The sequence below is a fragment of the Sedimentitalea xiamensis genome (genome assembly GCF_030164465.1).
Lineage (GTDB): Bacteria > Pseudomonadota > Alphaproteobacteria > Rhodobacterales > Rhodobacteraceae > Sedimentitalea > Sedimentitalea xiamensis.
Genome location: NZ_JASNJE010000003.1, coordinates 110,398 through 166,033, shown reverse-complemented (window position 1 = coordinate 166,033; position 55,636 = coordinate 110,398). Strand labels below are relative to the sequence as shown.

At 64.0% G+C, this 55,636-nt stretch carries 57 protein-coding genes and 1 pseudogene (2 of these 58 running past the window's edge); 33 read left to right on the top strand and 25 right to left on the bottom strand.

Annotated features, from left to right (window positions below; genetic code table 11):
• Positions 1–155, bottom strand: partial view of a uracil-DNA glycosylase gene (locus tag QO034_RS03880; RefSeq protein WP_284484184.1) — the 5' end (the start) only. 619 nt of this gene lie to the left of the window's left edge; 155 of the gene's 774 nt are visible here — the first part of the coding sequence; the start codon lies at positions 153–155; its stop codon lies off the left edge, out of view.
• 162 nt (positions 156–317) lie between these two features.
• On the opposite strand from QO034_RS03880, the gene QO034_RS03875 reads away from it, so the two are divergent.
• Genes QO034_RS03875 through plsY form a run of 5 tightly spaced genes read left to right on the top strand, consistent with a single transcriptional unit; the run spans position 318 to position 4,066 of the window.
• The gene (locus QO034_RS03875) at positions 318–1,265 is read left to right on the top strand and encodes an aspartate carbamoyltransferase catalytic subunit (protein WP_284484183.1); all 948 of its coding nucleotides are present in this window, start codon (positions 318–320) and stop codon (positions 1,263–1,265) included.
• Positions 1,262–1,795 (top strand): hypothetical protein, encoded by a 534-nt coding sequence (locus QO034_RS03870; RefSeq protein ID WP_284484182.1) that lies wholly within the window; start codon positions 1,262–1,264, stop codon positions 1,793–1,795. The genes QO034_RS03875 and QO034_RS03870 overlap by 4 nt, the downstream gene beginning before the upstream one ends.
• Positions 1,792–2,181 carry a hypothetical protein gene (locus QO034_RS03865; protein WP_284484181.1) on the top strand — a complete coding sequence of 130 codons (390 nt, stop codon included), beginning with the start codon at positions 1,792–1,794 and terminating at the stop codon, positions 2,179–2,181. The genes QO034_RS03870 and QO034_RS03865 overlap by 4 nt, the downstream gene beginning before the upstream one ends.
• Positions 2,178–3,458, top strand: coding sequence for a dihydroorotase (pyrC, locus tag QO034_RS03860; RefSeq protein WP_284484180.1), 1,281 nt, complete (start codon positions 2,178–2,180; stop codon positions 3,456–3,458). The genes QO034_RS03865 and pyrC overlap by 4 nt, the downstream gene beginning before the upstream one ends.
• Complete coding sequence (gene plsY / locus QO034_RS03855; RefSeq protein WP_284484179.1) at positions 3,458–4,066, top strand: glycerol-3-phosphate 1-O-acyltransferase PlsY; 609 nt, start codon at positions 3,458–3,460, stop codon at positions 4,064–4,066. The genes pyrC and plsY overlap by 1 nt, the downstream gene beginning before the upstream one ends.
• 40 nt (positions 4,067–4,106) lie before the next feature.
• Here the strand turns inward: plsY and QO034_RS03850 are convergent, their stop codons facing one another.
• The 3 genes from QO034_RS03850 to QO034_RS03840 all read right to left on the bottom strand — a co-directional run bounded on the left by QO034_RS03850 (position 4,107) and on the right by QO034_RS03840 (position 6,867).
• Positions 4,107–5,477: a glutamate--cysteine ligase gene (locus QO034_RS03850; protein ID WP_284484178.1), complete on the bottom strand. Its 1,371-nt coding sequence runs from the start codon at positions 5,475–5,477 to the stop codon at positions 4,107–4,109.
• Positions 5,478–5,538: 61 nt separating this feature from the next.
• Positions 5,539–6,066 carry a hypothetical protein gene (locus QO034_RS03845; protein ID WP_284484177.1) on the bottom strand — a complete coding sequence of 176 codons (528 nt, stop codon included), beginning with the start codon at positions 6,064–6,066 and terminating at the stop codon, positions 5,539–5,541.
• 69 nt (positions 6,067–6,135) lie between these two features.
• Complete coding sequence (locus QO034_RS03840) at positions 6,136–6,867, bottom strand: 16S rRNA (uracil(1498)-N(3))-methyltransferase (protein ID WP_284484176.1); 732 nt, start codon at positions 6,865–6,867, stop codon at positions 6,136–6,138.
• 12 nt (positions 6,868–6,879) lie between these two features.
• Between QO034_RS03840 and ubiA the strand changes: the two genes are divergently transcribed.
• From ubiA to QO034_RS03825, 3 genes are read left to right on the top strand one after another with little or no spacing between them, the layout of a single operon-like run.
• A complete protein-coding gene (ubiA, locus tag QO034_RS03835; protein ID WP_284484175.1) occupies positions 6,880–7,842 on the top strand; it encodes a 4-hydroxybenzoate octaprenyltransferase in 963 nt (320 codons plus the stop codon).
• A 60-nt stretch (positions 7,843–7,902) separates the two neighbouring features.
• On the top strand, positions 7,903–9,840 hold the full coding sequence (locus QO034_RS03830) for an OmpA family protein (protein ID WP_284484174.1): 1,938 nt from the start codon (positions 7,903–7,905) through the stop codon (positions 9,838–9,840).
• A complete protein-coding gene (locus tag QO034_RS03825) occupies positions 9,827–10,159 on the top strand; it encodes a hypothetical protein (RefSeq protein ID WP_284484173.1) in 333 nt (110 codons plus the stop codon). The genes QO034_RS03830 and QO034_RS03825 overlap by 14 nt, the downstream gene beginning before the upstream one ends.
• 12 nt (positions 10,160–10,171) lie before the next feature.
• Here the strand turns inward: QO034_RS03825 and QO034_RS03820 are convergent, their stop codons facing one another.
• The 10 genes from QO034_RS03820 to QO034_RS03775 form a co-directional block, all read right to left on the bottom strand.
• On the bottom strand, positions 10,172–10,609 hold the full coding sequence (locus tag QO034_RS03820) for a molybdenum cofactor biosynthesis protein MoaE (RefSeq protein WP_284484172.1): 438 nt from the start codon (positions 10,607–10,609) through the stop codon (positions 10,172–10,174).
• Between the two features lie 3 nt (positions 10,610–10,612).
• On the bottom strand, positions 10,613–10,858 hold the full coding sequence (moaD, locus tag QO034_RS03815; protein WP_284484171.1) for a molybdopterin converting factor subunit 1: 246 nt from the start codon (positions 10,856–10,858) through the stop codon (positions 10,613–10,615).
• The gene (pgsA, locus tag QO034_RS03810) at positions 10,858–11,523 is read right to left on the bottom strand and encodes a CDP-diacylglycerol--glycerol-3-phosphate 3-phosphatidyltransferase (RefSeq protein ID WP_284484170.1); all 666 of its coding nucleotides are present in this window, start codon (positions 11,521–11,523) and stop codon (positions 10,858–10,860) included. Before pgsA ends, moaD begins: the two co-directional genes overlap by 1 nt.
• 131 nt (positions 11,524–11,654) lie before the next feature.
• Positions 11,655–13,532, bottom strand: coding sequence for an excinuclease ABC subunit UvrC (gene uvrC / locus QO034_RS03805; RefSeq protein ID WP_284484169.1), 1,878 nt, complete (start codon positions 13,530–13,532; stop codon positions 11,655–11,657).
• A 293-nt stretch (positions 13,533–13,825) separates the two neighbouring features.
• Positions 13,826–14,605, bottom strand: coding sequence for an SDR family oxidoreductase (locus tag QO034_RS03800; RefSeq protein WP_284484168.1), 780 nt, complete (start codon positions 14,603–14,605; stop codon positions 13,826–13,828).
• A 25-nt stretch (positions 14,606–14,630) separates the two neighbouring features.
• Positions 14,631–15,578: a calcium/sodium antiporter gene (locus QO034_RS03795; RefSeq protein WP_284484167.1), complete on the bottom strand. Its 948-nt coding sequence runs from the start codon at positions 15,576–15,578 to the stop codon at positions 14,631–14,633.
• The gene (locus tag QO034_RS03790) at positions 15,575–15,745 is read right to left on the bottom strand and encodes a hypothetical protein (RefSeq protein WP_284484166.1); all 171 of its coding nucleotides are present in this window, start codon (positions 15,743–15,745) and stop codon (positions 15,575–15,577) included. Before QO034_RS03790 ends, QO034_RS03795 begins: the two co-directional genes overlap by 4 nt.
• A 1-nt stretch (position 15,746) precedes the next feature.
• Complete coding sequence (locus QO034_RS03785; protein ID WP_284484165.1) at positions 15,747–16,544, bottom strand: S49 family peptidase; 798 nt, start codon at positions 16,542–16,544, stop codon at positions 15,747–15,749.
• A 109-nt stretch (positions 16,545–16,653) separates the two neighbouring features.
• A complete protein-coding gene (locus tag QO034_RS03780; protein ID WP_284484164.1) occupies positions 16,654–17,415 on the bottom strand; it encodes an ABC transporter permease in 762 nt (253 codons plus the stop codon).
• Complete coding sequence (locus tag QO034_RS03775; RefSeq protein ID WP_284484163.1) at positions 17,412–18,341, bottom strand: ABC transporter ATP-binding protein; 930 nt, start codon at positions 18,339–18,341, stop codon at positions 17,412–17,414. The genes QO034_RS03780 and QO034_RS03775 overlap by 4 nt, the downstream gene beginning before the upstream one ends.
• Positions 18,342–18,522: 181 nt before the next feature.
• Here QO034_RS03775 and QO034_RS03770 point away from each other — a divergent pair, with 181 nt between their 5' ends.
• Together QO034_RS03770 and QO034_RS03765 are read left to right on the top strand one after the other, a co-directional pair.
• On the top strand, positions 18,523–19,500 hold the full coding sequence (locus tag QO034_RS03770) for a DMT family transporter (protein ID WP_284484162.1): 978 nt from the start codon (positions 18,523–18,525) through the stop codon (positions 19,498–19,500).
• Between the two features lie 413 nt (positions 19,501–19,913).
• Entirely contained in the window at positions 19,914–20,777 is an 864-nt protein-coding gene (locus QO034_RS03765) for a VWA domain-containing protein (protein ID WP_284484161.1), read from the top strand.
• A 63-nt stretch (positions 20,778–20,840) separates the two neighbouring features.
• Here the strand turns inward: QO034_RS03765 and QO034_RS03760 are convergent, their stop codons facing one another.
• On the bottom strand, positions 20,841–21,185 hold the full coding sequence (locus QO034_RS03760) for a hypothetical protein (RefSeq protein ID WP_284484160.1): 345 nt from the start codon (positions 21,183–21,185) through the stop codon (positions 20,841–20,843).
• A 330-nt stretch (positions 21,186–21,515) separates the two neighbouring features.
• Here QO034_RS03760 and paaA point away from each other — a divergent pair, with 330 nt between their 5' ends.
• The 7 genes from paaA (at position 21,516) to QO034_RS03725 (ending at position 29,183) form a co-directional block, all read left to right on the top strand.
• The gene (gene paaA, locus QO034_RS03755) at positions 21,516–22,508 is read left to right on the top strand and encodes a 1,2-phenylacetyl-CoA epoxidase subunit PaaA (protein WP_284484159.1); all 993 of its coding nucleotides are present in this window, start codon (positions 21,516–21,518) and stop codon (positions 22,506–22,508) included.
• A complete protein-coding gene (gene paaB, locus QO034_RS03750) occupies positions 22,505–22,846 on the top strand; it encodes a 1,2-phenylacetyl-CoA epoxidase subunit PaaB (RefSeq protein WP_284484158.1) in 342 nt (113 codons plus the stop codon). The genes paaA and paaB overlap by 4 nt, the downstream gene beginning before the upstream one ends.
• The gene (paaC, locus tag QO034_RS03745) at positions 22,846–23,604 is read left to right on the top strand and encodes a 1,2-phenylacetyl-CoA epoxidase subunit PaaC (RefSeq protein ID WP_284484157.1); all 759 of its coding nucleotides are present in this window, start codon (positions 22,846–22,848) and stop codon (positions 23,602–23,604) included. Before paaB ends, paaC begins: the two co-directional genes overlap by 1 nt.
• Before the next feature lies 1 nt (position 23,605).
• Entirely contained in the window at positions 23,606–24,064 is a 459-nt protein-coding gene (gene paaD / locus QO034_RS03740) for a 1,2-phenylacetyl-CoA epoxidase subunit PaaD (RefSeq protein WP_284484156.1), read from the top strand.
• A gap of 11 nt (positions 24,065–24,075) precedes the next feature.
• A complete protein-coding gene (locus QO034_RS03735; protein WP_284484155.1) occupies positions 24,076–25,143 on the top strand; it encodes a 2Fe-2S iron-sulfur cluster-binding protein in 1,068 nt (355 codons plus the stop codon).
• A gap of 12 nt (positions 25,144–25,155) precedes the next feature.
• Positions 25,156–25,911 (top strand): Phenylacetic acid catabolic protein, encoded by a 756-nt coding sequence (locus QO034_RS03730; RefSeq protein ID WP_284484154.1) that lies wholly within the window; start codon positions 25,156–25,158, stop codon positions 25,909–25,911.
• 254 nt (positions 25,912–26,165) lie between these two features.
• Positions 26,166–29,183, top strand: a complete 3,018-nt coding sequence (locus QO034_RS03725) for a hypothetical protein (protein ID WP_284484153.1) — start codon at positions 26,166–26,168, stop codon at positions 29,181–29,183.
• A 155-nt stretch (positions 29,184–29,338) separates the two neighbouring features.
• Here QO034_RS03725 and QO034_RS23325 read toward each other — a convergent pair.
• The 4 genes and pseudogenes from QO034_RS23325 to trxC form a co-directional block, all read right to left on the bottom strand.
• Positions 29,339–29,605: pseudogene (locus QO034_RS23325) on the bottom strand (hypothetical protein); the annotation flags it as partial.
• Between the two features lie 457 nt (positions 29,606–30,062).
• Entirely contained in the window at positions 30,063–30,353 is a 291-nt protein-coding gene (locus QO034_RS03715; protein WP_284484152.1) for a hypothetical protein, read from the bottom strand.
• 330 nt (positions 30,354–30,683) lie between these two features.
• A complete protein-coding gene (locus tag QO034_RS03710; protein ID WP_284484151.1) occupies positions 30,684–30,884 on the bottom strand; it encodes a YgaP family membrane protein in 201 nt (66 codons plus the stop codon).
• Positions 30,885–31,003: 119 nt separating this feature from the next.
• Positions 31,004–31,432 (bottom strand): thioredoxin TrxC, encoded by a 429-nt coding sequence (trxC, locus tag QO034_RS03705; protein WP_284484150.1) that lies wholly within the window; start codon positions 31,430–31,432, stop codon positions 31,004–31,006.
• A 266-nt stretch (positions 31,433–31,698) separates the two neighbouring features.
• On the opposite strand from trxC, the gene QO034_RS03700 reads away from it, so the two are divergent.
• Both QO034_RS03700 and QO034_RS03695 read left to right on the top strand, forming a co-directional pair.
• Complete coding sequence (locus tag QO034_RS03700; RefSeq protein WP_027263247.1) at positions 31,699–31,905, top strand: cold-shock protein; 207 nt, start codon at positions 31,699–31,701, stop codon at positions 31,903–31,905.
• Positions 31,906–32,168: 263 nt separating this feature from the next.
• Complete coding sequence (locus QO034_RS03695; protein ID WP_284484284.1) at positions 32,169–32,723, top strand: L,D-transpeptidase; 555 nt, start codon at positions 32,169–32,171, stop codon at positions 32,721–32,723.
• A gap of 262 nt (positions 32,724–32,985) precedes the next feature.
• Here QO034_RS03695 and QO034_RS03690 read toward each other — a convergent pair whose 3' ends face one another.
• Positions 32,986–33,654 (bottom strand): arylesterase, encoded by a 669-nt coding sequence (locus QO034_RS03690; protein WP_284484149.1) that lies wholly within the window; start codon positions 33,652–33,654, stop codon positions 32,986–32,988.
• Positions 33,655–33,681: 27 nt separating this feature from the next.
• Here QO034_RS03690 and QO034_RS03685 point away from each other — a divergent pair, with 27 nt between their 5' ends.
• Both QO034_RS03685 and QO034_RS03680 read left to right on the top strand, forming a co-directional pair.
• Positions 33,682–34,377 carry an ABC transporter ATP-binding protein gene (locus QO034_RS03685; RefSeq protein WP_284484148.1) on the top strand — a complete coding sequence of 232 codons (696 nt, stop codon included), beginning with the start codon at positions 33,682–33,684 and terminating at the stop codon, positions 34,375–34,377.
• Complete coding sequence (locus tag QO034_RS03680) at positions 34,374–36,902, top strand: ABC transporter permease (RefSeq protein ID WP_284484147.1); 2,529 nt, start codon at positions 34,374–34,376, stop codon at positions 36,900–36,902. The genes QO034_RS03685 and QO034_RS03680 overlap by 4 nt, the downstream gene beginning before the upstream one ends.
• Here the strand turns inward: QO034_RS03680 and QO034_RS03675 are convergent, their stop codons facing one another.
• Positions 36,903–37,352 carry an RrF2 family transcriptional regulator gene (locus QO034_RS03675; protein ID WP_284484146.1) on the bottom strand — a complete coding sequence of 150 codons (450 nt, stop codon included), beginning with the start codon at positions 37,350–37,352 and terminating at the stop codon, positions 36,903–36,905. It lies immediately after the preceding gene.
• Positions 37,353–37,442: 90 nt separating this feature from the next.
• On the opposite strand from QO034_RS03675, the gene QO034_RS03670 reads away from it, so the two are divergent.
• Positions 37,443–38,039 (top strand): gamma-glutamylcyclotransferase family protein, encoded by a 597-nt coding sequence (locus QO034_RS03670; protein ID WP_284484145.1) that lies wholly within the window; start codon positions 37,443–37,445, stop codon positions 38,037–38,039.
• Between the two features lie 42 nt (positions 38,040–38,081).
• Here QO034_RS03670 and gltX read toward each other — a convergent pair whose 3' ends face one another.
• Positions 38,082–39,407 (bottom strand): glutamate--tRNA ligase, encoded by a 1,326-nt coding sequence (gene gltX / locus QO034_RS03665; RefSeq protein WP_284484144.1) that lies wholly within the window; start codon positions 39,405–39,407, stop codon positions 38,082–38,084.
• A 336-nt stretch (positions 39,408–39,743) separates the two neighbouring features.
• On the opposite strand from gltX, the gene QO034_RS03660 reads away from it, so the two are divergent.
• Together QO034_RS03660 and QO034_RS03655 are read left to right on the top strand one after the other, a co-directional pair.
• Complete coding sequence (locus QO034_RS03660; RefSeq protein WP_284484143.1) at positions 39,744–40,667, top strand: MBL fold metallo-hydrolase; 924 nt, start codon at positions 39,744–39,746, stop codon at positions 40,665–40,667.
• Positions 40,668–40,730: 63 nt separating this feature from the next.
• Complete coding sequence (locus QO034_RS03655) at positions 40,731–41,117, top strand: RidA family protein (protein WP_284484142.1); 387 nt, start codon at positions 40,731–40,733, stop codon at positions 41,115–41,117.
• 6 nt (positions 41,118–41,123) lie between these two features.
• Here QO034_RS03655 and QO034_RS03650 read toward each other — a convergent pair whose 3' ends face one another.
• Positions 41,124–42,452: an NAD(P)/FAD-dependent oxidoreductase gene (locus QO034_RS03650; protein WP_284484141.1), complete on the bottom strand. Its 1,329-nt coding sequence runs from the start codon at positions 42,450–42,452 to the stop codon at positions 41,124–41,126.
• An 87-nt stretch (positions 42,453–42,539) separates the two neighbouring features.
• Here QO034_RS03650 and QO034_RS03645 point away from each other — a divergent pair, with 87 nt between their 5' ends.
• Positions 42,540–42,941: a metallopeptidase family protein gene (locus QO034_RS03645; protein WP_284484140.1), complete on the top strand. Its 402-nt coding sequence runs from the start codon at positions 42,540–42,542 to the stop codon at positions 42,939–42,941.
• A 40-nt stretch (positions 42,942–42,981) separates the two neighbouring features.
• Here the strand turns inward: QO034_RS03645 and QO034_RS03640 are convergent, their stop codons facing one another.
• Positions 42,982–44,640 carry an NAD+ synthase gene (locus tag QO034_RS03640; RefSeq protein WP_284484139.1) on the bottom strand — a complete coding sequence of 553 codons (1,659 nt, stop codon included), beginning with the start codon at positions 44,638–44,640 and terminating at the stop codon, positions 42,982–42,984.
• 155 nt (positions 44,641–44,795) lie between these two features.
• Between QO034_RS03640 and QO034_RS03635 the strand changes: the two genes are divergently transcribed.
• The 3 genes from QO034_RS03635 (at position 44,796) to QO034_RS03625 (ending at position 49,251) form a co-directional block, all read left to right on the top strand.
• Positions 44,796–46,223: an MORN repeat-containing protein gene (locus tag QO034_RS03635; protein WP_284484138.1), complete on the top strand. Its 1,428-nt coding sequence runs from the start codon at positions 44,796–44,798 to the stop codon at positions 46,221–46,223.
• Between the two features lie 409 nt (positions 46,224–46,632).
• Positions 46,633–48,207, top strand: a complete 1,575-nt coding sequence (locus QO034_RS03630) for a 2-isopropylmalate synthase (RefSeq protein WP_284484137.1) — start codon at positions 46,633–46,635, stop codon at positions 48,205–48,207.
• A 204-nt stretch (positions 48,208–48,411) separates the two neighbouring features.
• Complete coding sequence (locus tag QO034_RS03625; protein WP_284484136.1) at positions 48,412–49,251, top strand: amino acid ABC transporter substrate-binding protein; 840 nt, start codon at positions 48,412–48,414, stop codon at positions 49,249–49,251.
• 42 nt (positions 49,252–49,293) lie between these two features.
• Here the strand turns inward: QO034_RS03625 and QO034_RS03620 are convergent, their stop codons facing one another.
• Positions 49,294–49,869 carry a hypothetical protein gene (locus QO034_RS03620; protein WP_284484135.1) on the bottom strand — a complete coding sequence of 192 codons (576 nt, stop codon included), beginning with the start codon at positions 49,867–49,869 and terminating at the stop codon, positions 49,294–49,296.
• Positions 49,870–50,126: 257 nt separating this feature from the next.
• Here QO034_RS03620 and QO034_RS03615 point away from each other — a divergent pair, with 257 nt between their 5' ends.
• The 5 genes in view from QO034_RS03615 to rodA are tightly spaced (at most 59 nt apart) and all read left to right on the top strand, a layout consistent with a single transcriptional unit that may run on beyond the window.
• Positions 50,127–51,173: a rod shape-determining protein gene (locus QO034_RS03615; RefSeq protein ID WP_284484134.1), complete on the top strand. Its 1,047-nt coding sequence runs from the start codon at positions 50,127–50,129 to the stop codon at positions 51,171–51,173.
• Between the two features lie 59 nt (positions 51,174–51,232).
• On the top strand, positions 51,233–52,135 hold the full coding sequence (gene mreC, locus QO034_RS03610; RefSeq protein WP_284484133.1) for a rod shape-determining protein MreC: 903 nt from the start codon (positions 51,233–51,235) through the stop codon (positions 52,133–52,135).
• A complete protein-coding gene (locus tag QO034_RS03605) occupies positions 52,128–52,667 on the top strand; it encodes a rod shape-determining protein MreD (RefSeq protein WP_284484132.1) in 540 nt (179 codons plus the stop codon). Before mreC ends, QO034_RS03605 begins: the two co-directional genes overlap by 8 nt.
• On the top strand, positions 52,664–54,607 hold the full coding sequence (gene mrdA, locus QO034_RS03600) for a penicillin-binding protein 2 (RefSeq protein ID WP_284484131.1): 1,944 nt from the start codon (positions 52,664–52,666) through the stop codon (positions 54,605–54,607). The genes QO034_RS03605 and mrdA overlap by 4 nt, the downstream gene beginning before the upstream one ends.
• A protein-coding gene (rodA, locus tag QO034_RS03595) for a rod shape-determining protein RodA (protein ID WP_284484130.1) crosses the window boundary here: on the top strand, positions 54,604–55,636 show its 5' portion. The gene runs 119 nt beyond the window's last position; 1,033 of the gene's 1,152 nt are visible here — the first part of the coding sequence; the start codon lies at positions 54,604–54,606; its stop codon lies beyond the right edge, outside the window. Before mrdA ends, rodA begins: the two co-directional genes overlap by 4 nt.

Sequence of the window (55,636 nt, the reverse complement as noted above, 5' to 3'; positions counted from 1 at the left end):
GCCGCTGCTGTCCGGCGCGGTCTTGCCAGCCAGGGCGCCGTTCCCGGCAAGCCGAAACGATCGACCGGCGAATCCCCGATCGCCTCGGTCGCGCCGAGTTCGAACTGCCATTCCAGCAGGGCTTTCGCCGTCCGATGATCCAGTGCCGATTCCATGATCCGCACGCTAGACGTTTCGCGGGCCGGGGAAAACCGCCAGAAACGCCGCGGTGGTGCGATTGCCGGGATTTCCAGCCTTCGATCTTCCGGGGGCGGACGGCCATGCTTGCCCGCCCAGCACAGCCTTTCTATAAGGAGCCGACCAAGACCGGAGCGCCCATGTCCTTTGACCATCGCCATCTTCTGGGGATCGAACCGCTCGGTCCGCACGACATCACGACGATCCTGGATCTTGCCGAAGACTACGTGGCGCTTAACCGCCAGACCGCCAAGCATTCGGATGTTCTGGCCGGGCTTACGCAGATCAACATGTTCTTCGAGAATTCGACCCGCACCCAGGCGTCTTTCGAGATCGCGGGGAAACGTCTTGGCGCGGACGTGATGAACATGGCGATGCAGGCGAGTTCGATCAAGAAAGGCGAAACCCTGATCGACACGGCGCTGACGCTGAACGCCATGCACCCCGACCTGCTGGTGGTGCGGCATCCGCAATCGGGCGCGGTGGATCTCTTGGCGCAAAAGGTGAACTGCGCCGTTCTGAACGCCGGCGACGGGCGCCACGAACATCCGACACAGGCGCTGCTGGACGCGCTGACGATCCGCCGCGCCAAGGGCCGGCTGCATCGGCTCAGTATCGCCATCTGCGGCGACATCGCCCATTCCCGCGTCGCGCGGTCCAACATCCTGCTGCTCGGAAAGATGGAAAACCGCATCCGCCTGATCGGCCCGCCGACGCTGATGCCCTCCCGGATCGACCAGTTCGGGGTCGAGGTCTTTGACGACATGAACGCGGGTCTTGCCGACGTGGACGTCGTGATGATGCTGCGCCTTCAACGGGAACGGATGGACGGCGGTTTCATCCCGTCCGAACGGGAATATTACCACCGCTACGGGCTGGACGCCGAAAAGCTGGCGCTGGCGAAACCCGACGCCATCGTCATGCATCCCGGCCCGATGAACCGCGGAGTCGAGATCGACGGAACATTGGCCGACGACATCAACCGCAGCGTCATCCAGGACCAGGTCGAGATGGGCGTCGCCGTGCGCATGGCGGCGATGGAACTGCTGGCGCGCAACCTGCGGGCAAGCCGACCGGACGCCGCATGACCGGACCTGTCACGGTGCCCGCCAACGAGACGGGAAAACTGCGCCTGTTCGCGTTGGACATGCCCGCCGAACAGGCGCGGGCGTTGCGCGACTCAGGTGGGATCGACGGGCTTCTCGGTGTGTTGCAGGTCGATCCGGCCTATGTCGAAATCTTCCTGGTCAAGGATCTCGACGGGCTTGGAATCACCGGATACCTCACCGAAGGCTGTGGCATCCCGCAGGAGCAGGTCGCCCAGGACCGGACCCACCTGCAGGCCCTGACCGGCTATGTAGTTCTGGTGTTCAGCCGCGCCTTTGGCGGGCGGGAGGTCACGTTGCATCCCGCGGCCGAACTGGAACTGATCGCCACCTACAGCGAACGCCCGGTGGACTGGTCGGCAACTCCGATCCCGACGGACAGCGCCCGGAAACGCGCCGGTTCGCCGCAGTCACCGCGTGATCGCCGCAGCCATGCGCGGCGCATCGGCGGTGGCATCTTCGCCATTTTCATGGTGCTGATCGCGGCCGGCCTGTATCTGGTGCTCCGATGATGCAGGACACGACCCGCTTCACTGCCGACCGGCAGGCCTATGTGCAAAGCCACGTCACCCTCGCCGCCGTTGCCATGGCGCTCGCCATGCTGATCCTCTGGCTGATCGGCAGCCCGCATGTCTGGACCGGCGCGGTCGCCGGCCTTGCCGCCGTCGCCTTCCGCGGCTGGTTCCTCGCCTCCGAGGCGCTGGCCGAGACCTGGGAACTCGACGGCGACACGCTCACCGGCCCCGGCGGCCGCCGCGTCCCGTTCGACCAGATCGAAACCCTGCGCAGCATGGGCCGCTTCGTGCAGATCATCACCAAGGGCGGCGACAAGCACCTGATCAAGTACCAGGCCGATCCGGCCGCCACAATCGCGACCATCGAAAGGCACCGCCGATGACCGCCACGCTCTTCACCAACGCCCGCCTGATCGACCCCGAGGCGCGCAGCGACCATCCCGGCAGCCTGCTGGTGGAAAACGGGCGCATCACCGCGGCGGGCGCCGAGGTCGCGGTGCCCGAGGGCGCCAACCTCATCGATTGCCGCGGCAAGTGCCTCGCACCGGGCATCGTGGATATCGGCGTCAAGGTCTGCGAGCCGGGCGAGCGGCACAAGGAAAGCTACCGCTCCGCCGGGCTGGCGGCGGCGGCGGGCGGCGTCACCACCATGGTGACCCGCCCCGACACCACCCCGGCCATCGACAGCCCGGAAACGCTCGAATTCGTCACCCGCCGCGCCAATGCCGCCGCCCCCGTCAACGTCCTGCCCATGGCCGCGCTGACCAAGGGCCGGCAGGGGCGCGAAATGACCGAGATCGGTTTCCTGATGGACGCGGGCGCGGTCGCCTTCACCGATTGCGACCATGTGGTAACCGACACCAAGGTCTTCTCCCGCGCCCTCACCTATGCCCGTTCCCTAAACGCGCTGGTGATCGCCCATCCGCAGGATCCGGGCCTGTCGGACGGGGCCTGCGTGACCTCGGGCAAGTTCGCGAGCCTGCGCGGGCTGCCCGCCGTGTCGCCGATGGCCGAGCGCATGGGGCTCGACCGCGACATCGCGCTGCTGGAAATGACCGGCGCGCGCTATCACGCAGACCAGATCACCACCGCCCGCGCCCTGCCCGCGCTTCAGCGCGCCAAGCGCAACGGGCTGGACATCACCGCCGGGGTCAGCATCCACCACCTGACGTTGAACGAACTCGACGTCGCCGATTACCGCACTTTCTTCAAGGTCAAGCCGCCGCTGCGCGCCGAGGACGACCGGCTGGCGGTCATCGAGGCGCTGCGCGACGGGCTGATCGACATCATCTGTTCGATGCACACGCCGCAGGACGAGGAAAGCAAACGCCTGCCGTTTGAAGAGGCCGCCAGTGGTGCCGTGGCGCTGGAAACCCTGCTGCCGGCGGCGCTGCGCCTTGTTCACAACGGTGATCTCGACCTGCCGACCCTCTTCGCCGCCCTGTCGCTGAACCCGGCCAGACGGCTCGGCCTGCCCTGCGGCCGTCTCGCCCCCGGCGCGCCCGCCGACCTGATCCTGTTCGACCCGGACAAACCTTTCGTGCTCGACCGCGCCACCCTGCGCAGCAAATCGCGCAACACCCCGTTTGACGGGCAGCGGATGCAGGGTAGGGTCCTCGCGACCTATGTCGCCGGAACCGCCGTCTACCGGAGCGCCTGATGCCCGCACTCGAATCCACCACCGCCCAGCTGATCCTCTGGACCCTCGTCGGCTACGGGCTCGGTTCGATCCCCTTCGGCATGATCCTTGCCCGTCTCATGGGGCTCGGCAACCTGCGCGAGATCGGTTCGGGCAATATCGGCGCCACCAACGTGCTGCGCACCGGCAACAAGCTGGCCGCCGCAATGACCCTGCTGCTCGACGGGGCAAAGGGCGCGGCCGCCGTTCTGCTGGCCCGCGCTTTCGCGCCCGAGGATTCGGTGCAACTGGCCGCGCTGGCCGCGATGATCGGCCATTGCTTTCCGGTCTGGCTGGGCTTTCGCGGCGGCAAGGGGGTGGCGACGTTCCTCGGCGTGTGGCTGGCGCTGGCCTGGCCGGTCGGACTTGCCTGCTGCGCCACCTGGCTTGCATCCGCCGCGGTGTTTCGCATCTCGTCCATGGGCGCGCTTGTGGCCGCGGCCGCGTCCACGATCTGGGCCGTCTTTCTTGGCTTCGGCCAGGACCTGGCCCTGGGCATGATCCTGACCGTTCTGGTGTTCTGGCGGCATCGCGAAAACATCACCCGCATCCGGGCCGGCACCGAAAGCCGCATCGGTCAGGGGAAGTGAAGCACCCGGCCCCGGCGAGATCGCGCGCCGGGCCGAATCATCAATAGCTGTAGTCGGCGTAGATCCGGTTAATATCGCCGTTCCAGTCGCCGTTGTAGCGTCCGAGCAGTTCATCCGCAGGGACCTGCCCCGATTCGACGCTTTCCTTCAGGGCGTTGAGGAAATGAGTCTCGTCGGGCACCATGCCGCCCGCGCCGGGTCGGGCGCGGGCCTTCAGACCCGCTTCGGCTATCGCCACCGTTTCCCGCGCCAGGTCGAGCATCCGGATGTCACCCACACGGGCCTGCAAGGCATCCTTGCTGGCGGCCACACGCAAGGACTCGCGGGTTTCGGAATCCCAGTTCTTCGCCAGGTCCCACGCCGCGTCCAGCGCGGTTTGATCATACATCAGGCCGACCCAGAAGGCGGGCAAGGCGCAAAGCCGCCGCCAGGGACCACCATCCGCCCCGCGCATCTCGATGAATTTCTTGATCCGCGCCTCGGGGAACAGGGTCGTCAAATGATCGGCCCAGTCGCTCAGCGTCGGCTTCTCGCCGGGCAGCGCCGGCAGTTCGCCTTTCAGGAAATCGCGGAACGACTGGCCCAGCGCGTCGATATACTGCCCGTCGCGGTAGACGAAATACATCGGCACATCGAGCGCGTATTGCACCCAGCGTTCGAAACCGAACCCGTCCTCGAACACAAAAGGCACCATGCCCGTCCGGTCCGCATCCAGATCGCGCCAGACGCGGGACCGCCAGCTCTTGTAGCCGTTCGGCTTTCCGTCAAGGAAGGGTGAATTGGCGAACAGCGCCGTCGCCACCGGTTGCAGCGCCACCGCGACGCGCAGTTTCTGCACCATGTCCGCTTCGGAGGCGAAATCGAGGTTGACCTGGACCGTGCAGGTGCGCCGCATCATGGTCGTGCCCATGGTGCCCACCTTCTGCATGTAGGAGTCCATCAGCTTGTAACGCCCCTTGGGCATCAGCGGCATGTCCTCGTGTTTCCACACCGGCGCCGCACCGAGACCGATGAACCCGACGCCCACCTTGTCGGCCACGTCCTCGACTTCGCGCAGGTGTTCGTTCACTTCGTCGCAGGTTTCATGGATCGTTTCCAGAGGCGCACCGGACAGTTCCAGCTGGCCGCCGGGTTCCAGCGATACGTTGGCGCCGCCCTTTTCCAGCCCGATGAGGTTTCCTCCCTCTTCGACCGGAGACCAGCCCCAGACATCGCGCAATCCTTCCAGCACGGCGCGCACCGATCTCGGACCGTCGTAGGGAATGGGTTTCAGCGTGTCCTTGCAATAGCCGAACTTCTCGTGCTCGGTGCCGATGCGCCAGTCAGCTTTCGGCTTGCAGCCGTCCGCGAGATATTCGGCCATCTGCTCGTGTCGCTCGATCGGTCCACCACCGGATTGGGGAATAGACATTGCGGGCTCCGATCCTGTTTGTCGCTGTGGCGGCCAGAAGTGCGGTGAATTGACCGGGGTGTCAATGCAGCCTTTGGTGCGCGGGGCGCATCGGCCGGCGTTCCCAGATCACGACGGGGTGGTCCGCCCGGCCCTGAAGTTCCGCGAGCATCCGCTCGGTGCGGATGCCCGGCAGGGTCGCGAAAACGTCGAACAGCGCATCCGCCCCTTCGGCGTTGACCGGGATGAACAGCGGCAATTGCCCCGGCTGGTCCAGAACCCAATGGGCGGGCGTGCCGGTCGGGTCCAGCGCCAGCCGTTCGAGGTCTTCCACGGCGATGGCGCCACCGTTCAGCGGCCCGAAATAGTGGATCTGGCGTTCGTCGACCTGCACGACGCCCGGTCCGCCGCCACCGGCGCGGAACCGGCCGCGCTGCGCCCCGATGACACAGAGGGCGGTCCCCAGGACGCACAGCGCCAGGCCAACCCAGCCCAGCAATCCGCCCGGCCCGATCATCCACCACAGGCCGAGTGCGGCAATCGCAAGACCTGCTAGCGCTTCGCGCCAGCGCCGGAACCCCGCCCGGACCTCGGGTCTGATGAAACTCATGCCACCCTCCCGCGGCCGGAGACGAAGGTTGCGACGATCCGGCAGGCCCGGCGGCGAAGGGGTGCAACGTCACCGGGCACGCCAATCTCCCAGGGCTTGCTGCCACAGCGTCAGGGCCGCAACCGCCGCCGTGTCCGCGCGCAGAATTCGGGGACCGAGACTGACGGTGTGTGCGAAGGGCAGGGATTCGAGCCGCGCCCGTTCGGACGGCGAAAAACCGCCCTCGGGACCGATCAGTATGGCCCAGGGCTGACCCGCCGGCATCGCCTCCAGTTCCAGGTTCTGTCCGGCGCGGCTTTCGTCGCAGAACATCAGGTGCCGCCCGGCCGGCCAACCGTCCAGGAGCCGATCCAGCCGGATCAGCTCGGCCACGACCGGAACAAAGGTTCCGCCGCATTGTTCGGCGGCTTCGATGGCATGGGCCTGCAGGCGGTCCTGCCGGATACGGTCGGCGTTGGTGTAGTCGGTCTGCACCGGAACAATCCGCGCCGCGCCCATTTCCGCGGCCTTTTCCACGATGAAATCGGTGCGCGCCTTCTTGATCGGGGCGAACAGGAGCCAGAGATCGGGCGGCAGGCGCAGGGGCGCGCTGCGTTCGATGCAGTCCAGCGCGCCGCCCCGCTTGCCCGCCTCGGCGACCTCGGCCAGCCATTCCCCGTCGCGCCCGTTGAACAGCGACACCATGCCCCCGGCGGCCAGCCGCATCACCCCGAAAAGGTAATGCGCCTGGTCGCGGCTCAAAGGAACCGATTGCCCCTGCCCCAGAGGGTGATCTACATACAGCCTGATCTTTGCACTCATGAAAGCCTACATATGCAAGGCAATGCGCCAACACCAGATGGTCAGGTCGCCGATGCTCCTTCCGGCAACTGGGTCGATCACTATGCGCCCGCGGGTGCGCGGCCCTATCTGCGCCTGTCCCGCGCCGACAGGCCGATCGGAACCTGGCTTCTGCTGCTCCCCTGCTGGTGGGGTCTGGCGCTGGCAGTGCTGGCCGATCAGTCGCCGCGCTGGGAGGACGCCTGGATCGCGCTTGGCTGCGCGGTCGGGGCTTTCCTGATGCGCGGCGCGGGCTGCACCTGGAACGACATCACCGACCGGGATTTCGACGGCCAGGTGGCGCGCACCCGGTCGCGCCCGATCCCGTCCGGACAGGTCGGGGTGCGCAGCGCTTTCGTGTGGATGTGCGTCCAGTCCCTGCTCGCCTTCGCCATTCTGCTGACGTTCAACCGGGCCGCCATCTTACTCGGCATCCTGTCGCTGCTGTTCGTCGCGATCTATCCGTTTGCGAAAAGGTTCACCTGGTGGCCGCAGGTTTTCCTGGGCCTCGCGTTCAACTGGGGGGCCATGCTCGCCTGGACCGCGCACGCCGGCGCGCTGCACTGGCCCGCGGTCGTGCTTTATCTGGCCGGAATCTCCTGGACGCTGTTCTATGACACGATCTATGCGCATCAGGATACCGAGGACGATGCCCTGATCGGGGTCAAATCGACCGCGCGCCTGTTCGGCGCGGACACGGTGCGCTGGCTGAAATATTTCCTGGCAGGCACCGTTTCCCTGATGGCGGTGGCGGTCATCCTGGCTTTGATGCCGAAAGCGTCCTTCATGGCGCTCGTCCTGGCCCTTGCGGGACCCTGGGCCATGGGCTGGCACATGGCCTGGCAGCTGCGCGGTTTCGACCACACCAACGGCGCCAAGATGCTGCAACTGTTCCGCGCCAACCGCGATACCGGCCTTATTCCGCTCATCTTTTTCAGCCTCGCCGCCTTCGTTTGATTGAACCCCTCCGCCGCGGCGGGTATGAAACCGGCAATCCAGAGGATGCCCCGACCCGAGATGAGACTTTCTTCGCTTTTCATCATCGTGATGAGCTTTGCGCTTGGCGCGGGGCTTTGCGTGCTGGCGGCCGGTTTCGCCGTCACGGCGGTGGAGAGGACTTCCGAGACCGATGTCCGCCACGTTCTGGACGAAGCCGGATACGAATGGGCCGAAGTGCAGGCGAACGGCTTGCAGGTGATCCTGTCCGGCACCGCGCCGACAGAGGCACGGCGGTTCAACGCGATCAGCCAGGTGGCCGGAGTGGTGGACGCCGCGCGGATCATCGACACCATGGATATTACTCCCACGGCCGATCTGGATGCGCCCAGCTTCTCGGTCGAGATATTGCGCAACGACAGCGGGATATCGATCATAGGCTTGATTCCGGCCGCCACCGACCGCGACGCGCTGGTGGACCGGCTCACTGAAATCGCCGGCGCCGACCCGGTCAGCGATCTTCTCAACGTAGCCGACTATCCGGTGCCCGACGGTTGGGAAGATGCGCTGGGGTTTTCTGTTGTCGCCCTGTCGCGCCTGCCTCGGTCCAAGCTGTCAGTGGACCCCGGCCGGGTTCGTGTCACCGCGATTTCGGACAGCGCCGAAGCCAAGACCTCGCTGGAAAAGAGCCTCACCCGCGCCGCACCGCCGGGCCTGCGCCTGGCGCTCGACATTGCGGCGCCGCGCCCGGTAATCGCGCCATTCACGCTGCGCTTCCTCATCGACGAGAACGGCGCGCGCTTTGACGCCTGTTCCGCCGAGACCGAAAAATCCCGAAGCCGGATCCTGAATGCCGCCTTCCGGGCGGGTCTGTCCGGCAACGACGCCTGCACCATCGGCATGGGAGTGCCTTCGCCGCATTGGGCCGAGGCGGCGGAAGTGGCCATCGCCGGACTGGCGGAACTGGGCGGCGGATCGGTGACTTTCGCCGACGCGGACGTGACGCTGGCTGCGGCGGAGGGCACGAATCCGGCGGTGTTCGATCGGATCGTCGGTGAACTGGAGACCGAATTGCCGGACGTCTTCGCCCTGCACGCCGTGCTGCCCGAACCCGAAGAAAAGGCCGCGAGCGGGCCGCCGGAATTCGTCGCGACGCTCAGCCCGGAGGGCCTGGTGCAACTGCGCGGGCGTGTCGGTGACGAAACCCTTCGCTTGGCGGCGGACAGCTATGCCAAGGCCCGGTTCGGTTCTGCCAATGTCTATACGGCGACGCGGGTCGTCGAGGACCTGCCCAACGACTGGCCGGTGCGCGTGCTGGCCGGTCTCGAAGCGCTGTCGATGCTCAGCAACGGCGCCCTGATCGTCGCCCCCGACAACGTGACCCTGAACGGTGTCAGCCAGAACGAGGCCGCCAATGCCGAGATCGCAGGGCTTCTGGCCGAACGCCTTGGCGAGACCGAAACCTACGAACTGGACATCACCTATCGGCCGCCCCCGCCCCCTGCCGACCTGCCACCAGACCCCGAAGTCTGCGAAGCGGAACTGGTGCAAATCCAAGCCGTCAACAAGATCCAGTTCGAACCCGGGTCGGCCACGATCGCCGCGGAGTCGCTGGACACGATGAATGAGATCGCCGATATCCTGCGGGAATGCGGCGAAATTCGACTGGAGATCCAAGGCCATACCGACAGCCAGGGACGCGAAAGCATGAACGAGCAACTCAGCCAGGCCCGTGCGCAGTCGGTCCTGAACGAATTGCGCTCCCGCCGCGTGCTGACATCGACCTACGTGGCCGTGGGATATGGGGAAAGCACGCCGATCGCCAGCAACGACACCGAAGAAGGCCGCGAAGAGAACCGGCGCATCGAATTCCGGCTGATCCGCCCGGAACCAATGCAGCCCGAATCGCAATCGACGCTGGATGCGGTCGCCGCCGATCCTTCGGACATCGAACAGGACGCGGAAGAAACGGACGCGGAAAACCCCGCCGAGAAGGGACCAGAGAATGAACAGAACTGAGTTCATCATCGCAACGGCCATCATCCTGTTCGTCGCCTTCGCGACCGGATGGTTCGCGAACTGGCTGGTGCACAGGTTCACCCGCGTCAACCAAAGCGATGTCGGAGAACTGGACCGGATGAGCCAGGAGCTCCACGAGGCCGAGGAAACCCGCGATCAGGCGATCACATACCTGCAGCAGCGCGAGGCGGAACTGACCAACCAGCTCACTCAGACCGAGGCGGAACTGCGCGCGGCGATGGACGGATTGCGGGACGCCCGTCACGATGCCGACGAATTGCGCGGCTATGTCGAGCGTATGAAGGCAGGCCGAGGCTGAGGCCGCCTGCCGTCACCAGCGATCGAGCGCGGCCTCGTCATCCGCCTTGGCGGCGACCCATTCCGCGCCGGAACGGGTGATTTCCTTTTTCCAGAACGGCGCGCGCGACTTGAGATAATCCATGAGATATTCCGCCGCCTCGAAGGCAGCCTTGCGGTGCCGCGCGGCGGTTGCGACCATCATGATCCGTTCGCCGGTTTTCAAGCCGCCGTAACGGTGGATGACCATGACGTCGCCCAGCGACCAGCGCCGTTCTGCCTCTTCCGCGATCCCGGCGAGCGCGGCCTCGGTCATGCCGGGGTAGTGCTCGATCTCCATCGTTTCCAGGTCGCCCACCTCGTTGTCGCGGACAACGCCGACAAAGGTCACAATGGCCCCGGTGTCGCCCGCGCCAAAGTCCCGGAGTTCCGCCGCCGGATCGAACGGTTCTTGCTGCACGGCGATCCGCATCGGTCAGCCGCCCGTCATCGGCGGAAAGAAGGCGACCTCGCGCGCCCCGGCCAGCCTGGCGTCGAAATCCGCCAGTTCCTGGTCGATGGCCACGCGCAATGCGCCAAGATCGGCGAAAGCGGCGGCGTATCGTTCTTCCCGCGCCCGCAGTTCGTCCACCAGGTCATTGACCGTCACGGCCGAGGTTTCGACCGTCTCGCGCGGCAGGCCGATCCTTTCGCGGACCCATGCGAAATACAGGACATCCATCAGTGCACCTCCTTCAGAAACGGCAGCGCCTTTCGGAAATAGTCCCAGCCGGTGACAAGCGTCAACGCCGCCGCCAGCCACAGGAGCCACAGGCCGATGCGCCCGGTCCAGTCCATTCCGGCCATTTTCCAGCGCAGGCCGTGAGGGTCCGGACCTGCGCCCGACAGGACCGAGTTGATCAGCTGCGGGTCCATCCCCCAAGCCGACATGCCGAGATAATGTTCGAAAATCCCTTGCGCGAAAAGCACCGCGATTGCGACCATCTGCAAGGTGGTCTTCCACTTGGCCAATTGCGTCACCTTCAGCGTGCCCGCGGTGTCGCCGAGATATTCCCGCAGTCCCGACACGAAGACTTCGCGGAACAGGATCATGGTCGCCGGCAGAACCAGCCAGGGCGACATCGAGGAATAGCCGACGATGACCATGAGGGCGATGATGACCATCGCCTTGTCGGCAATCGGATCGAGCATGGCACCGAGCTTGGTTTCCTGCTTCAGTGTCCGCGCCAGATAGCCGTCTATCCAGTCCGTCACGGAGGCGGTGACAAAGAGAAGAAGCGCGAACCAGTCCGCATAGGGACGGTGGAAATAGAGAAACATAACCGCAAGCCCCGGCGCTGCGAGCAGGCGCAGAATGGTCAGGATATTGGGCAGGGTCCATTTCATGCGTGGACCCTACATCGCGGGTTTGAAACATAAAAGCGGATGTTGCAGGGGGACGGCCCGTGGACGGAAGTTTCGCTTGTGGGAAACGCCTCCGGCAGGAGTATTATCGCCGGGATGAAGCGCGCGGCACCTCAGCCCTTGTCATGGAAGAAATCGTAAATCGTTTCCGCCAGGCTGCCGGAAATCCCGTCGACCGCCTTCAGATCGGCCAGGTTCGCCCGGCTGACCGCCTTGGCGCTGCCGAAATGCGCCAGAAGCGCGCGCTTGCGGGTCGCGCCGACACCCGGCACATCGTCCAGCGGCGTCGCCCCGATCGCCTTGGCGCGTTTGGCGCGATGCGTTCCGATCGCGAAGCGGTGCGCCTCGTCGCGCAGCCGCTGCACGAAGTAAAGCACCGGATCGTTGTGCCGCAAGGCGAATGGACGGGCGCCGGGGCGGTAAAACTCCTCCTTGCCGGCATCTCGGTCGACGCCCTTGGCGACGCCGACCATCGGAATATCCTGCACTCCGTGGCGCTGCATGATTTCCGCCACCGCGCTGACCTGCCCGGCGCCGCCATCGATGAGCAGCAGATCCGGCCACTGACCCTTGTTGCGGTCTGGATCGTCCTTGATCAGGCGGGAAAACCGGCGGTTCAGAACCTCCTTCATCATGCCGAAGTCGTCGCCGGGCGTCAGGTCGTCGCCGCGGATGTTGAACTTGCGGTAGCTATTTTTCATCAGGCCGTCCGGACCCGATACGATCATCGCGCCAACCGCATTGCTGCCCTGGATGTGGCTGTTGTCATAGACCTCGATCCGGCGCGGCGGCGCGTCCAGATCCAGGGCCTCCGCCAATCCGCGCAGCAGCTTGGCCTGGGTGGCGGTTTCCGACATCTTGCGGGCCAGGGATTCGCGGGCATTGCGCAGCGCCCCGGAAACCAGTTCGGCCTTCTCGCCCCGCTGCGGCACGAGAATGTCGACCTTGCGGCCCGCCTTGCCCGACAGCGCCTCCGCCATCAGGTCTTCGTTCTCGATGGCATCGGACAGGATCAGCTGCCGTGGCGGTTCCTTGTTGTCATAGAATTGGCCGAGGAATGCCTCCATCACCTCGGCGGCCGAGACATCGGCCCCGACACGCGGATAGAAATCGCGGTTGCCCCAGTTCTGGTTGGCGCGGATGAAGAACACCTGCACACAGGCCTGGCCATTTTCCAGATGCAGGGCGATCACGTCCGCCTCGGTCACGCCACGGGGATTTATGCCCTGGGTCGCCTGCACCTGGGTCAGCGCCCGGATTCGGTCGCGCAAGCCGGCGGCCCGTTCGAATTCCATCGCTTCGGAGGCCTCGGCCATCTGCGCGGCGAGATCCTCCTGAACCCGCGTCGACCGCCCGGACAGGAACCGTTCGGCATCGCGCACGCTTTCCGCATAGTCCGCTGCGCCGATCAAACCCGTGCAGGGGGCCGAACACCGTTTGATCTGGTAAAGCAGGCAGGGCCGGGTGCGGCTTTCGAACATCGCATCCGAACAATTGCGCAGCAGGAACGCCTTCTGCAACTGGTTCAACGTCCGGTTGACCGCGCCGGCGCTGGCGAAGGGACCGAAATATGCCCCTTTTTCCTTTTTCGCACCCCGGTGTTTCTTGATCCGGGCAAAGGCATGATCCTTGGCCACGAGTATGTTGGGAAAACTTTTGTCGTCGCGCAGCAGAACGTTGTATTTCGGCTTCAACTGCTTGATCAGGTTCTGTTCGAGCAGGAGCGCCTCGGTTTCGGTCCGCGTCGTCAGGAACATCATCGACGCGGTTTCCCGGATCATCCGGTCGATGCGCCCGCTGTGCCCGCCCGGCCGGGTGTAATTCGACACCCGCGCCCTCAGGTTTCGCGCCTTGCCGACGTAGAGAACACGGCTTTCGGCGTCGAGCATGCGATAGACGCCCGGCGAGCTGTCGAGCGTCTTCAGATAACCCTGAATGCGGGCATATCCGTCTCCCCCGATCTCGTGAGTTGTATTAACCTTTTCAGTCATTTCACACAGATATGATTCTCTGGCGCTGGCTGCAATCTTGCAGGGGCGGGATCAACCCCAAACAAATCCACGGATTGTGTGGATAAGTCTGCAGATATCTTTCGGCTATCCGGAATTTTCTCTTAGATTCGGCTGATTTCCCTCGAATGCACAATAAATGAGCACAAAGCCAAGTCACTGATAAGCAAAGAAAGATTCTTCGAGGTGACGCAAGTTTATGAAAAATAAGACATTTTCGTAACGCTTTGGTAACGGGCCCGCGACCGGTGCAAAACTTGACGCGGCGTCCTGTTTCATTCGACTCCGAGGATATCCGGCGTTTGCCATCCGAGGTGCTGGCCCCCGTCGATGCAGATCAATTGGCCGGTCACAGCGGTGGCGTCCAGGAAGTATCCCAGAGCCGCGGTGATGTCGCCAAGGTTGGCCCCCCGGCCGAGCACGGTACCCGCTCTCTGCGCCGCGAAATGCCCTTCGGATTGGCGCGCGCCCCGCATCGTCGGACCTGGACCGATGGCGTTCACGCGAATGGCGGGAGCCAGTGCCCGCGCCGAGGTCTGGGTCAGGGTCCAGAGTCCCATCTTGGCCAGGGTGTAGGTCATGAATTCCGGCGTCAGCTTGCGCACCCTCTGATCCACCATGTTGACGATCAGACCGGTCGAGACGGGTTCTCCGGCCTCATCCCGCGCCGCCGCCAGCCCCTGGGCCGCCATGGCCTGCGTCAGAATGAAGGGCGCGCGCAGATTGCTGTCCATGTGCCGGTCCCAACTGGCGCGGGTCGCTGTAAGGATCGTGTCGTGTTCAAAGATCGAGGCATTGTTGACGAGGCAGGTGATCGGACCCTGCAACGCATCGACGGCGGCGCCGAACAACGCCTGCGTCTCGGTCTCGTCGAGCAGGTCGGCCTTCAGGGCCACGGCGCGACGCCCCATGGCCCGGATTTCGGCCACGACCCGTTCCGCGTCCTCTTGCGAACTCGCGTAATGCACGGCGACATCCTGCCCGCGCGAAGCGAGATAGAGCGCCATCGCGCGCCCCAGCCGTTTCCCGGCTCCGGTGACAAGACTGCGTGCCATTTCGGTTTCTCCCTGCGGATTGCGATTACATCAACAGCGCGGCGACATAGACCCCGTACAAGGCGGTCAAGGTCAGGCCCCAGCCCCGCGTGATATCGACCCTGAAAAACACGAACGGGATCAGCAGCAGCGACGACGCCAGCATGACCCAAAGGTCGAACTCCAGAAACGCCGGATCGACCGGAATCTTCCCGAAGAATGTGGCGATCCCGACAATCGCCAGCAGATTGAACATGTTGGACCCGATGACGTTCCCAAGGGCGACGTCGGCCTGTCGCCGCAAAGCCGCCATGACGGTCGTGGCGAGTTCCGGCAGGGAGGTGCCGACCGCCACCAGCGTCAGTCCGATCACCGTATCGCTGACTCCGTAGGCCTGTGCGATGAGGGAAGCGTTTTCCACCAGCAGATGTGCCCCCATGGGCAGCCCCACGAGACCCAGCACCAGATAGAGAGCGACCCGCCAATAGGGCATGTCGGGATCGGCTTCCTCGATCGATTCCAGATCGTCGGGTTCGCCGGCTTTCTGGTGCGCCCGCGCCTCGCGGAACGCGTCCGCCAGCACGATGCCGAGCATCGCCAGAAGGATCAGACCGGTGGCCACCATGAACTCGCCCCGGAACGCCAGCGCGATGAAGGCGACCGAAGCGGCGATCATGAACAGGAAGGTCTTGCGACTGTTGCATTCGCTGGTGTGCAGGGTCGCCAGCAGTGCCGGAATGCCGAGGACCAAGAGAATGTTGGCCGTATTCGACCCGACGACGTTGCCCAGGGCGATGCCCGGCGCATTGTCCTGAACCGCGCTTATGGCGATCAGCAGTTCCGGGGCCGACGTGCCGAACGCAACGATGGTCAGGCTGACGATGAGCGCCGGAACCCCCAGCCGCAGGCTGAGATTGACCGCCCCCCGCACAAGCGCATCGCCGGCAAGCAAAAGGATCATCAGGCCGAGCCCGGACAGCAGCCATTCGATCATGAACGCCCTCCGTGGCCGCAGCTGCACGGCCCCTTGCCGATCCGGTAGCGACCGCAGGCCGGACATTTCGCCGAGGCCAGCCTTTTCGCACCCGGAAACCGCAGCTTGCCGAACATGGCCAGCACGGCCATCGCCACGAGAAACAGAGAGACGATCTTGATGATCACGTTACAGCCCGAACCGCGCAAAAGCCGCGCGCTCTTCGATGCCCGCCACCGCATCGTCGATTACCCGCGCGCCGAAACGGGACAGGAACGGGCGTTTCAGACCGTAGCGGCGGAACTGAACCTTGTCGCCGAACCGGGCCTGCATCTTGGGTTTCAAATGCCCCACCCCGTCGATCAGCCCCAGTTCAGCGGCCCGCCGCGCCAGCCAGATTTCGCCGGTGAACAGGTTCTTGGTGGTGTCCAGCTTGTCGCCGCGCCGTTCCCTGACGTGGGCGATGAAATTGTCGTGGATATCGCCGAGAATGACCTTGAGACGGGCAACGTCCTCTTCGTTCTCGGGGCGGAACGGATCGAGCAGGGATTTGGATTTTCCCGCCGTATAGACCCGCCTTTCGATCCCCTGCCGGGCCAGGAAGACATGCGCGCCGAACCCGGCGGATATGACGCCGATCGACCCCAGCACCGAACTTTCGTCGGCCCAGATTTCATCCGCCGCCGCCGCCAGCCAGTATCCGCCGGACGCCGCGACATCCTCGACGAAGGCGACGACCGGGACCTTGGTTTCCTCCGACAGCCGGCGGATGCGCCCGCCGATCAGGGAGGATTGCACCGGCGACCCGCCGGGCGAATTGATCTCCAGCGCCACCAGATCCGGTTTGCCGCGTTTGAACGCCTTTTCCAGGATCGGAGCGATTGCATGGTCGTTCAGCGATCCGCGCCCCGCCATGCCGATGGCCCCGGCCAGACGCACGACCGATACCAGTGGCGGGTTCTTGATGAAGGGGATGCGCAATTTCATGAAAGCCGATGTAGAACGCCGCCCGGCGACAAACAAGGCGTCGCACCCAACAGAACTGCGGGGCATCCGCATTTGACCCGACGTCCGGGCAAAATTGCCACGGCGGGTTTCAGGACCGGATGCGCCAGCCGGTCTTGAAAATCCACCAGATGACCGCGATGCAAAGCGCGGTGAAACCGGCGATCGCCAGCAGGCTCCAGCCGATCGGAACGTCGGCCAGGCCGAAGAAGGACCAGCGGAAACCCGAGATCAGGTAGACCACCGGATTGAACAGGGTGACGGTCTGCCAGACCGGGGGCAGCATCGAGATCGAATAGAACGAACCGCCCAGGAAAATCAGCGGTGTGACGATCAACAGAGGCACCAGTTGCAACTGTTCGAAATTGCCCGCCCAGATGCCGATAATGAACCCCAAGAGCGCGAAACTGAGACAGGTCAGCAGAAGGAACACGACCATCGCGACCGGATGCGCGACCTGAAGATCGATGAAAAACGTCGCCGTCAGCAGGATCACGATGCCGATGAACAGCGCCTTGGTCGCCGCCGCGCCGACATAGCCCATGACGATTTCCAGAAAGTTCACGGGGGCGGACAGCAATTCGTAGATCGTGCCGGTGAACTTCGGGAAGTAGATGCCGAAGGACGCGTTGGAAATGGCTTGCGTGATCACCGACAGCATGACCAGTCCGGGCACGATGAAGGCGCCGTAGCTCACGCCCTCGACCTCCTGGATGCGGCTGCCGATGGCGGCGCCGAAGACCACGAAATAGAGCGACGTGGACAGCACCGGCGACAGGAAACTCTGCAACAGAGTTCTGAAGAACCGTTGCATTTCAAATTTGTAGATGGCCCAAACGGCGGTCAGGTTCATGCGGTGCCTCCTGCGACCAGATCGACGAAGATGTCTTCGAGACTGCTTTGGCGGGTCTGCACGTCGCGCAGGGTCAGACCGGCATTGGAAACCGCGTTCAGCAACCCGGTGATGCCGGTGCGTTCGCCCTTGGTGTCGTAGGTGTAGATCAGGCTGTTGCCCCCCGCCCCGAGCCTGAGCCCGAAGTCCGACAGGACCGGCGGGATCGCGTTCAGGGTCTCGGCCAGCTGCACCTCGATCTGCTTCTTGCCCATCTGTGCCATCAGCGTGTCCTTGTCCTGCACCAGCAGCAATTCCCCCTTGTTGATCACGCCGACCCGGTCGGCGATGGCCTCGGCTTCCTCGATGTAGTGGGTGGTCAGGATGATCGTGACGCCATCCGCCTTCAGATCCGCGACCATCCCCCACATGTCACGGCGCAGTTCCACGTCCACGCCCGCGGTCGGTTCGTCAAGGAACAGGACCCGCGGCTCGTGGCTGAGCGCCTTGGCGATCAGCACGCGACGTTTCATGCCACCCGAGAGCGCCGTGATCTGCGTGTCCTTCTTGTCCCACAGCGACAGTTTGCGCAGCACCCGTTCGATATGCGCGTCGTCGCGCGACTTGCCGAACAGGCCGCGCGAGAACCGCACGGTGTTGAGCACGGTCTCGAAGGGTTGCAGCGCGATTTCCTGCGGCACCAGCCCGATCAGGGACCGCGCCGCGCGGAATTCGGCCTGGATGTCGTGCCCGTCCACCGTGACCTGTCCATCGCTGATCGTTGTGATGCCGCAAACCATTGATATCAGGGTCGTCTTGCCAGCCCCATTCGGCCCGAGCAGGGCCAGGATCTCGCCCTTTTCAATGTCCAGCGTCACGCCCTTGAGCGCCTCGAACCCTCCGTCATAGGTCTTGCGCAGATCCCTGATCGACAAAATTGCGGACATGGCGGCCTCCCGTTTCGGGCGACCCTAGACCGCCCTGCGCCGGCTCGCCAGAGCCGCGATGCACAAACCGGCCTGCGCAAACGCAGGAACCGGCGGGTCATTGCAAGCTGGACATGCCGCCGGTCTGTGGTAGCGGTCGATACCGAAAGCGGCCGTCCCAGCCGCGCACAGGAGCCACCCGATGTCTGAAACGACCCACAACCGGCCAAGCGCCGGCATCGCCTTCGTTCTCGCGGGCATGGCCGCGATCTCGATCAACGACATGCTGATCAAGCAACTGTCGGAGGGCTATCCGCTGCACCAGATCATCTTCACGCGGTCCGCGATCGGGCTGATCTTCACCCTCGTTCTCGTCCAGTTGGAAGGCGGATGGGCGATCCTTCGCACCGCCCATCCGGGTTTGCACCTTTTGCGCGGCGCACTGATCGTCGTTTCCAACATGTGCTTTTTCGTCGCCCTCGCCGTGATCCCGCTGGCGGACGCCACGGCGCTGTTCTTCGCGGCACCGCTGTTCATCACCGTCCTGTCGATCCCGATCCTCGGGGAAAAGGTGGGTCCCCTGCGGATCGGGGCCGTTCTGGTCGGATTCGCCGGCGTCCTGATCATGCAACGTCCCTGGGCGAATGGCGAGATGCTGGATGCCAGCCGCACCGTGCTGCTGATGCCGGTCCTCGGGGCGCTGACCTATGCGATCATGCAGCTGATGACGCGCAAGCTTGGTGCGACGAGCAAGGCGTCCGCGATGACGGTATATATCCAGATGGTTTTCATCCTCGTGTCACTGGGATTCTGGCTGGTCGCCGGGGACGGCCGCTTTGCCCAGGACACCGGGTCGCCCAGTCTCCGGTTCCTGTTTCGGGCCTGGGTCTGGCCATCCTCCGGCGACTGGCCGACCCTCGTCGGCCTGGGACTGAATTCGGCGGTGATCGGCTATTGCCTGGCGCAGGCCTACCGCCTCGCGGATGCCGCGACGGTCGCTCCTTTCGAATACGCGCTGCTGCCGATGGCGGTTTTCTGGGGATGGCTCTTGTGGGCGGAACTGCCGGATGCGGCCATCTGGATCGGCATGGCCCTGATCGTGGCGTCCGGTCTGTTCGTATTTCTTCGGGAAAAGCAGAACAAACGCCGGATCGCACGGGCGGCGATCAAACGGCGATGAACGGCCCCGCGCGGTTACATCGATCCCGCACTGATTTAATTTGAATATTGACTTTCTACCATAGAGAGAATTGCCGCACTGAAATCAGAACCGAATCACTTAATATTGCAGATGACCGACCTCGAATGCGAAGCGCTGTTAACGCTAAAACCGGCCCCGCCAGAAACAAGCCCGATTGGAAATTAACCGTTGCATGTGGGAAAGGGCAGACATCCGCATCGCGCCACTGCCCGCAAGATATTGATAAAACTTGTGTTTTAAAGTTGTCGGCGAATTTCCGCAGGTATGGGCAGATCACAAAAAATCAATGCAATCGTCAGAAACAAGGCGAATCCGTGGCGAAGCTATGTTAACGTTCGGCAGCGCGGCTAAGCCGCGTTTCCACAGGGTACGAAAACATACGAGGTGAAAATATGATTAAACGTACACTTTTAGCGGGCAGCGTCGCCGTGATGGCCTTGTCGACATCGGCGGCATTCGCTGCGGAAGTCGATCTCGGGTTCATTGTTGACTCGTCCGGCAGTGTCGGCAACTCCGAGTTCAGCAACACGATGAACGCCTTGAAGGCTGCATTGAACACGATTAACATCAGCGATCCGAATGTCACATACACGGTGTCCATCGTGTCGTTTTCAGACACCGCGACCAAAGTGACCGCGACACCGATCCGGCTGGATTCGGCAGCAAACCTCGCGGCGCTCAACACGGCGATCGACAACGCGGCTTACATTGGTAGCACAACCAATTATGTCGCGGCGATGCAGGCCATGAAAGAACTGAGCGGCAACCTGGGCGATGTGTCGATCCTGAACTTTGCGACAGACGGCGACCCGGTTCCCACAACGGGCCAAGATCAAGTCACGCTTGTTGCCAAGGCAGGCGAGTTGATTGGCGAAGGCTGGGATTCGATGAGCTTCGAAGCAATCGGCACCGCCCTCGACGCCGGAGACCGGGCTCTTCTGGGAGCAATGGGTTTTGACACTGCGCTGAACCCGACGCCGACGGGTCCGGCCGATTTCCTGAACGGTCCGGCCGTACAGGGGGGATGTAGCCAGATTGGCAGTTCCGCCCAAATCGTGAACACGATTTCCGAATGCTTTGTCATTGAGACGACCTTTGCAGACATGACCGCAGTCTACAACAAGAAGATCGTCAACTCCGTGATCACCACGGGCGGCACGATCGACCCGATTCCGGTTCCGGCCGCTCTGCCGCTGCTGGCGGGTGGCCTGGGCATTTTCGGCCTGATGGGCTGGCGTCGTCGCAAGGCCGCATAAGGCCACGCGTTCTTTGACGCTTGAAGATCCGGGCCCGCAGCATCCATCGCTGCGGGTCCTTTTTTATTGTTTTTCGGCGTCGATTTCGAAGAACTGATTGGCTTCGTTCATCCAGACACCATGACTGCCGGCGATCGAGGCCGGCTCCAGCTTGTCATGGCTGTCCGGGGCCTCTGCGGGCACAAGGTCGGGATCGGTCCAGAACCAGGCACCGCAGGGCAACCGGCCGTCACACGCGATGATCCCTTCCTGCCGAAACGACTCGGCACTCAGTTCTTCGGGACAATAGACAAGCGTGACCATGCCGTTGACCCCCCTCACCTCGCAGGTCGCCTGGTAATCCGGATCCGCCTCCGGAGCCGTCTGCGCCACCACGCCAGCCCCCAGAACCAGCGCGAGTCCGGCCACGAAACATCTTGAAATCATACGAAATACTCCCAAACACGGATGGTTTCGCCCAAGTCTATCAGCGACCATCCGACACTTCCATCAAAACAATGGATCGGCATCCGGTGAGCCTGAAAAATGCCAGTAGAGTTACGAAATTTGGAAAAATAGTTATTTTCGTAACTTTTTCTTGCATGGAATCGGCATCCTCAGATATACCGACCGTGCGGTCAAAAGTGTTTTGATCCGTACGGCGGATTTTCCGGGACTACCCCGCGGCAAGGGGGATATGATACCATGGCACCGGGCATCGCCCCGATCGCGCAACGGGTCTGACGAAAGGAACGACAGATGTATGCACAGATGGTGAAATCCACCGGCGAGGGCGTGAAGTCGCCCGAAGACATGACCGCCGAGGAACGCGCCTTTCAGGAACGGATCGACGCGGGGGAAAAGATCGAACCCAAGGACTGGATGCCGGCGGGCTATCGCAAGACGCTGATCCGCCAGATCGGCCAGCATGCGCATTCCGAAATCGTCGGCCAGCTTCCCGAGGGCAACTGGATCACCCGCGCGCCGACGCTGGAACGCAAGGCGATCCTGCTGGCCAAGGTGCAGGACGAGGCCGGGCATGGGCTCTACCTTTATTGCGCGGCCGAAACGCTGGGCGTGTCCCGCGACGAACTGACCGAGGATCTGCTGTCGGGCAAGATGAAATACAGTTCCATCTTCAACTACCCGACGCTGACCTGGGCCGATATGGGCGCGGTCGGCTGGCTGGTCGACGGCGCGGCGATCATGAACCAGGTGCCGTTGCAGCGCACCTCCTTTGGCCCCTACGCCCGCGCCATGGTGCGGATCTGCAAGGAAGAGTCGTTTCACCAGCGGCAGGGCTATGACATCATGATGAAGATGGCCAACGGAACACCGGCGCAGAAACGCATGGCGCAGGATGCCTTGAACCGGTTCTGGTATCCGTCGCTGATGATGTTCGGCCCCTCGGACCAGGACAGCGTTCATTCCGCGCAGTCGATGGCCTGGAAGATCAAGATGAACACCAATGACGAGCTGCGCCAGAAATTCGTCGACCAGACCGTGCCGCAGGCGGAATACCTTGGTCTGACCGTCCCGGACGAAACGCTGGCATGGAACGACGACAAGGGCGGCTATGATTTCGCCGAACCCGACTGGTCCGAATTCTTCGACGTGATCAAGGGCAACGGCCCCTGCAACGTGGAACGTCTCGCCGCCCGGAACAAGGCGTGGGACGATGGCAAATGGGTGCGCGACGGGCTTCTTGCCCATGCCGAGAAACGCGCCGCAGCAAAGGTCGCAGCAGAATGAGCTCTCCAAACTCCGCCTATCCCGACATCCCGGAAACCCCGCCGACAAAGCCCAGACGGCACGAATGGCCGCTTTGGGAAATCTTCATCCGCGGCCAGCACGGAATGAGCCACCGCCATGTCGGCAGCCTGCATGCGCCGGACGCGGACATGGCGATCAAGAACGCCCGCGATGTCTATACCCGCCGCAATGAAGGGGTCAGCATCTGGGCCGTCGAGGCGCGGCACATCGCGGCCACGTCCCCCGGCGATAAGGGTCCGTTCTATGAACCGTCGGAATCCAAGGTCTACCGGCATCCGACCTTCTTTGACATTCCTGACGATGTAGGGGCGATGTGATGGCCGCGGATCCGTTTTTCGAGTTCCTCTGCCGGATGGGGGACAATACGCTGGTGCTTGGCCACCGGGTCAGCGAATGGTGCGGCACGGCCCCCGTCCTGGAAGAGGACATCGCGCTGGCCAACACGGCGCTCGACCTGATCGGCCAGACCCAGATGTGGCTGGGACTGGCCGGCGAAGTCGAAGGCAAGGGGCGCAGCGCGGACGATCTGGCAATGCTGCGCGACGCCTGGGATTTCCGCAACGTGCTTCTCACCGAACAGCCCAACGGGGATTTCGGCCAGACCATGATGCGCCAGTTCCTGTTCGATGCCTGGCACGTGGCGATGCTGGACGCGCTGACGCGGTCGACCGACCCACGTGTCGCCGAAATCGCCGCCAAGGCGGTGAAGGAAGCGTCCTATCACGTGGAACGGTCCGGCGACACCGTGATCGGACTGGGCGACGGCACAGATGAAAGCCATCGCCGGATGCAGGCCGCGCTCGACCTGCTCTGGCCCTATGTGGGCGAATTGTTCGTCCCCGACAGCGTCGATGACGCCATGGCAGAGGCCGGGATCGCACCGGACCTTACGGACCTGCGCGCAGCCTATGACGACCACCTGGCAAAGGTGATGGCGACGGCGACCCTGACGATCCCGGACAGCGCATTCGCGCACAAGGGCGGCAAGAGCGGATTTCGCCATTCCGAACATCTCGGGCACATGCTGACGGAAATGCAGTGGCTGCAACGGGCCTACCCTGGCGCGACCTGGTGACATGAAACCCGCCATTGACGAGATCTGGGGCTGGCTCGACCAGGTGCCCGACCCGGAAATCCCGGTGATTTCTGTCGTCGATCTTGGCATCGTGCGCGACGTGCAATGGGTCGGCGACCAGCTCGACGTCGCCGTGACCCCGACCTATTCCGGCTGTCCCGCGACACGCGTGATCGCGATGGACATCGAAACGGCGCTGCGCGATCACGGGATTGCAAACCCGCGGATCAGGACAAGGATCTCGCCGCCCTGGACCACCGACTGGCTGTCCGAAAAGGGGCGCGACAGGCTTCGGGAATTCGGCATCTCCCCGCCCCGCGCCGCCGGCGGCCCGGACGCCTGCCCCCGTTGCGGCAGCACCGATGTCGAAAAGATCAGCCAGTTCGGATCAACCCCCTGCAAGGCCCATTGGCGTTGCAGGAGCTGTCTGGAACCCTTCGACTATTTCAAGTGTATCTGAGGAGACACCCCATGGCGCGCTTTCACGATCTTGCCGTGACCGATGTCCGAAAGACGATCAAGGACGCCGTCGTCGTGTCCCTGAAGCCCGTCGAGGGCGGGGATTTCGTCTTTACGCAAGGTCAGTATCTGACCTTCCGCCGCGATTTCGACGGGACCGAGGTGCGCAGGTCCTATTCGATCTGCGCCGGCAAGGACGACGGTATCTTGCAGGTCGGCATCAAGAAAGTGGAGGGCGGTGCGTTTTCCACCTGGGCCAATGAAGACCTGAAGCCCGGCGACACGTTGCAGGCGATGGAGCCGATGGGAAGCTTCTTCACCCCGCTGGATGCGACGCAGAAACGCAATTACCTCGGGTTTGCCGGCGGGTCCGGCATCACCCCGGTGCTGTCGATCCTGAAAACCGCGCTGAAGGCGGAACCCCGCAGCACTTTCACACTGGTCTATGCCAACCGCGGCGTGAGCACGATCATGTTCCGCGAGGAACTGGAGGATCTGAAAAACCTCTACATGGGCCGGCTCACGATTATCCACATCCTGGAATCCGACGCGCAGGATATCGATCTGTTCACCGGACGGGTGGATGTCGGAAAATGCGAGGCTTTGTTCGCGCATTGGGTCGACATCGACAGCATCGACATCGCCTATATCTGCGGCCCCGAACCCATGATGCTGGGCATCGCCTCCAGCCTGCGGGCACACGGCCTGAGCGATGCCCAGATCAAGTTCGAACTCTTCGCCAGCGCCCAGCCTGGCCGGCTGGCGCGCAAGGCCGCGACCCAGGACGGAACGGCAACGGCGAAAACGACGCAGGCCAGTGTCACGTTGGACGGCACCGCCCGCAGCTTTACCATGGAAAAGGATCAGACCGTGCTGGAAGCGGCCCTGGAAAACGCCATCGACGCGCCTTATGCCTGCAAGGCCGGGGTCTGTTCCACCTGCCGCTGCAAGGTCATCGAAGGCGAAGTCGAAATGGTCGCCAACCACGCGCTCGAAGACTACGAGGTTCAGCAGGGCTATGTGCTGTCCTGCCAGTCGTTTCCGGTCTCGGATCGCGTTGTCGTGGATTACGATCAGTAACAGGGGGCCGACATGGCGCAGGACATGAGCATCGAACGCTATCTCGAACAAGGTGGCAAGCTGACCAACCCGACGAATGTGCCGCCCCGCTATCGGGCCGAACTTCTGAAGATGATGGCGACGTTCGTCGACAGCGAACTGGCCGGGGCGGCCGGGTTCGCCGATGTCATCAACGAGGGTCCCGGCATCAAGGAACGCATCGCCGCCGCCAAGATCGTTCTGGAAAAGACCGACAATGCCGACAAGGTGCTGCGGTTGATGGGCGAATTCGGCGCGAACACGGATCGCTACGCCAATCACCATCCCTGGACCGCCCGCCTGCCCCGCAACGCGGAGCCCGGCACCCGGCGCAGCGATCATGACATGCGCCTGTCGGTCCTGAACTACCCGTTGGAGGGTTGGGCGGATGCGGTCGCGATGAACCTCTGCATGGGGCTGGCGGTGGTGGCGCAACTGTCGGACATGCAGCAGGTTTCCTACCAGCCGCTGGCAGATGTTCTGCGCGAAGTCACGCCTGTCGAAACGCGCCATGTGGAACTGGCCGAAGAAGGGCTGGCAAGGCTGACGGAGCAAGGCCAGCGCAACGCGATTCTGGATGCCCTGGCCTATTGGCGACCTCGGGTCGCCGCGATCTTCGGCGACGTGTCTCAGGACCGGTTCGACCAGCTCAGGGCATGGGGCCTGCGCCATCGGCCGAACGTGGTGCTGCACGACGCCTGGGCGGAAAGCCTCGACGCCAGCCTGAACCGCCTGTCCCTGACGGCCTGACGCCCGGTAGCGACCGGCGCATCGCCCCGGCTTGCCGGCGCGGCCAAGGAATCCGCACGCTCAACGCATTGCCCTGCGCGGCAGCATTTCAATCGCCGGACCCCTGGCTCGGAACTTGCCGGAAAGCCGGTTTCCGGGCTAGTATTCCCCAAGGCCGCACCGCCTTGGGTTGTATTTTCCCGGCGTTCCTGACCTTTTGATCGAGGACCATTCACCGCCGACTTTCGATTTCCGATCCAAGAGGACCCGCCGCAATGCCGATCGACGACATCCAGAGGAACTTTCTCAAGACCTTCATCACCGATCGAGAATTCATTCAGGCGCGCATCGACGAACGGAAAACCGAACGCAAGGATGTCGCGGCGCGCAAGGGCGACGACTCGGGGCAGGCGCATCTGAAAAAGGCGTCAGACGATCACAGCGGCCTCGAAGCCATGCTGAAACGGACCGGACGGGCCGACGATCCGACAAGCGCCAAGTCCACGGCCCAGCGCAAGACCGAACACCTGACCGACATCTTCCTGCGTGACGAAGACGGATTGAACGGAAAGAAGATCCTGAACACAATCGCGCCGGTGACCCGCGAACAGATCGCACTGGCCAAGCTGGACATCGAGGCCGCGATGCCGGATCCGCGCAAGGCCGAAATCCGGGCGGCAAAGGATGCGGTCGCGCGTGCGAAATTCGCGGCGGGCTATGTCCAGGAAAGGCTGATGTCGTTTCGCGGCTCCAACCAGGCCGGCGGACAGGATTACCGGAGCGCCAAGAATGCCGCGCTGGAACGCCTGAGCGCCGAAGCCGGGGAACAGCACCTGTCGCATTACGCCTCGCGCCACGGTCCCCAGACGGCGCTGGACGAACATGCCGCCCGCATCGCCACCGGTTTTGCCCCCGACGATCCGCGCCCCGCCGGGGTCGGCCAGCAGACTGTGCAGACCCGAAACTGGGTCGGCGACGACGGCACCGTCCATGGCCCGGAAACCGTGACCGTTCCGGATGTGCGCGAACTCGGCCCGCACGCTGTCGGCAACGCCAGCCGGACCGGCACCCCGGAAGCCGGACTCTACATGGTCGAAGACGCCCTGTCGGATGCCCATGCGGCACGCTCGGACGGCTCCGCACGGGATGGCGACAAGTTCGTGAAGACGACAAAGAACGCGCCGGACGGTGCCATCGTCGGGGATGCCGTAGCCCTGAAGAAGGTCGGGGACGAGTATCAGGATGAGCACGGGGTTCGACTTCCCGGCGCCAAGGGTCTGCAAACCGCAGAGCAACTGACGCCCGAAAAGATCGCAAGCGCCGAAAAGAGAAAACGAAATGCGGCGAAACAGGCCATGGGAAATGCGGCCTGGAACGCCCTGAACCCGGCGCAACAGCTGGCGACCGGAACGCTGGATGCCACCGAACTGGCCGCGGCGGTTCTTGCTGCGCAGAACGCAGAGAAAAGCGATGCCGACAAGGCGGAGATCATCGAAAAGCGCGCGAAAGCTGTGATGATCGACCGCGAAGTCCGGTCATCCAAGGTCATTCTCGTGGCCGAGCCTGACGGCGGTTTTCGCACCATCACCGCCTTTCCGGACGCCAGCGTCGAGGTTTCCAAGTTCGAGAACGAAACCGGCGCACAGCGCCATGCCGCGCCCTCGAACGAGGTTCAGGCCATCCGGCAGGCCGCGAGAGAGGCGGCAACCACGGCCGAACGGGCAACAAAGGCCCGCGACGACAAGGCGGCCGAAGTGCAGGACAGCCTTGCGGACTCCTTTGACGCGATCACCGCCCGGCCGGCGCTGCAAACGGAATACAAAAGCTTTTTCCACGGTGCCGAAAGCCATGCCCAGGCAGTGGCGGACAAGGCGAAATCCGCCGATGTCCTGGCCAAGGCCACGCAGCTCGAAACCAAGCTGGCAGCCGACCTTGCGTCGATGCAGGCAGATCTGGCGACCGCCCGGACCGCAGCCACGCAGGCCACGGCGGCGCGTGGACCAAAAACCGGGGCGAACTGGAAGAACCAGGATCTCCGCATCGCGGAAGGTCAGGCCAAACAGCGGGTCGCGGACGCCGAAACGGCCGTGACGGCGCTTCAGGCAAGGCTGGACGCCGCGACACAACGCAAGGCGGATGTGAAAAAGATCGACGACGAGAACGTCACCGCTCTGGCCGGAGCCGTTGCCGACCGCGACAAGCGCCGGCAGGCGGCAATCGCCAATGGCGGCGATGACGGAGAACTGGACCGGATCGCGGCGGCGGCGGCGGCGCTGACGACCCGGCAGGCAGACCTGGAAAAGCTCAACACCGAACAGGCCGCCGCGACCGCGGCTTCGAAGCTCGCGACCGATCTCAGCATTCAGAAGAACGATGAGATGCACGCCGGCGCTTCCGCGCCCACGGATGCGAATGTCGCTTCGGAACGGGCCGAACGGGCCGACAGCCTGCGCGCGGCGCTGGCGCAGGGCCCGGCGGAACTCGAGAAGGTCAAAAAGGCCTGGATCGCGGAAATCGAAACAGTGGCCCTGATGTTCGCGGACGACGCCGACCGGCGGAAGGCCAATCTCGACGAACTGAAAGACGATATAGACACCGCATCCGAACAGCTCGACCTTCGGAAGGCCGCCCTTGAGGATGCCGAGCGCAGGCGCGATGCCGAGGAGCCGGGCACGCCCGAACGGGTGAAGGCCGAAGAAGACGTCGCCGCGGCCGAGGCAGCGGCCCGGCAGGCGGAAACCAGGCACAAGCTCCTGCGTGGTCGTGAACGCGATGCACAAAGCCGCGATGCCTGGCAGGAACGGCAGGACGGACAATCCATCGCCCTGGCAAAGGCGCGCGTGGAAACGACCGCCGCCGAAACGCTCGCGGAAGATGCGGAAGCCAGTGGAGCGGCCCCGGAAGCGGTCGCAGCGGCAAAGGCGCTGGCGGCCCGCCGCAGAGCCGAAGAGGCGGTTGCCGAGAAACGGCAGGCCATGACCGTCGCCATCGGCGAGCACCGCGACCTGAGGAAATCGCGCCGCATGATGGAACTGGAAAAGGCGCGGCTGGATCAGCGTGTTCAGGACGCCAAAGACCGGATCGCGGGCGCGGCCCCGCCGCTTTCTCCGGAAATCGAAAAACTGAGAGACGAAACCCTGCCACAGCTAGAGGCCCGCTGCACCCGTGTGGCCAACATGGCCTCCGGTGCCATTCGCGCGGAAAGAGAGGCCAAGACCATCGAACGCAAGGCCGTCGAAGCGCTGATGGGGGCCAAGGCGGCGCTGGCGGAACTGGACGACCCTGGTCACTGACCCGTGACCCGCAGACTTTGACGCACCGCCCCTTGCCGCTGGGCGGTCCCGGCAGTCGGGGTTTCAGAATCTCCGTCAGGCTGGTGTCGTTTTGCGAGACCTCCCGAAGGTCCAGTGCCGTGAGCATATCCAGCAGGTGGGTTTTCATCAGCGCTTCGGCGTCGTCTCCGCCGCGGCGCCGAACAAGCCGTGCGTGGTTCAAGCAAGGCGCGGGCTTCAAAGACTTCGCGGGCTTCCCGGATCGTGGGTTGCACGACGGTGCGCGACACGCTGTAGATTTCGCTCAACTCGTCTTCACCGAGCTTGGTTCCCGGCGACAGGCGGTGTTCCTGCATCGCGTCGCTCAGCGACGCCACAAAACCGGCGGTGAGCCCGGACAAGGCAGGCTGGATGAAGTCACGCGTTTCGGCGGGGCGTTTCATCGGTTGCTCCTGCCCCAAAGATGCGATCAGAACGACTCCGCCACAAGAACAGGAGGTATCGAATGCTTTCCAGAATGGATTTTGCATACAGCAAGCCGCTCGAAATTTGTCTGATCGCAGGCATGCGACGCAAACTTTTCCTGAATGTCATCGACGGGCCAAGGGCTGCCGCGCGGCTCGGCAGAGCCTTCATGGCGTGATGGGGCAATCCGCGGGACATCCAGAACAGGGTTCAGGGCGCGCCACCTGCACGTCGGGCGGCCAGAAGAGACCAACCATATCACCACTGGCTTTCCGAACGCCGAATTACGGCCACAGGCCAAGATACATGGGGCTTGAGCCAAGAGACCCCGAGGCGAGGCAATCGCGAGTGTCATCCGATTCGAACTGAGCCATGCCCGCGATCAATTTGGGGTCGGCATCTCGCGCATCGCTCTGTCAGGCTGTGGACTCCGGCTCAGACCGCCGCGACGACCAGGCCTTTCATCTCCCCGGTCATCCGCGAAAAATCTTCGCTGTGGAGTTTCCGGCGCACTGCCTCGATGGCGCTCTCCGCGGCGTCGCGCGTGGCCAGGTCGGGCCATTCCGAAATCGCGGCACTCGTGCGTTCGCTGGTGCGCACCACCGTGACGCGGGTCGCGCCCAGTTCTTTCAGCGCCGGCAATCGCTTTTCGCGGATGCCCCGGAGGACCACATCGTAGTCGGTTCCGTCGGCGATCTCCCAAGTGGTAATTGTCACATAAGACATCGTCCCCTCCTCTTCATGCATTGGGTGTAAGTCTACACAATTTCAACGCAAAATGACAGCGGACAACGCATGCGGAAATCCGGGATCCGCCCGTTTCACGCGCTCCGGGAAACGTCTTGGAACGGTCGGGGGCACCCTGTCCCGGCAGGTGTGCCGACCAGTACCGGTGGGGTGCGGCATCACCATCGTTCGAGAACCGAGATCGCCCCCACACCCGCACCTTGTGCGGCGGTTTCCCGGCCCGTATGGCCCCCGCGCCGCTCGGTGACAAACCGCGCCAGGGACCATCTCCACATGCGACCGGACGACCGTTCCACCCGAGAAACAGCCTCAGAACGCCTTGCCGTCCTTCACGCCCAGCTTGCGGAAAATCTTCGCCGCCGGGCAAAAGCCGGTGATCGAGGACTGGATCAGGTTGACCGCGATGAACACGGTGAACCACATCCAGAGGGGCGAAACGAAGGTGGTCAGGACCACGCTGAGCAGTATCATGAAACCGGCGAACATCATCACGGTGCGATCAAGGGTCATGTCGATTATCCTCTTCTGATCCCGCGGAACTCTCCGCGTTGATTCGAGTATAGGTGTTCACCAAAAATATTCAAGTATTGGAATATTTGTGCAGGCGCGACACTTTCACCCTGCGCCCGTCACCCGGCCCTGACCCATCCGACGATCTGCGGTTCGCGCATCGCGCCGGATTGCCGCCTCGATTCCCGGCCGCCCGAAAAGGCGATCATCGTCGGAATGCCGCGGATATTGTATTTCGATCCGGCCTCCGGATGATTTTCCGTGTTCAGCTTCACCAGCCGGACCTGGCCCGCAAGTGCCTGCGCTGCCTTGGAAAACTCAGGCGCCATCATCTTGCAAGGCCCGCACCACGGTGCCCAGAAATCAGCGACCAACGGCAGATCGTCGTTCCGGGCCGCCTTGGCGAGAATGGCCGGATCGACCTCGACAGCCTTTCCCGTGACCAGCGGTTCCCCGCAGGTGCCACATTTCGCTCCTGCCCCAAGCCGATCCTCGGGAACGCGATTGACCTGTCCGCAGGTCAGACAGGTCAGTTTCTTTCCAGCCATGTCAGGTCTCCTATCCGGCCGTTCATATTCGGGATTCGATATAGAACCCGAACCCTGCGCCACAAGGCTTGTCGCTTCGCCACACCGCTCGGCACATGTGATTTTTCTTGCCAGACGCCCGACAACCTGCCATACGCGGCACCGCTAACGTTATCTTTTTCGACCCACTGTCTCCTCCCTCACACGGCGGTCAGTCTTCGATCCAGACCAACCACGCCGGGCTGCCGCACTTCCGCGGGCAGCGACCTCAAAAGGAGACCACGGACATGGCCACTGGCACCGTGAAATGGTTCAACTCTACCAAAGGCTTCGGCTTCATCGCGCCCGACGGCGGCAGCAAGGACGTTTTCGTCCACATCTCCGCAGTTGAGCGCGCAGGCCTGACCGGCCTGGCAGACAACCAGAAAGTCACGTTCGACATCGAAGCAGGCCGCGACGGCCGCGAGAGCGCGACAAACCTGGCTCTGGCCTGAGATCGGGCTTCGGCCTGACGCGATTGTGAAGGCGGGCGATTCGCCCGCCTTTTTCGATTGACGGGATATGTCATTTGCTGATCCGGATGCGCCGAACATCTGGCAAATTCCGCGAATCCGCCCTTTGCATGCCCGAGGACAAACCGGGGGCTGTCGCCCGACAAGCCACACCCGGAACGTGTATTGCCCCAAGACCATTGACCGAAAGTTCACGGAAGCCGATTATGCAGGGCGTCACCGGAACCAACCAGTTGAGAATGGTCATGATTTCACGCCGCACATTTTTCGTAACAGCTTCCGCCGCCGCTGCCCTGCCCGGCATGGGATTCGGGCAAACGCCCGAATTCGACCCGCAGCCGCAATACGTCCGGATCAAGAAGGACTTTCTGCCGGGGCAGATCCTGATCCTGCCCCGGTCCTACTATCTCTATTTCGTGACCGAACCGCGCAAGGCGATCCGCTACGGGGTCGGCGTGGGCAAGGCAGGTCTCGAATTCACCGGCACCGCGACCATCGACGTCAAGAAGGAATGGCCCACGTGGCGGCCGACTCAGGAAATGATAGAACGCGACCCCCGGACCTATGCAAAGTTCGTGGACAACGACTACATTCAGCCCGGCGGACCGGACAATCCGCTTGGCGCGCGCGCGCTCTATCTGTTCCAGAATGGAGTCGACACCTATTTCCGGATTCACGGAACGACACAACCGTCAACTATCGGCCAATCCGCGTCCAACGGCTGCATCCGAATGCTCAACGAGCATGTGACCGATCTTTATGACAGGGTTCCGGTCGGCACGGTCGTGACCGTGCTTTGATGCCAGGGACGAAACGCGCGCCGGCGTTGTCTCTGACCGGTTTCTGACAACCTGACAGGCGCAGGTTCGATCAGCCCGGAACGGTCAGAACTCGACCTCAGGCGGAATGCGCTGCACTTTTTCCGATAGGGTCGGACCGCGGCTGTCCCGTGCATATCCCGCGATCACCGCGCGGATCCGTCCGGACGCGAACCGCACGGAACTTCAGCGCGCGTGACAACCGCATTGAACGTGCCGGCCTTTGGCGACGCAGCCCGCCCGTTCACTGGGATCCGCCGGCCCGTTCGATCAGGTCGAGGACCGAAGGCCCCAGGTTCTCCACGATCCGCTTCACACCTTCCGGGTTGGGGTGCAGCCCGTCATCCTGAAGAAAGGCGCGCATTTCCGCGGGATCGCCTGTTTCGCCTTCTATCCCGGCGAAAAAGCTCTCGGCATAGAGCGTTCCATGGGCCGCGGCCAGTTCCGGGTAGATCGCGTCGAATTCCGCCTTGTAGTCCGGCCCGTAATTGCCGCTGACCTTCAGACCGATCAGCAATACCTCCACGCCGGCCGCCTTCGCCGCCTGGAGGATGGTTTCGATATTGCCGCGACTGACCGCCGGATCGACACCACGCAGAACGTCGTTGCCGCCCAGGGCCACGATCATGGCGTCGACCTCTGGCGTCAGCGTCCACGCCACCCGCGCCGCGCCACCTGCTGTCGTGTCGCCAGACACGCCGGCATTGATAATGATGACATCCGCGCCGCGCGCCTTCAACCAGGATTCAAGCTGCGGAACGAACCCCTCCTGCTGGTAAAGCCCGTATCCCTGGGTCAGACTGTCGCCAAGCGCCGCAATCGTCACCTGTTCCGCACTGGCGGCAAAACCAAATAAGGAAAGAACAATTCCCGAAACGACCTTGTGCATCGCGCCGACCACTCCATATGCCATCAGATACACTCACCAGTCGCAGGACCCATGACCGATCCGATCCTATCCCTCAAAGATGCCTCTTTGTCGCTGAATGGCAATGCCGGGCGCGTCGATATCCTTCATTCCGTCACGCTGGACATCGAAAAGGGCGAGACCCTTGGGCTCATCGGCCCGTCGGGATCGGGAAAATCCTCTCTTCTCATGCTGATGGGCGGATTGGAACGGGCGACAGGCGGAACGATTATGGCGCTTGGGCAGGACCTGACCAAGATGGACGAGGACGCTTTGGCACGGTTCAGGCGCGATCACATGGGGGTGGTGTTTCAGTCCTTTCACCTGATCCCCACGATGACCGCGATCGAGAACGTGGCGACGCCGCTGGAACTGGCCGGAGCAAGGGATGCTTTCGACCGGGCCGCCGCCGAACTCGAGACTGTCGGACTGGCCAGCCGCGCCAATCACTACCCGGCGCAGATGTCGGGCGGCGAACAGCAACGCGTGGCGCTGGCGCGGGCCTCGGCGCCGCGCCCGCATATTCTGCTGGCGGATGAACCGACCGGAAATCTGGATGAAGCCAACGGATCGGCGATCATGGACCTTCTGTTCGGATTGCGCGACGCGCATGGGGCGACGCTGGTTCTGGTCACGCATTCGAACGAACTTGCCGGTCGCTGCGATCGCGTGATTCGTCTGAGGGACGGCCATATCGCCCCCGAAGCCGCCCGGAAAGCCGCCGAATGAGCCTGCGGCTCGCGGCCCGCTTCGCGCGTCGGGAATTGCGCGGCGGATTGCACGGATTCCGCATTTTTCTCGCCTGTCTCACGCTCGGAGTCGCGGCCATTGCCGCTGTTGGCTCTGTCAGGTCGGGAATCGAAGCCGGGCTAGAACGCGAAGGCGCGGCATTGCTGGGCGGCGACGCGGAAATGCGTTTCACCTACCGGTTCGCCAATGACGCCGAACGCACCTGGATGAAAGACGTGGCGACCGCGATCTCGGAAACCGTCGATTTCAGATCGATGGCCGTCGTGGACCGGAATGGCGAAACCGAACGCGGGCTGACCCAGGTCAAGGCTGTCGATGCCGCCTATCCGCTGGTTGGAACCCCGAGGCTGGAACCGGCCATGCCGCTGGCGGAGGCTTTCGCGGGCCGCGACGGACGTCCCGGCGGGGTGATGGACCGCATCCTGATCGACAGGCTCGGGCTGAACATCGGCGACGGGTTCCGGCTTGGCACCCAGGAATTCATCCTGATGGCGACGCTCGTTCACGAACCGGACGGCGCGGCGGAGGGATTCGGCCTCGGACCGCGCACCCTCGTCGCGACCGCGGGGCTGCGCAACTCGGGGTTGCTTGCCCCCGGCACGCTCTTTGACACGAAATACCGCCTGCTGCTGCCCTCCGGCAGCGATCTTGACTCCCTGTCGGCCGAGGCCCGCGCCCGTTTCGAAGGGTCCGGCCTGCGCTGGACGGATGCACGGAACGGGGCGCCCGGCCTGTCCGAATTCGTGGAAAGATTGGGATCGTTCCTGGTCCTTGTCGGCCTGTCGGGACTGGCCGTCGGCGGCGTCGGCGTTGCCGCGGCGGTCCGCAGCTACCTGGCGGGAAAGACCGGCGTGATCGCGACTCTGCGCACACTGGGCGCGGACAGATCGACAATATTTCAGACCTATTTCATCCAGATCGGTGTGCTGTCGGTTCTCGGCATACTGATGGGAGTCGCGCTCGGCGGTCTGGCGCCGGTGTTGCTGGCGCCTCTGATCGAGGCGCGCCTGCCGATCCCGGCGGCCTTCTCCGTCTATCCCGCCCCCCTTGCCGAAGCCGCGATCTACGGCCTGTTGACGGCATTCATATTTACCCTCTGGCCGCTGGCGCGCACCGAAGAGGTCCGCGCCGCGACCCTCTTCCGCGATGCGCTGTCCGGAACCCGCATGTTGCCGCCCTTGCGCTACCTGCTGGCGATCGGCCTGGGTCTGGCCCTTCTGGTCGGGGTGGCGATCCTGTTCAGCGGCACCGCGCGGCTGACCCTCTGGACCACCGGGGGACTCGCCTTTTCGCTGGTTCTGCTTGCGATCTCCGCCTTCGGGATACGCGCCCTGTCCCGGCGCTTTAGCCAGACGGCGCGTGGCCGCCCGGCGCTTCGCTGGGCGCTTTCGGCGATTTCCGGGCCGCGCGAGGGGGCGGCGTCCGTGGTGCTGTCGCTCGGTCTGGGACTCTCGGTGCTGGCCGCGGTCGGGCAGATCGACGGCAATCTGCGCACCGCCATTTCGGGCAACCTGCCGGAGATTGCCCCGTCCTATTTCTTTGTCGACATCCAGCAGGATCAGATCGACGGGTTCACCGGCCGCCTGGCGGAAGACCCTGCCGTCAGCCGGGTGGAAACCGCACCGATGTTGCGGGGCGTGGTTACGCGGATCAACGGCAAGCCCGCCCGCGACGTGGCGGGCGATCACTGGGTCGTGCAGGGCGACCGCGGCCTGACTTACGCCCGAGATCTGCCCGAGAACACGCGCCTCACGGCCGGAACCTGGTGGCCCGCCGACTATGACGGTCCGCCGCAGATCAGTTTTGCCCAGGAAGAGGCCGACGAGATGGGCCTCTCGCTGGGCGACACGCTGACGGTCAACATCCTTGGCCGGGATATTCAGGCAACCATCACCAGCTTCCGCGAGGTCGATTTTTCCACCGCCGGGCTGGGTTTCGTTCTGACGATGAATCCGGCGGCCCTGGCCGGAGCGCCGCACAGTTTCATTTCCACGGTCTATGCCGAAGATGCGGCCGAAGCGCGGGTCCTGCGCGACCTGGCGAATACCTATCCGAACATCACCGCCATCCGGGTGCGCGACGCGATCGACCGGGTTTCCGAGGTTCTGGCCGGGCTGGCTGCCGCCACCTCCTACGGCGCCGCGGCGACGCTGCTGACCGGTTTCCTCGTGCTGATCGGCGCCGCCGCGGCCGGCGAACAGAGCCGAACCTACGAAGCGGCGCTGCTCAAGACACTGGGGGCCGCCCGCGGACGCATCCTGTCGAGCTTTGCCTTGCGGGCTGCGATCCTTGGCGCCGCGGCGGGTGCGGTGGCGCTGGCAGCGGGCATCGCCGGAGGCTGGGCGGTCAGCCATTTCGTGCTCGACACGAGGTTCTCGATCATCTGGCCATCCGCTCTCGGCATCGTGTTTGGCGGCGTGCTGGCCACCTTGCTGGCCGGACTCGCCTTTGCCTGGCGGCCCCTGGCGACACCTCCGGCGCGCGTGCTGCGCGACCGGGAATGATCAGTGGACGCCGCAGCGCGCAGGCTGAAGAATGTTGATCAGGGCGCTGTTGTCGCAAACCAGCGCCCCCAAAGAAATATCGTCGAGCGACGCGTAAAATGCCTGCGCCGCATCCGACAAGGCCACCCGCAGGCGGCAGGCGCTGACCAGCGGACAGGTGTTGTCGGAATCCGCGAAACATTCCACGATCGGCAACTGCCCCTCGATATCGCGGAAGACATCGCCGATCCGGATCTCGTTGGCGTCGCGGGCAAGGCTCATGCCGCCGTTGCGGCCCCGTTGCGTGTGCAGATAGTCCAGCTGGCTCAACTGGTTGATCACCTGGGCCAGATGGTTTTCCGAGATGTTGCAACACTCCGCGATTTCCGATTTGGTCACCAGACGGTCCTTGTTCGCCTCGCAATACATCAGCAGGCGCACCGCGATATTGGTTCGTTTGGTGATTCGCACAGGAACACTCCTCGTCTCGTCCCGATTGCCTTTTGTTGCACATTGCGGGAAAAAGCGGTTTGACATACATCAATCGGATTGCCACGCCCCATGACGGCAGACCCCTATTTCTTCGGCTATGGCAGCCTGGTGAACAGCGCCACCCATGATTTCGCCGACCCGCATCCAGCCGTTCTGAGCGGATGGGCGCGGGCCTGGCGGCACACGGATCTTCGCCCGGTCGCCTTTCTGACCGCGGTGCCATCGCCGGGTACCCGGATCGACGGCATGATCGCGCGGGTTCCAAAGGGGGACTGGAAGGCGCTCGATCAACGCGAATGGGCCTATGACAGGGTGCCCGCGACCGCCGCAGTCACTCACATGCTGCCGGACAATCCCGAAGTGGCGGTCTATGCGGTGGCCGAACGGCGCCACACCGTTCCTTCCGACCTCTACCCGATCCTGCTCAGCTATCTCGACGTGGTCGTGCAGGGATTCCTGCGGCACTACGGGGAAGAGGGCGTGAACCGGTTCTTCGAAACGACGCTGGGTTGGGACTCCCCGGTCCTGGACGATCGCGCGGCCCCGAAATACCCGCGCCACCAGCAATTGAGCGCCACGGAAACCGCCTGCGTCGATACGCGCCTGAGCCAGCTCGGCGTCCGGATCATCGATCAGATCGATAGTTCGCGCTTCAATCCGGTGTGACCGGATCGGTCAAAACCCGCGTCCCACGCAGCGGATCGGCAGTCAGCGGCGCGCGCGCACCACCTGCAACAACGGCATGAGGATCGCCATTTCCGGACCGCGTTCCAACCCGGTCACGGCCTTGCGCAAGGGCATGAACAACCCCTTTCCCTTGCGCCCGGTCGCATCCTTCACCGCCGCGGTCCACTGGCCCCAGGTGTCGGCGTCAAACGGCGCATCGGGCAAAAGCGCCATTGCCTGCGCCACGAATTCCCCGTCTTCCGGCGCAATCATCGGCTCTGCGCCGTCGCGGCACAGATGCCACCAGCCTTCCAGATCCGCCAGGGTCGTGATGTTGTCGCGCGCCATCGTCCAGAACGCATCGGCCAGGTGTTCCGGCACGCCCAGTCCGCGAACATGGTCCCGGACAGCGTCAAGGGGAAGGCCCTGCAAGTAATGCGCCGTCAAGGGATAAAGGTCCTGATCGTCGAACTTGGTCGGCGCGCTGCCGAAACGGCCGATGTCGAAACCGTCTATCAACTCGGCCATGTCGGTTCGCAGTTCGACCGGATCGCTCGACCCAAGCCGCGCCATCAGGCTCAGCAACGCCATCGGCTGAACCCCCCGCGCGCGCAGGTCGCGCAAAGCCAGAGTGCCGAGCCGCTTGCTCAGCGCCTCGCCCTGCGGGCCCGTCAGCAGCGAATGATGCGCAAACTGAGGTTCCGTCCCGCCAAGGGCGCGGATGATCTGGATCTGCGTCGCCGTGTTGGTCACGTGGTCCGAACCGCGCACGACGTGGGTAACGCCCATTTCGGTGTCGTCCACGACCGACGCCAGGGTATAGAGAACCTGACCATCGCCCCGGATCAGAACCGGATCGCTGATGCTTGCCGCGTCGATGGAGATATCGCCCAGGATGCCGTCGTTCCACTCGATCCGTTCATGGTCGAGCTTGAAGCGCCAGACCCCTTGCCCGCGTTCCGCCCGCAGCGCGTCCTTTTCGGCGCCGCCAAGGGCAAGGGCCGCGCGGTCATAGACCGGAGGCTTGCCCATGTTCAGCTGCTTCTTGCGCTTCAGGTCCAGTTCGGTCGGCGTTTCGAAGGCTTCGTAGAACCGCCCCATCTCGCGCAGCCGGTCGGCGGCGGCGGCATAACGATCCAGACGTTCGGATTGCCGTTCGACCCGGTCCCAGTGCAGCCCGAGCCAGGTGAGGTCCTCCTTGATCGCATCGACATATTCCTCTTTCGACCGTTCCGGGTCCGTGTCGTCGATCCGCAGGATGAAGGTTCCGCCCGACTTGCGCGCGATCATGTAGTTCATGAGGGCGGTGCGCAGGTTTCCGACGTGAATGTAGCCAGTGGGCGAAGGGGCGAAACGGGTCGTTGTCATGGGCGTCTCCTGTTGGCGGTCTGTTGTCACAGGGATGCGGATTTGTCCAGCGGCGCGGGTTTCGGAAGGCGCCTCCGGGCCGGTGGGAAACCTTCCGTCCGGCCCGGCAGTTACGGTCCCCATATCTCCCACCGGATCACAGGTCGGTCAAACAGCGCCCGCACGCAGGCCATGCTTTCGCTTGCCCCCTTCACGCCCGTTGCGGCAGCCGTCTCACTTGGGCATGCTGATCTGGGCAGGCAGGCCGTCAATTTGCATTTCGCAGTCGCTTTCAGCCGACCCCGACCTAGCTTGCCAAGCACAAGACATGAAAAGACAGGAACAGGAGGATTCAGAATGTCTCTCACGAGCACAAGGCTCACGCGGCGCGCGGCGCTCGCAGGCGCCGCGGCGCTGCCACTGGCTGCGGCCACCTGGGCGAAGGCCGCGGCCCCGATGATGGGGGCAGGACATGCGCCCTACAACCGGATCAAGCTGGGCGATTTCGAAGTCACGACCATTCTCGCCGGAAGCCGCGCCGTTCCCGACCCGCAAACCATCTTCGGCATGAACGTCTCCGCCGAGGAATTCGCGGCGGTTTCAGAGGCCGCGCGGCTGCCCGTGGATCAGGCCCAGTTCTTCTTTACCCCGACCGTCGTGAACACCGGCAGCGAACTGGTTCTGTTTGACACCGGCCTGTCGGCAGCCGGGACAACCGCCGCACTGGCCGCCGCCGGCTATACGCCGGACATGATCGACGTCGTGGTGATCACCCACATGCACGGAGATCACATCGGCGGGCTGATGAACGAGGGCGCGCCGACCTATCCGAATGCCCGCTACGTCACCGGAGCGGTGGAATTCGACTCCTGGGACATGTCCGGCAACGAAACCTTCGAGGCGCAGATGCGCCCGCTGGCGGAACGGACGGAGATGATCAACGGAGGTGCCGATGTGGCCGGCGGCATCACTTCGATGGAGGCTTTCGGCCACACGCCCGGACACATGGCCTACATGCTGGACAGCGGCGGCAAACAGCTCCTGATCGGCGCCGACTTCGCCAATCACTATGTCTGGTCGCTGGCCCATCCGGATTGGGAGGTCAAGTTCGACCGCGACAAGGAAGCCGCGGCCACGACACGGCGCGCCATCCTGAACATGCTGGCCGCAGACAAGGTGCCGATGATCGGCTACCACATGCCCTGGCCCGGCATCGGCTTTGTGGAAACACGCGGAGACGGTTTTCATTTCGCGCCACACAGTTATCAATTGCTGCTGTGACGGGATTTCCGGACGGGCCGCCGACCGGCCCGTCCACGCCAGAACATCAAGAGGGGCGTCATCATGACCCGCATCATTGACACCGGCGCCGCGCCCGCGTCCTTTTCCCGCTACAGCCAAGCCGTCGAAATCCCGGCATATGCCCGCATGTTGCACGTGTCTGGGCAGGTGGGAATCTCCGTGGACGGCACGCTGCCCGCCAATACCGAAGCGCAGCACGAACAGGCCTGGCTCAACATCTTCGCGATCCTGGCGGTCGCCGACATGTCGAAGACGGATATCGTCGACGTGCTCGCCATCGTCAGCGACGCATCCGGCGTCCCGGTCTTCCGGCAGGTGCGCGACCGGATGCTGGAAGGCCACCTGGCCTGCTCGACCCTGCTGGTCTGCGGACTGGCCAGCCCGGACTGGAAAGTCGAGATCGCCGTCAAGGCCGCGCGGGCGGACTGACCGGCGTCAGAAGCCGCTGTCCGGGGCAATGCGGCTGCCATCCGAAAACCGTGACAAGCGAAAATCGGCCGGATCGACGACCGGCGCGGTTCCCATTACCAGATCCGCCATCAGCTTTCCCGCCCCCGGACCGATGCCGAACCCATGCCCGGAGAACCCGGTGGCGACATGCAGGCCCGGAAGGTCCTGAACCGGCGAGATCACCGGCACCGCGTCCGGCGTCACGTCGATCAGCCCGGCCCAGCCCTGGACGATCTCCGCGTCCCGAAGAAACGGGAACGCGGCCCGTGCGGCGGCCCAACTGGACCTCAGAACGCGCGGCACCGGGGCCGGATCGAGAATGCGCGTTTTCTCGAAAGGCGTGATTTCATCCGGGCGCCACCTGCGGGCCTCCTGCGCTTCGATCTTCCAGCGGTCCGAAAGGCGGAACCTCAGGCTGCTCCACTCGTCGATCAGCGCCGGCAGGAACCGGCGCGCCAGGCGGAAACTGTCGGGCACGAGATCGACGGTATTCTCGGTGCCGGAGGCGACGGTATAGCCGCCGTCCTCGCGTTTGCGCAAAGCGAATCCATCCGCCCAGACCGACGCTTGTGGTCCCTCGGCCACGGTGGTGCGCATCACCGTGTTCAGCACCTTGAGTTGCGGCAGGTCGATCCCCGCATTGCCTGCGAACAGGCGCGACCAGGCGCCGCCCGCCAGAACCACCGCATCGCATTTGACCCGGCCCTTTTCCGTCACCACGCCCGCGACCCGTCCGGCCTGGACATCGAGGCTGCGCACCGCGCAGGCGGTCATGACAGTTGCACCCGCGGCCCGTGCCGCCTCGGCAATCGCGACCCCCGCGCATTGCGGTTCCGCCCGCCCGTCCAGCGGCGTGTATAGCGCGCCCCTGACCTTCATCCGGTGGCCCGGCATGAGGGCATCGAGATCCGCACCGGAAACCATGCGGCAGTCGATCTGATGCGGAACGAGGTGCCTGCACCAGCGTTCGAACTGACCGAAAACCTTGTCGGTTGGGGCCGTGAACAGAATGCCGGTCCTGGCGTATCCGGTCTTTCGGCCGGTGCGCTGATCCATCTTTTCCCAGGCGCGAATGGCTTCGATCATCAGCGGAATTTCACGCGGATCGCGTCGCGATATCCGGACCCAGCCCCAGTTGCGGCTCGACTGCTCCCCGGCGATCTGCCCCTTCTCGCAAAGCAGCACCGACACCCCCCGTTCCGCCAGTTCAAGCGCCGTGCTCACCCCGATGATGCCGCCACCTATGACGACCGCATCCACCCGCTGGGGCAGGATCTGGTCGCTGTGAAACGGAATGACGGTCGGTCCGGGCATGGCGTCACCTAGACATGCCCGGAGCCGGTCGTCCAGACCTGTTGAATACCACTTTGCGAACAGGCTGCGGTGCCGCATACCAAGGGTATGAATGCAGACCGAACAAACACTTCCCTCGACCATTTCGAAACGGTGGCCCGCCGCACCGTCGAAACCCTGCCGCACGCGTTCCGCGCGGTCGCGCTGGACGTGGCCTTGCGCGTGACCGACTGGCCGGACGCGGAAATGCTGCGCGACCTCGGCATGACCGACCGGCTCGACCTCACCGGACTTTACGAAGGTGTGCCCGTCACCGAGAAATCGGTGTTCGATCAGCCGCTTGGGCCGGACATGGTCTGGCTGTTCCGGCAACCCATTCTGGCCGAATGGCGGCAGCGGGGCGACGTCGAACTGGACGACCTGATCGCCCATGTGACGATCCACGAATTCGCGCATCATTTCGGCTGGTCGGACGCGGACATCGCCCGGATCGACCGCTGGTGGGAATGATCGTTGCCCCGGTCCATCGCGAGACCGGGCCGCGCCATGGTCAGCCCGGATCGCGCCAGCGGTTGACGATCGGATACCGCCGGTCCAGCCAGAAAGCGCCCTTGGTCAGGCGCACGCCGGGCGCCGATTGAAAGCGTTTGTATTCGCTGATGTAGATCAGGTTCTCGACCTTCTTCGCGGTCGCCCTGTCAAACCCGGCGGCCACGCAATCCTCGATCGATCCGTCTTCGTCCACGAGAATGCGCAGCAGAGCGTCCAGTTCCGGGTAGTCCGGCAGGCTGTCGCTGTCCTTCTGATCCTCGCGCAGTTCCGCCGTCGGCGGCTTGTCGATGATGTTCGGGCGGATCACTTCCCCCGCCGGGCCCTTCATCCACGGGCGGTGGTGCGCGTTGCGCCAGCGGCAGGTTTCAAACACCCGGGTCTTGTAGAGATCCTTGATCGGATTGTAGCCGCCGGCCATGTCCCCGTAGATGGTGGCATAGCCCACCGCGACCTCGGACTTGTTGCCGGTGGTCAGCAGCATTTCCCCGAACTTGTTGCTCATCGCCATCAGCAAAAGGCCGCGCAGGCGGGACTGGATGTTCTCTTCGGTCAGGTCCGGTTGCAGCCCCTCGAACAACGGCGCCAGGGTCCGGGTGATGGCCGCGCGCCCTTCGCTGATCGGAACATGGTCATAGCGGCATCCCAACGCCCTGGCGACCGCTTCGGCGTCGGCAAGACTTTCGTCGCTGGTGAATTCCGACGGCAGCATCACGCAGCGCACGTTGTCAGCGCCCAGGGCGTCCACGGCGATCGCGGCGACGATGGCACTGTCCACGCCGCCCGACAGGCCGAGCAGGACCTTCTTGAATCCGGACTTGGCCATGTAGTCCCGCAGGGCGATGACCATCACGCGGTAGTCCTGCTCGTAGGGGTCGGGATGCGCATGTTCGACCCCCGGCACGATGCGCCAGCCCGCGTCGCCGCGCTCCAGATCGACATGCGTGACCGATTCTTCGAACAGCGGCATCTGCAGGGCCAGTTCGCCGCCGGGGTTGAGCGCGAAGGTGCCGCCGTCGAACACCTGATCGTCCTGCCCCCCGACCATGTTCAGGTAGATCAGCGGCAAACCCGTTTCGATCACGCGGGCGACCATGTGGTTCAGGCGGGTTTCGAACTTGTTGCGGTAATAGGGCGATCCATTGGGCACCAGCAGGAACTCCGCGCCGGTTTCCGCCAGCGTTTCGGCCACATCCTCGTGCCAGGCATCTTCGCAGATCGGGCTGCCGATCCGGACGTTTCCAACCGCATAGGGTCCGCCCAGCGCGCCGACGTCAAAGATGCGCATCTCGTCGAACACGGTTTCATTCGGCAGATGATGCTTCGTGACCGTGCTGGCGATTCGTCCCCCCTTGAGGATGAAATAGGCGTTGAAAAGCTCCGTGCCCTCGACCCACGGCCCGCCGATCGCCAGCGCCGGACCCTCGGCACAGGCAACGGCCAGGGCTCGCACCTCCTGAATGGCGGCCGCATGAAAGGCCGGCTTCATCACCAGATCCTGGGCATTGTAGCCGGTGATGAACATTTCCGGCAGGGCGACCAGGTCGGCACCGGCCGCGCGGCCCTGTTTCCAGGCGTCATGCGCCTGGCCCGCATTGCCGGTCAGATCGCCGACCACCGGATTTAGCTGCGCCAGTGTCACGCGAAATCGATCAGCCATCCTGCCCTCTTGCCGCTATCCGTCCCACGCCATTTAGCAGATCATCGCTTGAGGGGAAGGGAGCAGCGGCAAAAGACATTGCCCCTGCGACCCGGCTGGCCTAATTTCACGGCGCGCCGCGGGAAACGAACCGCGGGCGAAAAGCAGGGATACCCATGACGCCGACCACCATATTTCGCACCGGCCTGGCCGCGACAAGCCTGATCTGCCTGGCGCTCGCCGGTTCCGTGACCGCGCAGACGGACCAGGTGCTGACCACGCAGGACGATATCGGCGGCGTTTACGAAGGCACGTTCAGAAACGGTCTCCAGCATGGCACCGGCACCTACACGCTGCCCAACGGATACAAATACACCGGCGACTGGGTGGATGGCGAGATCAGGGGCAAGGGCGTGGCGCGGTTTCCCAACGGATCCGTCTACGAGGGCGAATTCGTCAAGGGCAAACCCGAAGGTGCCGGAAAGATCACCTTTGCCGATGGCGGCACCTACGAAGGCCAATGGGCCGATGGCGCAATCAATGGTGAGGGCGTTGCCGTGTTCGCCAACGGGGTGCGCTACGAGGGCGGGTTCAGGAACGCGCAACGCCATGGCACCGGCACCATGCGCAATCCGGACGGATACGAATATACCGGCGACTGGGTGGATGGCGTCAAGCAGGGCAAGGGGGTGATCACCTATGCCGATGGCGCGGTCTACGACGGCGGGATCATCGACGGCAAACAGTCCGGCCAGGGAAAACTGACCCTGCCTGACGGGCTGATCTATTCCGGCACCTGGAAGAACGGCCAGTTCGACGGATCGGGAACGCTCACCCAGGCCAACGGCGACAGTTACACCGGCGATTTCATCGGCGGCCGCCGGCAGGGTCAGGGCCGCGTCGAATATGCCAATGGCGATGTCTACGAAGGCAGCTTCTCCGAGGACCGGCGCGATGGCACCGGCACCTTCACCGGGACCGATGGATACCAGTATGTCGGCGAATGGAAAGCCGGCCAGATCGCGGGCAGCGGGCAGGTTACATATCCGGACGGGTCGGTTTACGTGGGGGCATTTTCGTCCGACCTCGCCGATGGCGAAGGCAAGATCACCTATCCCGACGGGTCCTCCTACGAAGGCGGCTGGGTCGCGGGCGTGATCGAAGGCGACGGAACCGCCACCTATGCGAATGGCGTCGTCTACAAGGGCCAGTTCAGGAATGCGCTCAACCACGGGCAGGGCGTGATGACCTATGCCGACGGATACCGTTACGAGGGCGATTGGGAAAACGGGCAACGCCACGGGGTCGGCAAGGCCACATATGTCGACGGTTCGGTCTATACCGGCGAATTCCGGGACGGCAAGCGCCACGGCAGCGGCGAAATCGTGATGACCGACGGGTTCCGCTATTCCGGCGACTGGAAAGACGGGGAAATCAGCGGCGAGGGAATCGCCACCTATTCCAACGGCGACGTCTACGAAGGGTCCTTCGTGGATGGCAAGCGCCAGGGCGACGGAACCATGCGCTACGCCACCGGGCAGGAAGCCGCCGGAACCTGGGAAAACGGCGCGCTCACCGCCGAAAAACCGCCCTCGGACGGCTGACATCCAGGGTATTTCCCGGTCAACGGCGTGCTGACCGTTCCCGGATGCAGAGTCGCGCGGACCGCCTCGGTATGATCAGATGATCCATGCCCGATCCGCGCCCTCGGACTTGGCCGCCCGGGCACCGACATCCAGACGTCCTGTCGTCAAGAATTTCCTTGCGAAAGATTCAGCGATTATGCCGGGGGCAGAGCGGACGCAAATTCGGCCTTCCCATTTCCATCCCGCCCGATATAACCTGTCCGCATGACCCATGCCGCCGACATCCAGATTCCGACCGCCGTTTCCGGCGCGTCCCTGCGCGGCCTGCTGATCCTAACGCGCCTCTGAGCGTGCCACCTCGGCGCGCCCGCTCAGAGGATGCAGCTTGCGCGCCACAGGCCATAGGACAGAAACGAAAGAACTCGACATGACACAGATTGTAGAAAAGGACCGGGTCCTGATCTTCGACACGACCCTGCGCGATGGGGAACAGAGCCCCGGCGCAACCATGACCCACGACGAAAAGCTCGAAATCGCCGGGCTTCTGGACGACATGGGCGTGGACATCATCGAGGCCGGATTCCCGATCGCCTCGGAAGGCGATTTCAAGGCCGTGTCCGACATTGCCCGGAACGCCAGAAACAGCGTGATCTGCGGCCTCGCCCGCGCCAACCTGGCGGATATCGACCGTTGCTGGGACGCGGTGAAACACGCCGAAAGGCCACGCATCCACACCTTCATCGGCACCTCGCCGCTGCACCGCGCCATACCGAACCTGACCCAGGACGAAATGGCCGACCGCATCCATGAAACCGTGACCCATGCGCGCAATCTCTGCGACAACGTGCAGTGGTCGCCGATGGACGCGACCCGGACCGAATGGGATTATCTCTGCCGGGTGATCGAAATCGCCATCAAGGCCGGGGCCACCACGATCAACATTCCGGACACCGTGGGCTATACGGCGCCGGTGGAATCCGCCGATCTCATCCGCCGCCTGATCGCCACCGTGCCGGGGGCAGAAGACGTGGTCTTTGCCACCCACTGCCACAACGACCTGGGCATGGCGACGGCCAACAGCCTCGCCGCGGTGGCCGGCGGCGCGCGGCAGATCGAATGCACGATCAACGGGCTGGGCGAACGGGCCGGCAACACCGCGCTGGAAGAAGTCGTGATGGCATTGAAGGTGCGCCACGACATCATGCCCTGGCATACCGGGATCGACACCAGGAAGATCATGAACATCAGCCGCCGCGTCGCCACGGTCAGCGGTTTCCCGGTGCAGTTCAACAAGGCGATCGTCGGCAAGAACGCCTTTGCCCATGAAAGCGGCATCCACCAGGACGGGATGCTGAAGAACCCGGAAAACTTCGAGATCATGCGCCCCTCCGACGTCGGCCTGTCGGACACCAATCTCGTGATGGGCAAGCATTCGGGCCGCGCCGCGCTGCGCGCCAAGCTGTCCGATCTCGGGTTCGAACTGGGCGACAACCAGCTCAAGGACGTGTTCGTGCGCTTCAAGGAACTCGCCGACCGCAAGAAGGAAGTCTATGACGACGATCTCGTCGCCCTGATGCGGGTCGGTGAAGACCCGGAAAACGACCGGCTCAAGATCAAGTCGCTGCACGTGGTCTGCGGCACCAAGGGGCCGCAGAAGGCCGACCTGGTGATGGAGATCGACGGCGTCGAACAGTCCACCACCCAGTCGGGCGACGGCCCGGTCGATGCCACGTTCAACGCGGTCAAGGCGCTGTTTCCGCACCGGGCGAAACTGCAACTCTACCAGGTGCACGCCGTGACCGAGGGCACCGACGCGCAGGCGACCGTATCGGTGCGGATGGAAGAGGACGGGCGCATCGTCACCGGCCAGTCCGCCGATACCGACACGGTCGTGGCCAGCGCCAAAGCCTATGTCAACGCGCTGAACCGGCTGATCGTGCGGCGCGAGAAATCCGCGCCCGGCAGCGATACACGGGAAATCAGCTACAAGGACGTGTCCTGACAAACCGGCGCGGGCTTCAAAGGCCCGCGCCGACCCTTTGCCATTGCGAATGAGACGGATCACCGGCGTGGAAAACGCCGGGCTGGCCTTTTCCGGGTTCGGGAAGGTCGGGTTCCGCGATCCTGCTGGCGCGCTGCGCTTTTCATTGGACGCGCCGGTTGCGAAGGGTATGGTCAGACGACACTTTCAACAAAGGAACGATCCGTGCGTTCACATCTTCTGTCGATCATCGCCTGCCTCTGCCTTGCCCTGCCCGCCAGCGGACAAACGCTTCAACGGATCAAGGAAACCTCAAAACTGAACCTGGGCTATCGCGCCGATGCCGCGCCGCTGTCGTTTCAGAAACCGGACGGAAACCCCGCCGGATACACCCCGCTGATCTGTCTTCATGTCGGTCAGGCCATCGCCAATGCGCTGAAGCTGGAGAACCTGGAAGCGACCTTCGTGGCGGTCGGAACCGAGGACCGGTTCGACAAGGTTGCCAGCGGCGAAATCGACCTTCTCTGTGGTGCCGCCACCATCACCCTCACGCGCCGAAGCATCGTCGATTTCTCGGACCCGGTCTATGTGGACGGAACCGCGATCCTGCAACACAGGGGCGCGTCGGGCAAATTCGCCGACATGGCCGGCCAGAAACTGGGCGTCCGGGCCGGGACGACCACGCAGGAGGCCCTGACCACGTCGATGACCGAAGCCGGAATCGACGCCGAGATCGTGACCTTCGCGAGCCATCAGAACGGGCTTGATGCCATGGAGGCCAAGGAGATCGACGCCTATTTCGCGGACCAGTCTCTTCTGACCGCCCTGCTCGCGAACAGCCTGGACCCGGAGGCGTACCAGATCTCGGACGAAATCCTGACGATCGAAAAACAGGGGCTGGCCCTCGCGCGCGGAGACTCCGATTTTCGCCAGATCGTCGATGCGGCCATTGCCGGACTCTATGCCAACGGCAAGATGCGCGAGATCTTCGATCAGGCCATGCCGGACTTACAACCCGGCGTAGCCCTGCAAGCGATGTATCTGCTGGCGCCGACGCTCAGGTAAGCCTGGCGACGCGACGCCCGGCACATCGTTGCGCCTTGCGGATCAGCGACCGAAAGCCGAATTCTGGACCCACGACCGTTTCTGCCCGGCGGGACCCTTCTTCATCATCAGGCAGGCTGTGCCGGCATTCTGGTAATAGAAGATATCGACATCATACCAACCGGCCGACGGCGCATGAACCGGGACGACAACCGTGCCTTCGCAGCCCTGGATCCCGTCGAAATATCCGACCTGCTGGCCGCCGATCCTCGCGTCCAGCCCGTCGTTGACGAAAAATTCGATGTCGTAGTCTCCCGGCGCCGCAAAGTAATAATACCCCGTGATCCGGGCCGTCACATACCAGGCCGCTGTCGATGTCAGGGCCATTTCGCCGAATTCGTTGTCCCGGTAGTCCAGTCCGCGCAGCGGTTTCCCCGGTTTCCCCGTCGCCTCGAAAATGCTGCGCGCCAGGGACAGCGACTTGAACTTGTCCGCCGCGTAGCCGTAGCTGACGTTCAGCCCGCTTTTCAGGGAGCCCGGTTGCGGGTTGGCCGGCGTCAGCTTCAGGGGCGCGGCCAGCACCGAGGTCGCACAGATCAGTGCCGATACCGCGACGGCCATACCCAAGGATTTCTTCATCGTCCGTTCCCTCACCTCTTGTGCCGGCGCGATCCCGGCCGGGCATGCGTCAATTCTAGGCGCCGTCCGCGAATGCGACAAGTCCGCACACGCGGCGCCGACCCGGCCGATACGGGTCTTTCCCGGCGTTTCGGGCGAAATGACGCCTATCCAATCCCATTCAGTGCTTTCACCCTTGGCGGGGGAGTCATATAACACCCTCGGTCCGCGCCATTCGAGTCGCGGACCCAATTGCAGTAGACTACAGGATCCCGTTCATGTCGTGGTTTGGAAATTTTGGTGGCATCTTCGCCGCGGACATGGCGATTGACCTGGGAACCGCCAATACCCTGGTCTATGTCAAGGGCCGTGGCATAATCCTGTCCGAACCGTCCGTCGTGGCCTATCACATCAAGGACGGGGTCAAGAAAGTTCTGGCCGTCGGCGAAGACGCCAAGCTGATGCTGGGGCGCACGCCCGGCAGCATCCAGGCGATCCGCCCGATGCGCGAGGGGGTCATCGCGGATTTCGATACCGCCGAGGAAATGATCAAGCATTTCATCCGCAAGGTGCACAAGCGGTCGTCGTTTTCCAAGCCCAAGATCATCGTCTGCGTGCCGCATGGCGCCACCCCGGTCGAGAAGCGCGCGATCCGTCAGTCGGTCCTGTCGGCGGGGGCGCGCAAGGCGGGTCTGATTGCCGAACCCATCGCCGCCGCCATCGGCGCCGGCATGCCGATCACCGACCCGACCGGCAACATGGTCGTGGACATCGGCGGCGGCACCACCGAGGTCGCGGTGCTGTCGCTGGGCGACATCGTCTATGCCCGCTCGGTCCGGGTTGGCGGCGACCGGATGGACGAGGGGATCATTTCCTACCTGCGCCGGCAGCAGAACCTGCTGATCGGCGAAAGCACGGCGGAACGCATCAAGACCAGCATCGGCAGCGCCCGGATGCCCGACGACGGGCGCGGCGCGTCGATGCAGATCCGCGGGCGCGACCTGCTGAACGGTGTGCCCAAGGAAATCGAGATCAGCCAGGCCCAGGTGGCCGAGGCGCTGGCCGAACCCGTGCAGCAGATCTGCGAGGCGGTGATGGCCGCGCTGGAAGCCACGCCGCCCGACCTCGCCGCCGACATCGTCGACCGGGGCGTCATGTTGACCGGCGGCGGGGCGCTGCTGGGCGATCTCGATCTGGCCCTGCGTGAACAGACCGGGCTGGCGGTATCCATCGCGGATGAATCGCTGAATTGCGTCGCGCTCGGCACCGGCAAGGCGCTGGAATACGAAAAACAGCTGCGCCACGCGATTGACTACGACAGCTAGGACGCGCACCCTTTGACACCTGTGCAACCCGCGCCAAAGGCGCGGCCATAGAGGTTCCCTTGGCCAAGAACCGTTCACAGCGCGAAGACTATGCCGGCCCCCTGCGCCGATTCCTGCTTGGGGTCATCTGCCTGTGCCTGCTCGCCATCTTCCTGGTCTGGCGGATCGACAGCCCCCGCGTCGAACGGTTCCGGGCGCAGGTCACGGACGCGGTCGTGCCGAGCATGAGCTGGGCGATGGTGCCCGTCACCGGCGCGATCAACCTGATCCGCGATTTCCAGAGCTACCAGCGCCTGGCCGAACAGAACCGGGATCTGCGTAGCGAATTGCGCCAGATGCAGGCCTGGAAAGAGGCGGCGCTGCAACTGGAACAGGAAAACGCCCGCCTGCTCGATCTCAACAATGTGCGGCTCGATCCGCGCCTGACCTACGTGACCGGCGTCGTCATGGCCGATTCCGGATCGCCGTTCCGGCAATCCGTGCTGCTCAACGTCGGCGCGCGCGACGGGATTCGCGACGGCTGGGCCGCGATGGACGGGATCGGGCTGGTCGGCCGCATCTCCGGCACCGGCCAGACCACCGCCAGGGTCATCCTGCTGACCGATGCCGCAAGCGCCGTGCCAGCGACCATTCAGCCGTCCGGGCAATCGGCGCTGGTGATTGGCGACAATTCCGCCGCCCCGCTGATCAGCTTCCTGGAAAATCCGGACCTCGTCCGACCCGGCGACCGGGTCGTCAGTTCCGGCGACGGCGGTGTCTTTCCCGCCGGTCTCCTGATCGGGCAGGCCGCCGCGGACCCCTCCGGCCGCCTGCGGGTGCGGCTCTCGGCCGATTACGAGAGGCTCGAATTCCTGCGCGTTCTGCGCCACCACGGCGCGGAAGGCATCGACGACCCCGGAACCATCGTCGCCCCGACGGCGGCGATCGGCCCGATGCAACCCGAGAGCCCCGCGGATGGATAGCCTGACCCCGCCGCATATCTGGATCATGCGCCTCTGGTTCGTGGCACTGGCGCTCCTGATCCTGTTCTTTCACCTGCTGCCGCTGCAAACCATGCCGCGCCGCTGGGCGCCGCCCGACCTGCTGATCGCCTTCACCTTCGCCTGGTCCGTGCGCCGGCCGGATTTCGTGCCCGCTTTCAGTGTCGCGGCCGTCATGCTGCTTGCCGATCTCATGCTGCAACGTCCGCCGGGGCTGCTCGCCATGCTGGTGGTGCTGGGCAGCGAACATCTCAAGTCCCGTTTCGCCGGCGCCGGGGAAACCGGGTTCATGGGCGAATGGATCTCGGTCTCCCTCGTCATCCTGATCGTGGCGATCCTGCACCGGCTGATCCTCACCGTCACGCTGGTCGATCAGGCACAACTGAGCCTGAGCCTCATCCAGATGATGATGACGATGGCGGCATACCCCGCCGTGGCGCTGCTCACCCAGTCGGTCATGGGAGTGCGCCGCCTATCGCCGAATACCGCGGAAACCATGGGGTCCCGCGGATGAGACGCAACCCCAAGGAACTGGATGTCCTGCACCGCACCATGAGCCGCCGCGCGGCTCTGCTGGGCGGCGCGCAGCTGGTCTTTGTCGGCGCCCTGGGATTGCGGATGCGCTACATGCAGGTCGATCAGGCCGACCAGTTCCGCATGCTGGCCGAGGAAAACCGGATCAACATCCGCCTGATCCCGCCCGACCGCGGAGAACTGTTCGACCGGAACGGCAAGATCGTCGCGCGCAACTCTCCCAGCTACCGGATCATCATCGTGCGCGAGGACGCGGGCGAGGTAGACAAGGTCATCGCGGATCTGTCCCGTCTCGTCCGACTGGACGAGGAAGACCTGAACCGCGCCCTGACCGAAATGCGCCGCAGCGCGCCGTTCCTGCCGGTCACGCTCGCCGACCAGGTCTCCTGGGAAGATATCAGCAAGGTGGCGGTGAACGCCCCCGCCCTGCCCGGCATCACCCCCGAGGTCGGCCTGACGCGGGTCTATCCGCGGGGCGCGGACCTGGCGCATGTGGTCGGCTATGTCGGCCCGGTCAGCGACTACGACCTGAGCCAGATCGAAGACCCCGAACCCGTCCTGCGCATCCCCCGGTTCCAGATCGGCAAGGTCGGGCTGGAAGCCAAACGCGAGGACGTGCTGCGCGGTTTCGCCGGGGCCAAACGGGTCGAGGTCAACGCCACCGGGCGCGTCATGCGCGAACTGGACCGGCGCGAAGGCGTCTCCGGGGCGGACCTGCAACTGACCATCGACGCCGATCTCCAGGCCTATGTGCAGGCACGGCTGAGCGGCGAAAGCGCCGCCGCCGTGGTGATGGACTGCGAAACCGGCGACCTGAGGGCGATCTGTTCCGCCCCCAGCTTCGATCCGAACCTGTTCGTGCGCGGGATCTCGGTCGCGGATTACCGCGGCCTGACCGAAGACCCCTACCGCCCGCTCGCCAACAAGTCGGTGCAGGGCACCTATCCGCCCGGATCCACGTTCAAGATGATCACCGCGCTGGCCGCGCTCGAGGACGGGCTGGTGGGACCGGACGATACGGTCTGGTGTCCGGGCCACCTGGAGGTGTCGGGGCGCAGGTTCCATTGCTGGAAACGGGCGGGACATGGCCATGTGGACCTGCTGAACTCGCTGAAGCAAAGCTGCGACGTCTACTATTACGATCTCGCGATGAAAGTCGGCATCGACAAGATATCCGCCATGGCCAAGCGGTTCGGAATCGGCGTGCGCCACGATCTGCCCATGTCCGCCGTGGCCGAAGGCCTTGCCCCGGACCGGGCCTGGAAGGAACGGGTTCACGGGGATGTCTGGCGCGTCGGGGACACGGCGAACGCCTCGATCGGGCAGGGCTTCATGCTCGCCTCTCCGCTCCAGCTTGCGGTGATGTCGGCCCGGATCGCGACCGGGCGCGCGGTCGCGCCGCGTCTGGTGAAATCGATCGACGGCATCGAGGAACCGGATGGCGCGGGCGAACCCCTGGGGCTCAACGAAAACAACCTGCGCAAGGTCCGACGGGCCATGTTCGCGGTCAGCAACGACCGGCGCGGCACCGGCTATCGCAGCCGCATCATCGAAGACTCCATGCGCATGGCGGGCAAGACCGGCACCAGCCAGGTCCGCAACATCACCAAGGCCGAACGCGCCGCCGGCGTGATCAGCAACGCCGACCTGCCCTGGGAACGGCGCGACCACGCGCTGTTTGTCAGCTTCGCCCCGGTCGAGAACCCGAGATTCGCCGTCTCGGTGATCGTCGAACATGGCGGCGGCGGCTCGACCGCGGCGGCCCCCGTGGCGCGCGACATCATGCTCCAGGCGCTTTACGAAGGCACCCCACCGCTCTCTGCCTATCCCACCGCCGACCGCAGCAAGATCAAGGCGCAGCAAGAGCGGCTGCACCGCGAACGCCCCGAAATCGGCGCCCCCGTGAGCGACCGCGCATGAGCTATCTCGAACATAACCTGCGATCCACCCCGTCGGGGATGCGCAAGATCCTGCACATGAACTGGCCGCTGACGCTGCTGCTGATCAGCGTCGCCGGCGTCGGGTTCCTGATGCTCTATTCGGTGGCCGGCGGATCGTTCACTCCCTGGGCCGAACCGCAGATGAAACGCTTTGCTCTCGGCCTGGCTGTCATGACCGTCGTCGCGATGGTGCCGATCTGGTTCTGGCGCAACATGGCCGTCGTGGCCTACGGGCTGACGGTTCTGCTGCTGATCATGGTCGAAGCCTTCGGCACGGTCGGCATGGGCGCGCAGCGCTGGATCGATCTCGGGTTCATGCGCCTGCAACCGTCCGAGCTGATGAAGATCACGCTGGTGATGCTTCTGGCCGCCTATTACGACTGGCTTCCCGCCAAGAAGACCTCCCGCCCGTTCTGGGTGCTGATCCCGGTGGTGATGATCCTGTTTCCCACCTTCCTGGTGCTGCGCCAGCCGGATCTGGGAACGTCCATCCTGCTGATCACCGCGGGCGGCGGCCTGATGTTCCTGGCCGGCGTGCACTGGGCCTATTTCGCCGTCGTCATCGCCGCCGGAGCGGGCCTCGTCACCGCCGTGTTTCAGAGCCGTGGAACCGACTGGCAATTGCTCAAGGATTACCAGTATCGCCGCATCGACACCTTTCTCGATCCTTCCAGCGACCCGCTGGGCGCGGGATACCACATCACGCAATCGAAAATCGCGCTCGGCTCCGGCGGCTGGACCGGGCGCGGCTTCATGCAGGGCACCCAGTCGCGGCTGAACTTCCTGCCCGAAAAGCACACGGATTTCATCTTTACCACCCTGGCCGAGGAATTCGGCTTCGTCGGCGGGTTCTCCCTGCTGACGCTCTATGCCCTGATCATCGTCTTCTGCATCGCTACCGCGCTGGCCACCCGCGACCGGTTTTCCTCCCTCGTCACCTTTGGCGTCGCGATCAACTTCTTCCTGTTCTTCGCGGTCAACATGTCCATGGTCATGGGGCTCGCCCCGG

Coding starts and splice junctions, on each gene's coding strand:
- QO034_RS03870 (WP_284484182.1), top strand. CDS start 1,262: ATGACCGGACCTGTCACGGTGCCCGCCAACGAGACGGGAAAACTGCGC.
- QO034_RS03765 (WP_284484161.1), top strand. CDS start 19,914: ATGATTAAACGTACACTTTTAGCGGGCAGCGTCGCCGTGATGGCCTTG.
- QO034_RS03730 (WP_284484154.1), top strand. CDS start 25,156: ATGGCGCAGGACATGAGCATCGAACGCTATCTCGAACAAGGTGGCAAG.
- ubiA (WP_284484175.1), top strand. CDS start 6,880: ATGCAAGGCAATGCGCCAACACCAGATGGTCAGGTCGCCGATGCTCCT.
- QO034_RS03875 (WP_284484183.1), top strand. CDS start 318: ATGTCCTTTGACCATCGCCATCTTCTGGGGATCGAACCGCTCGGTCCG.
- QO034_RS03820 (WP_284484172.1), bottom strand. CDS start 10,609: ATGCGGATCGCCGTGCAGCAAGAACCGTTCGATCCGGCGGCGGAACTC.
- paaB (WP_284484158.1), top strand. CDS start 22,505: ATGAGCTCTCCAAACTCCGCCTATCCCGACATCCCGGAAACCCCGCCG.
- QO034_RS03780 (WP_284484164.1), bottom strand. CDS start 17,415: ATGAACCTGACCGCCGTTTGGGCCATCTACAAATTTGAAATGCAACGG.
- plsY (WP_284484179.1), top strand. CDS start 3,458: ATGCCCGCACTCGAATCCACCACCGCCCAGCTGATCCTCTGGACCCTC.
- QO034_RS03645 (WP_284484140.1), top strand. CDS start 42,540: ATGAATGCAGACCGAACAAACACTTCCCTCGACCATTTCGAAACGGTG.
- QO034_RS03840 (WP_284484176.1), bottom strand. CDS start 6,867: ATGAGTGCAAAGATCAGGCTGTATGTAGATCACCCTCTGGGGCAGGGG.
- QO034_RS03775 (WP_284484163.1), bottom strand. CDS start 18,341: ATGTCCGCAATTTTGTCGATCAGGGATCTGCGCAAGACCTATGACGGA.
- QO034_RS03800 (WP_284484168.1), bottom strand. CDS start 14,605: ATGGCACGCAGTCTTGTCACCGGAGCCGGGAAACGGCTGGGGCGCGCG.
- QO034_RS03650 (WP_284484141.1), bottom strand. CDS start 42,452: ATGCCCGGACCGACCGTCATTCCGTTTCACAGCGACCAGATCCTGCCC.
- pyrC (WP_284484180.1), top strand. CDS start 2,178: ATGACCGCCACGCTCTTCACCAACGCCCGCCTGATCGACCCCGAGGCG.
- QO034_RS03630 (WP_284484137.1), top strand. CDS start 46,633: ATGACACAGATTGTAGAAAAGGACCGGGTCCTGATCTTCGACACGACC.
- moaD (WP_284484171.1), bottom strand. CDS start 10,858: ATGGATGTCCTGTATTTCGCATGGGTCCGCGAAAGGATCGGCCTGCCG.
- QO034_RS03700 (WP_027263247.1), top strand. CDS start 31,699: ATGGCCACTGGCACCGTGAAATGGTTCAACTCTACCAAAGGCTTCGGC.
- QO034_RS03640 (WP_284484139.1), bottom strand. CDS start 44,640: ATGGCTGATCGATTTCGCGTGACACTGGCGCAGCTAAATCCGGTGGTC.
- QO034_RS03725 (WP_284484153.1), top strand. CDS start 26,166: ATGCCGATCGACGACATCCAGAGGAACTTTCTCAAGACCTTCATCACC.
- paaD (WP_284484156.1), top strand. CDS start 23,606: ATGAAACCCGCCATTGACGAGATCTGGGGCTGGCTCGACCAGGTGCCC.
- QO034_RS03690 (WP_284484149.1), bottom strand. CDS start 33,654: ATGGCATATGGAGTGGTCGGCGCGATGCACAAGGTCGTTTCGGGAATT.
- QO034_RS03845 (WP_284484177.1), bottom strand. CDS start 6,066: ATGAGTTTCATCAGACCCGAGGTCCGGGCGGGGTTCCGGCGCTGGCGC.
- QO034_RS03825 (WP_284484173.1), top strand. CDS start 9,827: ATGAACAGAACTGAGTTCATCATCGCAACGGCCATCATCCTGTTCGTC.
- QO034_RS03680 (WP_284484147.1), top strand. CDS start 34,374: ATGAGCCTGCGGCTCGCGGCCCGCTTCGCGCGTCGGGAATTGCGCGGC.
- QO034_RS03715 (WP_284484152.1), bottom strand. CDS start 30,353: ATGTCTTATGTGACAATTACCACTTGGGAGATCGCCGACGGAACCGAC.
- QO034_RS03830 (WP_284484174.1), top strand. CDS start 7,903: ATGAGACTTTCTTCGCTTTTCATCATCGTGATGAGCTTTGCGCTTGGC.
- QO034_RS03695 (WP_284484284.1), top strand. CDS start 32,169: ATGATTTCACGCCGCACATTTTTCGTAACAGCTTCCGCCGCCGCTGCC.
- QO034_RS03785 (WP_284484165.1), bottom strand. CDS start 16,544: ATGAAATTGCGCATCCCCTTCATCAAGAACCCGCCACTGGTATCGGTC.
- QO034_RS03605 (WP_284484132.1), top strand. CDS start 52,128: ATGGATAGCCTGACCCCGCCGCATATCTGGATCATGCGCCTCTGGTTC.
- trxC (WP_284484150.1), bottom strand. CDS start 31,432: ATGGCTGGAAAGAAACTGACCTGTCTGACCTGCGGACAGGTCAATCGC.
- QO034_RS03795 (WP_284484167.1), bottom strand. CDS start 15,578: ATGATCGAATGGCTGCTGTCCGGGCTCGGCCTGATGATCCTTTTGCTT.
- QO034_RS03850 (WP_284484178.1), bottom strand. CDS start 5,477: ATGTCTATTCCCCAATCCGGTGGTGGACCGATCGAGCGACACGAGCAG.
- QO034_RS03710 (WP_284484151.1), bottom strand. CDS start 30,884: ATGACCCTTGATCGCACCGTGATGATGTTCGCCGGTTTCATGATACTG.
- QO034_RS03670 (WP_284484145.1), top strand. CDS start 37,443: ATGACGGCAGACCCCTATTTCTTCGGCTATGGCAGCCTGGTGAACAGC.
- QO034_RS03660 (WP_284484143.1), top strand. CDS start 39,744: ATGTCTCTCACGAGCACAAGGCTCACGCGGCGCGCGGCGCTCGCAGGC.
- QO034_RS03735 (WP_284484155.1), top strand. CDS start 24,076: ATGGCGCGCTTTCACGATCTTGCCGTGACCGATGTCCGAAAGACGATC.
- gltX (WP_284484144.1), bottom strand. CDS start 39,407: ATGACAACGACCCGTTTCGCCCCTTCGCCCACTGGCTACATTCACGTC.
- mrdA (WP_284484131.1), top strand. CDS start 52,664: ATGAGACGCAACCCCAAGGAACTGGATGTCCTGCACCGCACCATGAGC.
- QO034_RS03615 (WP_284484134.1), top strand. CDS start 50,127: ATGTCGTGGTTTGGAAATTTTGGTGGCATCTTCGCCGCGGACATGGCG.
- uvrC (WP_284484169.1), bottom strand. CDS start 13,532: ATGACTGAAAAGGTTAATACAACTCACGAGATCGGGGGAGACGGATAT.
- paaC (WP_284484157.1), top strand. CDS start 22,846: ATGGCCGCGGATCCGTTTTTCGAGTTCCTCTGCCGGATGGGGGACAAT.
- QO034_RS03685 (WP_284484148.1), top strand. CDS start 33,682: ATGACCGATCCGATCCTATCCCTCAAAGATGCCTCTTTGTCGCTGAAT.
- pgsA (WP_284484170.1), bottom strand. CDS start 11,523: ATGAAATGGACCCTGCCCAATATCCTGACCATTCTGCGCCTGCTCGCA.
- paaA (WP_284484159.1), top strand. CDS start 21,516: ATGTATGCACAGATGGTGAAATCCACCGGCGAGGGCGTGAAGTCGCCC.
- QO034_RS03635 (WP_284484138.1), top strand. CDS start 44,796: ATGACGCCGACCACCATATTTCGCACCGGCCTGGCCGCGACAAGCCTG.
- QO034_RS03770 (WP_284484162.1), top strand. CDS start 18,523: ATGTCTGAAACGACCCACAACCGGCCAAGCGCCGGCATCGCCTTCGTT.
- QO034_RS03620 (WP_284484135.1), bottom strand. CDS start 49,869: ATGAAGAAATCCTTGGGTATGGCCGTCGCGGTATCGGCACTGATCTGT.
- QO034_RS03865 (WP_284484181.1), top strand. CDS start 1,792: ATGATGCAGGACACGACCCGCTTCACTGCCGACCGGCAGGCCTATGTG.
- QO034_RS03655 (WP_284484142.1), top strand. CDS start 40,731: ATGACCCGCATCATTGACACCGGCGCCGCGCCCGCGTCCTTTTCCCGC.